Origin of the sequence: Streptomyces sp. NK08204 (assembly GCF_020400585.1) — a bacterium.
Lineage (GTDB): Bacteria > Actinomycetota > Actinomycetes > Streptomycetales > Streptomycetaceae > Streptomyces.
In genome coordinates, this window is the sequence record NZ_JAINVF010000002.1 from 517584 (window position 1) to 574299 (window position 56716).

The 56716-nt window shown below is 72.2% G+C and carries 52 protein-coding genes (1 of these 52 running past the window's edge); 29 read left to right on the top strand and 23 right to left on the bottom strand.

Annotated features, from left to right (window positions below; all coding sequences use genetic code 11):
- The 6 genes from K7G59_RS05365 to dmpI all read left to right on the top strand — a co-directional run.
- Positions 1-1364, top strand: partial view of a vWA domain-containing protein gene (locus K7G59_RS05365; protein ID WP_225830664.1) — the 3' portion only. 163 nt of this gene lie to the left of the window's left edge; 1364 of the gene's 1527 nt are visible here — the last part of the coding sequence; its start codon lies beyond the left edge, outside the window; its stop codon occupies positions 1362-1364.
- Positions 1361-2395: a hypothetical protein gene (locus K7G59_RS05370; RefSeq protein WP_225830665.1), complete on the top strand. Its 1035-nt coding sequence runs from the start codon at positions 1361-1363 to the stop codon at positions 2393-2395. Before K7G59_RS05365 ends, K7G59_RS05370 begins: the two co-directional genes overlap by 4 nt.
- Positions 2392-3693, top strand: coding sequence for an ABC transporter substrate-binding protein (locus tag K7G59_RS05375; RefSeq protein ID WP_225830666.1), 1302 nt, complete (start codon positions 2392-2394; stop codon positions 3691-3693). The genes K7G59_RS05370 and K7G59_RS05375 overlap by 4 nt, the downstream gene beginning before the upstream one ends.
- 284 nt (positions 3694-3977) lie before the next feature.
- Positions 3978-5087 (top strand): winged helix DNA-binding domain-containing protein, encoded by a 1110-nt coding sequence (locus K7G59_RS05380; protein WP_225830667.1) that lies wholly within the window; start codon positions 3978-3980, stop codon positions 5085-5087.
- 34 nt (positions 5088-5121) lie between these two features.
- A complete protein-coding gene (locus K7G59_RS05385; RefSeq protein ID WP_225830668.1) occupies positions 5122-5988 on the top strand; it encodes a LysR family transcriptional regulator in 867 nt (288 codons plus the stop codon).
- A 105-nt stretch (positions 5989-6093) separates the two neighbouring features.
- The gene (dmpI, locus tag K7G59_RS05390) at positions 6094-6276 is read left to right on the top strand and encodes a 4-oxalocrotonate tautomerase DmpI (protein ID WP_225830669.1); all 183 of its coding nucleotides are present in this window, start codon (positions 6094-6096) and stop codon (positions 6274-6276) included.
- 118 nt (positions 6277-6394) lie between these two features.
- Here the strand turns inward: dmpI and K7G59_RS05395 are convergent, their stop codons facing one another.
- The 3 genes from K7G59_RS05395 to K7G59_RS05405 all read right to left on the bottom strand — a co-directional run bounded on the left by K7G59_RS05395 (position 6395) and on the right by K7G59_RS05405 (position 11204).
- Positions 6395-7186: a trypsin-like serine protease gene (locus tag K7G59_RS05395; RefSeq protein ID WP_225830670.1), complete on the bottom strand. Its 792-nt coding sequence runs from the start codon at positions 7184-7186 to the stop codon at positions 6395-6397.
- Between the two features lie 207 nt (positions 7187-7393).
- The gene (locus K7G59_RS05400; protein WP_225830671.1) at positions 7394-10213 is read right to left on the bottom strand and encodes an AAA family ATPase; all 2820 of its coding nucleotides are present in this window, start codon (positions 10211-10213) and stop codon (positions 7394-7396) included.
- 151 nt (positions 10214-10364) lie between these two features.
- Positions 10365-11204, bottom strand: coding sequence for a helix-turn-helix transcriptional regulator (locus K7G59_RS05405; protein ID WP_225830672.1), 840 nt, complete (start codon positions 11202-11204; stop codon positions 10365-10367).
- A gap of 173 nt (positions 11205-11377) precedes the next feature.
- Between K7G59_RS05405 and K7G59_RS05410 the strand changes: the two genes are divergently transcribed.
- On the top strand, positions 11378-13051 hold the full coding sequence (locus tag K7G59_RS05410) for an AMP-binding protein (RefSeq protein ID WP_225830673.1): 1674 nt from the start codon (positions 11378-11380) through the stop codon (positions 13049-13051).
- A complete protein-coding gene (locus tag K7G59_RS05415; protein WP_225830674.1) occupies positions 13048-14640 on the top strand; it encodes an AMP-binding protein in 1593 nt (530 codons plus the stop codon). Before K7G59_RS05410 ends, K7G59_RS05415 begins: the two co-directional genes overlap by 4 nt.
- A gap of 73 nt (positions 14641-14713) precedes the next feature.
- On the opposite strand, the gene K7G59_RS05420 is transcribed toward K7G59_RS05415, so the two are convergent.
- The gene (locus tag K7G59_RS05420) at positions 14714-15463 is read right to left on the bottom strand and encodes a hypothetical protein (protein ID WP_225830675.1); all 750 of its coding nucleotides are present in this window, start codon (positions 15461-15463) and stop codon (positions 14714-14716) included.
- 220 nt (positions 15464-15683) lie between these two features.
- On the opposite strand from K7G59_RS05420, the gene gcl reads away from it, so the two are divergent.
- On the top strand, positions 15684-17468 hold the full coding sequence (gene gcl / locus K7G59_RS05425; protein WP_225830676.1) for a glyoxylate carboligase: 1785 nt from the start codon (positions 15684-15686) through the stop codon (positions 17466-17468).
- Between the two features lie 467 nt (positions 17469-17935).
- Here the strand turns inward: gcl and K7G59_RS05430 are convergent, their stop codons facing one another.
- From K7G59_RS05430 to K7G59_RS05445, 4 genes are all read right to left on the bottom strand, one after another.
- On the bottom strand, positions 17936-18169 hold the full coding sequence (locus tag K7G59_RS05430; protein WP_225830677.1) for a hypothetical protein: 234 nt from the start codon (positions 18167-18169) through the stop codon (positions 17936-17938).
- Positions 18170-18593: 424 nt separating this feature from the next.
- Positions 18594-20051 carry a catalase gene (locus tag K7G59_RS05435; RefSeq protein ID WP_225830678.1) on the bottom strand — a complete coding sequence of 486 codons (1458 nt, stop codon included), beginning with the start codon at positions 20049-20051 and terminating at the stop codon, positions 18594-18596.
- A 170-nt stretch (positions 20052-20221) separates the two neighbouring features.
- Positions 20222-21139, bottom strand: coding sequence for a 2-hydroxy-3-oxopropionate reductase (locus K7G59_RS05440; RefSeq protein ID WP_225830679.1), 918 nt, complete (start codon positions 21137-21139; stop codon positions 20222-20224).
- 29 nt (positions 21140-21168) lie between these two features.
- Positions 21169-22026: a TIM barrel protein gene (locus tag K7G59_RS05445; protein WP_225830680.1), complete on the bottom strand. Its 858-nt coding sequence runs from the start codon at positions 22024-22026 to the stop codon at positions 21169-21171.
- A gap of 147 nt (positions 22027-22173) precedes the next feature.
- Here K7G59_RS05445 and K7G59_RS05450 point away from each other — a divergent pair, with 147 nt between their 5' ends.
- The 8 genes from K7G59_RS05450 (at position 22174) to K7G59_RS05485 (ending at position 28698) form a co-directional block, all read left to right on the top strand.
- Positions 22174-22437 (top strand): thiamine-binding protein, encoded by a 264-nt coding sequence (locus tag K7G59_RS05450; RefSeq protein WP_225830681.1) that lies wholly within the window; start codon positions 22174-22176, stop codon positions 22435-22437.
- A gap of 47 nt (positions 22438-22484) precedes the next feature.
- On the top strand, positions 22485-22796 hold the full coding sequence (locus tag K7G59_RS05455; protein ID WP_225830755.1) for a helix-turn-helix domain-containing protein: 312 nt from the start codon (positions 22485-22487) through the stop codon (positions 22794-22796).
- Positions 22797-22936: 140 nt separating this feature from the next.
- Positions 22937-23449: a 2-oxo-4-hydroxy-4-carboxy-5-ureidoimidazoline decarboxylase gene (uraD, locus tag K7G59_RS05460; RefSeq protein WP_225830682.1), complete on the top strand. Its 513-nt coding sequence runs from the start codon at positions 22937-22939 to the stop codon at positions 23447-23449.
- Between the two features lie 4 nt (positions 23450-23453).
- Positions 23454-23879, top strand: coding sequence for a hydroxyisourate hydrolase (uraH, locus tag K7G59_RS05465; RefSeq protein WP_225830683.1), 426 nt, complete (start codon positions 23454-23456; stop codon positions 23877-23879).
- Between the two features lie 4 nt (positions 23880-23883).
- A complete protein-coding gene (pucL, locus tag K7G59_RS05470) occupies positions 23884-24831 on the top strand; it encodes a factor-independent urate hydroxylase (RefSeq protein ID WP_225830684.1) in 948 nt (315 codons plus the stop codon).
- A 128-nt stretch (positions 24832-24959) separates the two neighbouring features.
- On the top strand, positions 24960-26339 hold the full coding sequence (locus K7G59_RS05475) for an 8-oxoguanine deaminase (RefSeq protein ID WP_225830685.1): 1380 nt from the start codon (positions 24960-24962) through the stop codon (positions 26337-26339).
- A gap of 258 nt (positions 26340-26597) precedes the next feature.
- Positions 26598-27983 carry a nucleobase:cation symporter-2 family protein gene (locus tag K7G59_RS05480; protein ID WP_308294994.1) on the top strand — a complete coding sequence of 462 codons (1386 nt, stop codon included), beginning with the start codon at positions 26598-26600 and terminating at the stop codon, positions 27981-27983.
- Between the two features lie 97 nt (positions 27984-28080).
- Positions 28081-28698, top strand: a complete 618-nt coding sequence (locus K7G59_RS05485) for a TMEM175 family protein (RefSeq protein ID WP_225830686.1) — start codon at positions 28081-28083, stop codon at positions 28696-28698.
- Here K7G59_RS05485 and K7G59_RS05490 read toward each other — a convergent pair.
- Positions 28655-29497 carry an AraC family transcriptional regulator gene (locus K7G59_RS05490; protein WP_225830687.1) on the bottom strand — a complete coding sequence of 281 codons (843 nt, stop codon included), beginning with the start codon at positions 29495-29497 and terminating at the stop codon, positions 28655-28657. The two genes, K7G59_RS05485 and K7G59_RS05490, sit on opposite strands and share 44 nt — an antisense overlap.
- Positions 29498-29592: 95 nt before the next feature.
- Between K7G59_RS05490 and K7G59_RS05495 the strand changes: the two genes are divergently transcribed.
- Positions 29593-30447 (top strand): NAD(P)H-binding protein, encoded by an 855-nt coding sequence (locus K7G59_RS05495; protein ID WP_263975865.1) that lies wholly within the window; start codon positions 29593-29595, stop codon positions 30445-30447.
- Between the two features lie 32 nt (positions 30448-30479).
- Here K7G59_RS05495 and K7G59_RS05500 read toward each other — a convergent pair whose 3' ends face one another.
- The 4 genes from K7G59_RS05500 to K7G59_RS05515 all read right to left on the bottom strand — a co-directional run bounded on the left by K7G59_RS05500 (position 30480) and on the right by K7G59_RS05515 (position 33761).
- On the bottom strand, positions 30480-30902 hold the full coding sequence (locus K7G59_RS05500; protein ID WP_225830688.1) for a thioesterase family protein: 423 nt from the start codon (positions 30900-30902) through the stop codon (positions 30480-30482).
- Between the two features lie 63 nt (positions 30903-30965).
- Positions 30966-31610: a hypothetical protein gene (locus tag K7G59_RS05505; RefSeq protein WP_225830689.1), complete on the bottom strand. Its 645-nt coding sequence runs from the start codon at positions 31608-31610 to the stop codon at positions 30966-30968.
- A 207-nt stretch (positions 31611-31817) separates the two neighbouring features.
- A complete protein-coding gene (locus K7G59_RS05510; RefSeq protein ID WP_225830690.1) occupies positions 31818-32414 on the bottom strand; it encodes a histidine phosphatase family protein in 597 nt (198 codons plus the stop codon).
- A 138-nt stretch (positions 32415-32552) separates the two neighbouring features.
- Entirely contained in the window at positions 32553-33761 is a 1209-nt protein-coding gene (locus K7G59_RS05515; RefSeq protein ID WP_225830691.1) for a pyridoxal phosphate-dependent aminotransferase, read from the bottom strand.
- 81 nt (positions 33762-33842) lie between these two features.
- Between K7G59_RS05515 and K7G59_RS05520 the strand changes: the two genes are divergently transcribed.
- The gene (locus tag K7G59_RS05520; RefSeq protein ID WP_225830692.1) at positions 33843-34469 is read left to right on the top strand and encodes a winged helix-turn-helix transcriptional regulator; all 627 of its coding nucleotides are present in this window, start codon (positions 33843-33845) and stop codon (positions 34467-34469) included.
- 98 nt (positions 34470-34567) lie between these two features.
- On the opposite strand, the gene K7G59_RS05525 is transcribed toward K7G59_RS05520, so the two are convergent.
- The 5 genes from K7G59_RS05525 to K7G59_RS05545 form a co-directional block, all read right to left on the bottom strand.
- Complete coding sequence (locus K7G59_RS05525; RefSeq protein WP_225830693.1) at positions 34568-35368, bottom strand: hypothetical protein; 801 nt, start codon at positions 35366-35368, stop codon at positions 34568-34570.
- Positions 35368-36639 (bottom strand): VWA domain-containing protein, encoded by a 1272-nt coding sequence (locus tag K7G59_RS05530; RefSeq protein WP_225830694.1) that lies wholly within the window; start codon positions 36637-36639, stop codon positions 35368-35370. Before K7G59_RS05530 ends, K7G59_RS05525 begins: the two co-directional genes overlap by 1 nt.
- 90 nt (positions 36640-36729) lie before the next feature.
- Positions 36730-37473, bottom strand: coding sequence for an NUDIX hydrolase (locus K7G59_RS05535; RefSeq protein WP_225830695.1), 744 nt, complete (start codon positions 37471-37473; stop codon positions 36730-36732).
- Positions 37474-37524: 51 nt separating this feature from the next.
- Complete coding sequence (locus K7G59_RS05540) at positions 37525-39063, bottom strand: hypothetical protein (RefSeq protein ID WP_225830696.1); 1539 nt, start codon at positions 39061-39063, stop codon at positions 37525-37527.
- Between the two features lie 105 nt (positions 39064-39168).
- The gene (locus K7G59_RS05545) at positions 39169-40668 is read right to left on the bottom strand and encodes an IucA/IucC family protein (protein ID WP_225830697.1); all 1500 of its coding nucleotides are present in this window, start codon (positions 40666-40668) and stop codon (positions 39169-39171) included.
- A gap of 127 nt (positions 40669-40795) precedes the next feature.
- On the opposite strand from K7G59_RS05545, the gene K7G59_RS05550 reads away from it, so the two are divergent.
- Positions 40796-42298: an IucA/IucC family siderophore biosynthesis protein gene (locus K7G59_RS05550; protein ID WP_225830698.1), complete on the top strand. Its 1503-nt coding sequence runs from the start codon at positions 40796-40798 to the stop codon at positions 42296-42298.
- Positions 42299-42408: 110 nt separating this feature from the next.
- Here the strand turns inward: K7G59_RS05550 and K7G59_RS05555 are convergent, their stop codons facing one another.
- Positions 42409-43383 (bottom strand): LLM class flavin-dependent oxidoreductase, encoded by a 975-nt coding sequence (locus tag K7G59_RS05555; RefSeq protein WP_225830699.1) that lies wholly within the window; start codon positions 43381-43383, stop codon positions 42409-42411.
- 86 nt (positions 43384-43469) lie between these two features.
- Between K7G59_RS05555 and K7G59_RS05560 the strand changes: the two genes are divergently transcribed.
- From K7G59_RS05560 to K7G59_RS05570, 3 genes are all read left to right on the top strand, one after another.
- The gene (locus K7G59_RS05560; protein ID WP_225830700.1) at positions 43470-44231 is read left to right on the top strand and encodes a helix-turn-helix domain-containing protein; all 762 of its coding nucleotides are present in this window, start codon (positions 43470-43472) and stop codon (positions 44229-44231) included.
- A 172-nt stretch (positions 44232-44403) separates the two neighbouring features.
- Entirely contained in the window at positions 44404-45438 is a 1035-nt protein-coding gene (gene trpS / locus K7G59_RS05565; RefSeq protein ID WP_225830701.1) for a tryptophan--tRNA ligase, read from the top strand.
- A gap of 89 nt (positions 45439-45527) precedes the next feature.
- Complete coding sequence (locus K7G59_RS05570) at positions 45528-46442, top strand: HipA family kinase (RefSeq protein ID WP_225830702.1); 915 nt, start codon at positions 45528-45530, stop codon at positions 46440-46442.
- Between the two features lie 66 nt (positions 46443-46508).
- Here K7G59_RS05570 and aceB read toward each other — a convergent pair whose 3' ends face one another.
- Both aceB and K7G59_RS05580 read right to left on the bottom strand, forming a co-directional pair.
- A complete protein-coding gene (gene aceB, locus K7G59_RS05575; protein ID WP_225830703.1) occupies positions 46509-48134 on the bottom strand; it encodes a malate synthase A in 1626 nt (541 codons plus the stop codon).
- 186 nt (positions 48135-48320) lie between these two features.
- Positions 48321-48923 (bottom strand): NTP transferase domain-containing protein, encoded by a 603-nt coding sequence (locus tag K7G59_RS05580; protein WP_225830704.1) that lies wholly within the window; start codon positions 48921-48923, stop codon positions 48321-48323.
- Between the two features lie 127 nt (positions 48924-49050).
- Here K7G59_RS05580 and K7G59_RS05585 point away from each other — a divergent pair, with 127 nt between their 5' ends.
- Complete coding sequence (locus tag K7G59_RS05585; RefSeq protein ID WP_225830705.1) at positions 49051-49365, top strand: DUF5955 family protein; 315 nt, start codon at positions 49051-49053, stop codon at positions 49363-49365.
- A gap of 216 nt (positions 49366-49581) precedes the next feature.
- Here the strand turns inward: K7G59_RS05585 and K7G59_RS05590 are convergent, their stop codons facing one another.
- A complete protein-coding gene (locus tag K7G59_RS05590) occupies positions 49582-50376 on the bottom strand; it encodes an IclR family transcriptional regulator (protein WP_225830706.1) in 795 nt (264 codons plus the stop codon).
- A 276-nt stretch (positions 50377-50652) separates the two neighbouring features.
- Here K7G59_RS05590 and allB point away from each other — a divergent pair, with 276 nt between their 5' ends.
- Positions 50653-51987 (top strand): allantoinase AllB, encoded by a 1335-nt coding sequence (gene allB, locus K7G59_RS05595; RefSeq protein ID WP_225830707.1) that lies wholly within the window; start codon positions 50653-50655, stop codon positions 51985-51987.
- Positions 51988-52037: 50 nt separating this feature from the next.
- Positions 52038-53168 carry an allantoicase gene (gene alc / locus K7G59_RS05600; protein WP_225830708.1) on the top strand — a complete coding sequence of 377 codons (1131 nt, stop codon included), beginning with the start codon at positions 52038-52040 and terminating at the stop codon, positions 53166-53168.
- Between the two features lie 65 nt (positions 53169-53233).
- Here the strand turns inward: alc and K7G59_RS05605 are convergent, their stop codons facing one another.
- Positions 53234-54016 (bottom strand): SDR family oxidoreductase, encoded by a 783-nt coding sequence (locus tag K7G59_RS05605; protein WP_225830709.1) that lies wholly within the window; start codon positions 54014-54016, stop codon positions 53234-53236.
- A 101-nt stretch (positions 54017-54117) separates the two neighbouring features.
- Between K7G59_RS05605 and K7G59_RS05610 the strand changes: the two genes are divergently transcribed.
- From K7G59_RS05610 to K7G59_RS05620, 3 genes are all read left to right on the top strand, one after another.
- Positions 54118-54933: an AIM24 family protein gene (locus K7G59_RS05610; RefSeq protein WP_225830710.1), complete on the top strand. Its 816-nt coding sequence runs from the start codon at positions 54118-54120 to the stop codon at positions 54931-54933.
- A gap of 97 nt (positions 54934-55030) precedes the next feature.
- On the top strand, positions 55031-55654 hold the full coding sequence (locus K7G59_RS05615; protein ID WP_225830711.1) for a dihydrofolate reductase family protein: 624 nt from the start codon (positions 55031-55033) through the stop codon (positions 55652-55654).
- 109 nt (positions 55655-55763) lie between these two features.
- Entirely contained in the window at positions 55764-56672 is a 909-nt protein-coding gene (locus K7G59_RS05620) for a DMT family transporter (RefSeq protein WP_225830712.1), read from the top strand.
- The last annotated feature ends 44 nt before the right edge of the window (positions 56673-56716 follow it).

The window sequence follows — 56716 nt, forward strand, 5'->3', positions numbered from 1 at the left end:
CCGCGGCGGTGGGCGGGGCCGGACCCGCTCTCGCCGAGGTGCTGATCGTCGACACCTCACGCTCGATGCTCCGTCCCGCCACGAAACTGCACGCCGCCAAGGACGCCACCGTCGCGGCGATCCGGTTGCTGCCCGAGGGCACCGCCTTCGCCGTGCTCTCCGGCCGGTTCGACGCCACCGTCGTCCACCCCGGCCCCGGCAGCGCGGAGATGGCCGTCGCCGGTCCTGCCGAGCGCGCCGCCGCCGAGCGCGCCGTACGGATCCTGGACGCGGACGGCGGCACCGCCATCGGCACCTGGCTGGACCAGGCCCGGCGGCTGCTGAGCGAGCAGTCCGCCCCCATCAAGCACGTCCTGCTGCTCACCGACGGACGCAACGAGCACGACCACCGGGCGGACATGACCCTGGAGCGCGCCCTCGACAACTGCGAGGACCGGTTCATCTGCCACGCCTGGGGCATCGGCGACGACTGGGACGCCGAGCTGCTGCTGAGCATCGTCCGGCGGCTGCACGGCGAGGCCCGCGCGGTCCGTGACGAGTCGGAACTGACCGCACGGTACGAGGAGTTGATGCACGAACTGCTCGGCACCGCGATCCCCGAACTGCGCATCCGGCTGACCCCCACACCCGGCACGGTGATCCGCCGGGTCAAACAGGTGGTGCCGAGCGAACAGGAACTCCGCGCCACCACCGCGGGCCCCGGCGAGCGCGGCACGGAGTACGTCACCCGAGCCTGGAACGACGAGGTCCGGCACTTCCAGGTGGTCCTCGCCGCCGACCCGACCGGCCACGAACTGGGCGAGGACCTCCAGCTCGCCGCCGTCGAGGTCGTCGTCCCCGACTTCAAGTGGCCGGTACGGCTGCCCGCCCCGCAGCCCATCCTGGTCCGCTGGACCAACAACCCGCTCGACGCCTCCCGGCAGCATCCCGCCGTCCGCCGGCACGAGCAGTACCAGGAGGCGAGCGCCGCCGTGGCGCGGGCGTACCGGGCCTGGCTGCGCGGTACGGGGGACGGGGTGGCCGACCGGGAGCTGGCGCGGGCGGTGACGCTGGCCGCGGAGCTGGGCGACGACCACCTGCTGGGCGCGCTGGGCCGGATCGAGGACGAGCCGGGCACCGGCCGGATCCGGGCCGGCCTGAAGGACGTCGACTGGCAGCACCTCATCCTCTCCAGCGCCATGACCACCCCGCCCCAGCCGGCCGCGGGCCCGCACGCGACGGCCGCCGGGCCCGGCGCCGCCGGTCCCGCACCGGCCGCGGCGCGCGATCTCGTCGCCTGCCCGGACTGCGGATGGCTCGGCCCGGCGGACTCCGTGTACTGCGGCGGCGACTGCGGACGGCGGCTGAGGGAGCAGTCCGCATGAGCGTCCCCCAGAGCACCCGCCCGAGTGTGCCCCCGGCCGACCGCCGGGCACGGCCCGCGTGGCCCCGGCTTCTCGTCCCGTTCCTCGGCCGCGTACCGGGCGTGCGGCGGCGCCCGCCCGAGGAAGGCAGTACCACCGCGCACGACCTCGCCGTACGGCACCGGCTGTTGCTGGGCCTGTCCGCCCTGCTGACCCTGTCGCTCCTCGTCTCCTACGAGGGCGTGCACGGCGACGCGCGCCCGCTGCGCACCTCCAGCGCACCGGCCGTGCTCGCCATCGACACCGCGCGGTACGCGCTCGGCGAGGCCGAGAAGGATGCCGGGGCGACGACGTCGACCAGCGAGTTCAGCAAGCAGATCGCCGTCGCCGCGCAGAGCCTCGCCGCCGCCGCGGCGGACGACGTCGGCGCAGCTGCGGGCCGCCAGGCCGTGCAGACCATCACCGGGCTGATCACCGTCTACGCCGGCATGGTCGAGAAGGCCCAACTGCACGCCGCCGACGGCGTGTTGCGCAAGGCATACCTCAGCTACGCCAGCAGCGTCCTGAGGGCCCCCGGATCCGGGATCCAGGACCGGCTGACGGATCTGCGGCGCCAACAGCGGGCCGCGGTGCACCGCCAGACCTCCTTCGGGCCGCTGCTGTGGCTCTGCTGGAGCGCGACCGCACTGCTGGCACTCGCCCTCGTCGTGGCCCTGGTGGAGACCCAGCTCTTCCTGCGCCGCCGCTTCCGGCGCAAGTACAACCCCTTCATCCTGTCCGCCGTACTCCTGCTGACGGTCGGATGCACCACCCTGGCGCTGTTCACGTTCTGGACCCACCGGGGCATGGCGCACACGCGCCGCGAACTCGACCGGCCGCTGACCGGGCCGGGCATCCGCACGGCGGGGCAGCGCACCGCCTCGTACCTCGCGGACACCGGCTTCCACGCGGCGGCCACGGTGTGGATCGTGATAGGAGGGCTCCTGCTCATGGCGCTGGCCCGGACGGGACTGCAGAGGCACATCACCGACTACCGGTTCAGGCCCCGGTGAGCGCCCGGCGCGGCGGCCCCGAACCGGCCGCCCCGACCTCCCGGCGCCGCCTGGCGCGCACCCTCACCCTGATGGGGATCTGCCTGGCCCTGCTGGCGGCGGCCGTCGTGGTGAGCGTACGCGCCCTCCGGCCCGAGCCGACCGTCACCCTGCTGGCCAACTGGGAGGGCGCCGACAAGCAGAACTTCGAGGAGGCGGTCATAGAGCCCTTCGAGCGCAGGTACCACATCCACGTCGACTACCAGGGCAGCTCCGCCGAGAGCGAGGTCCTCGGCGCCGACGTGGCGGCCGGCACCCCGCCCGACATCGTGGTCCTGACCGGCCCCGGTGAACTGGCCGCCTACCAGGGGGAGAAGGTGCTCAAGCCCCTCGACGGCCTGGTCGCGCCGAATGAGTTCAGCGAGTCCTGGGCCACCCAGGTGGACGGGCACCTGTACTGGTTCCCGCTCAAGGCCGACCTGAAGAGCATCGTCTGGTACCCGGGGGACATGAGCGCCCAGCAACGCCGGCACGACGCGTCCCAGCCCGGCAAGTGGTGCCTCGGCATGGGATCCGGTGCCACCAGCGGCTGGCCGGGCACCGACTGGGTCGAGGACATCGTCCTGCAGCAGAACGGCCCGGAGTTCTACGAGCGGTGGGCGCGCGGGGAGGCGCGGATCTGGCAGTCGGCACCGATGAAGCGGGCGTGGAAGACCTGGGGGCGGATGGTCGACGCAGGCGGAGCGAACGTCCTGTCGATCCTCAAGACCGGGTACAAGCAGGCCTCCGATCCGATCACCCGCACGCCGCCCGGGTGCACGCTGGAGCACCAGGGGTCGTACATACGCGACGAGAAGCGCTGGCAGCACGTCGACGGCCGGTACGAGCCCTCGTCCCGGTTCATCCCGCACGCCACCGCCCGCCACGCCTGGGAGGTCTCCGGCGACCTGGTCGCCCTGCTCAACGCCACACCGCAGGCCAGGAAGCTGATCCGCTACCTCGCCTCGGCCGACGCCCAACGGGCCTGGAACGCCAAGGAATCGGGCTTCTCCGTCGCCGCCGGGGCCCAGCGCGCCGAGGCTTCCGCATGGCATCGCTCCCTGTCCGCCATCCTCCTCGACAAGCAGGCCGTCCACTGCTTCGACGCCTCCGACGCCATGCCACCCACGGTCCGTGACGCCTTCGCGGAGGCGGTCATCGACTTCCTCGCGCACCCCGAACACCTGGACGGCCTCCTGAAGAACCTGGACTCCCTGCGCCGCGCCAAGGGCCTCACCTGGCTCCAGTCGGTGTGCGACCGGATGCCGGCGTCGGGGTGACCGGCCCTGGTGCCGCGCAGGCGCCGGACGGTGCCGCGGCTGTGGCGGGGCGGGGGGCACGGCGCCAGACGGGCTTGGGCCGCCGCCGTTCCCGCCGTCGGGTCGTTCGGCATCGGCTGCCTCTCCGTCGAGTCCGCGTACGGGCCTGCGTACGGCGTGATCAGGCAGCGGGGTGCGAGCAGGACAGCGGCGGCCCGCTCGCGCAGACATCCGCGACCCGTGCGGCGTTCGGAGGACGCCGGTTGCGGACAGCAGGTGTCCGCAAGCGGCGTTAGCGTGCGGGCATGACGAAGAGCAGCGCAGCCACGGCGCCCCTGCTGGACACCCGGGCCCTCAACCGCGCCACCCTGGACCGCCAGCTCCTGCTGCGCCGCTCCCCGCTGGCCGCCCAGGACGCCGTACGGCATCTGCTCGGCCTGCAGGCGCAGAACGTCAAGCCGCCGTACTACGCCCTCGCCGCCCGCCTGGACCGTTTCACCCCCGAGGACCTCTCCGCGTCCATGGCCGCCCGCGAGGCCGTCCGGATCGTCACCCTGCGCTCCACCCTCCACACCCACACCGCCGACGACTGCCTTGCCCTGCGTCCGTTCGTCCAGCCCGCCCGGGACCGCGAACTGGCGCTCTTCCGCAAGGGGCTGACCGGTGTCGACCTCGGCCGGCTCGCCGCGCTCGCCCGTCAGCTGGTCGAGGACGAGCCGCGGACCCCGGCCCAGTTGCGCGCGGCGCTCGGGGCCGAGTGGCCGGACGCCGACCCGCAGGCCCTCTTCACCGCCGCCCGCTGCACCCTGCCCCTGGTCCAGGTCACCCCGCGCGGCCTGTGGGGCCGAAGCGGCCAGGTCGCCCTCACCACCGCCGAGCACTGGCTGGGGCGGCCCGCCGAACAGGACCCGGCACCGGACGCGGTGGTCCTGCGCTACCTCGCCGCCTTCGGCCCGGCCTCTGTCAAGGACATGCAGACCTGGGCGGGACTCACCCGGCTGAAGGAGGCGTTCGAGCGTCTGCGCCCGCGGCTGCTGACCTTCCGCGACCCCCAGGGCGTCGAACTCTTCGACCTGCCCGACGCCCCGCGCCCCGACCCGGACACCCCGGCCCCGCCCCGCTTCCTGCCCGAGTACGACAACCTCCTCCTCTCCCACGCCGACCGCACCCGCGTCGTACCGCCCGAGTACCGGGGCCGCACCGTGCGGGGCAACCAGCCCTACCGCGCCTTCCTGGTCGACGGATTCCTCGCCGGCCTCTGGAAGACGGACGGCGACACCCTCGTCATCGAGCCCTTCGGCAGGCTCACCAGCAACCGGCGCACGGAGGTCACCCAGGAGGCGGAGCGGATGCTCGCCGTGCTGCACCCGGGGGAGGCGTACGACATCCGGTTCGGCAGTGTCGCGCAGCGGTGAACGGCCCCGGGGCGCAGGTTCTACAGTCGGGGCCATGGAACTGCGGCAGCTTGCCTATTTCATCGCCGTCGCCGAGGAGTTGCACTTCGGACGGGCGGCCGACCGGCTGCACATCGTGCAGTCGGCGGTCAGTCAGCAGATACAGCGGCTGGAGCGTGAGCTGGGCGCCGATCTGTTCGACCGCTCGCCGCGCCGGGTGCGGCTGACCGCGGCGGGGGAGCGGCTGCTGCCCGAGGCGCGTGCCGTGCTCGCTGCGGTGGAGAAGGCACGGGCCTGCGTGGTGGTGCCCGCCGGGCTGCGTGTCGGTACCAGCACCGGGCTCGGCACCCACCTGGACCGGGTGCTCGCCGCGTTCGCCGAGCGGGCACCGGACGTGCCCGTCGAGCTGGTCTCGCTGCCGGTGGGCGAACGGCTGGCCCGGGTCGCGGCCGGCCGGCTGGACGCCGCCTTCGTGCGGGCGGCCGAACCACCGCCCGGCGTGCGCGTGCTGCCCCTGTGGCCCGACCCGCTGGTGGCCGCCCTGCCGGCCGCGCACCCCCTCGCGGCCCGCGCGGAGATCGACGTCGCCGACCTCGCCGAGCTGCCCCTCGCCCTCACCGCGCGCCGCAACAACCCCGCCCTGGTGGACCTGGTCGTCGGCGCCTGCCACACGGCCGGGTTCGAACCGCTGCCGGGACCGGCGGGCGGCTCCCTCCAGGACACCCTCGCCACCATCGGCGCCGGTTCGCTGTGGACGGTCGTCTACGCCTCCCACGCCCGCGTGCTGCACACCCCTCGGGTGGCCTACGTCCCCTTCCGCGGCGCCGGCCTTGCCCTGCCCACCGGCCTGGCCGTCCGCACCGCCGATCCCGGCCCGCATCTGCAGCAACTACTGCTGGCCTGCGGCGATCACGAAAGCTGATCGCCGCGGTCGCCGACTGCTTCTTGGCCGACGGTGCGCTGCGCGATGAACTGGGTGCACCGCGAACGCAGGCGGCAACCACCGCCCCGCACAAGGGAGTCAGTCATGCCGATCGTCACCGTCCAGCAGGGCCCGCGCGATGTCGCACTGAAGCGGGACCTCGTCAAGCGCGTCACCGACGCCTTCGTCGAGGCCTACAACATCCCGGCGGAAAGCGTGCAGGTGTGGATACACGAGGTCCCGGCGGACAGCTGGGGCGCCGCCGGGAAGCTCACGGCCGACAAGTAGCCGCGCACCACCGGCGCACAGCCGGGGAACTTGGAGAGGGGGGCGTTGCGGGCCGCTCGTGGTAGCTCGCAACGCCCCCCTGGCCGTTACCCGAGGGGTACTCGGGAGGACTTCCGGGTCACGAGTTGACCTGCGCGGTCACCAGGTCCGAGAAGGTGGTCAGCCGGGTGTAGATCCCCGGGTAACCCGCCTCCGCGCACCCCTCGCCCCAAGAAGTGATCCCTGCCAGGACGCCCCTGACGAGCAGGGGACCGCCGCTGTCGCCCTGGCAGGTGTCCACGCCGCCGGACGTGTATCCGGCGCAGACCATGTCGGACTGGACGAAGTCCGAACCGTAGGAGGAGCGGCAGACGGTGTCGGACGCGACGGGCACGGTCGCGGTCCGCAGCTGGTTGGAGGAGCTGCCGTTCTCCGAGGTGGTGCCCCAGCCGAGGACCCGGGCCGTGGTGCCGGCCGCGTACATGCCCGTCTGGGAGGAGGAGACGTACGACACCGGGGTGTACGGCATCGTGGTCGCCAGGGTCACCACGGCCACGTCGTGGCCGTTGGTGGCGTCGGTGTACCCCGGGTCGATCCAGATCCTGCTGACCCGGCTCACCGTGCCGTCGGTGCCGTTGAGATAGGTCCGGCCGCCGACCACACGGACGCCGCCGGTGGTCTCGCCGGCCATGCAGTGTGCCGCCGTGACGACCTTCCTGGCCCCCACCAGGGTGCCCCCGCAGAACTGGTTGCCGGACGCGTCGGTGATCTGCACGACGAACGGGTATGCGGCCGTCGTGGTGGCCGTACCGCCGACGATCGGCTGCGGTGCGGCCGTCGCCGTGGGGGCGGTGACGAGCGCGGTCGCCGCGGCGGCGGCGGTGGCCACCAGGGTCGCGGCGTTCTGTCTGAGACGTCTGGGCCCGAACATGAGTCTCCTCAGTGGGGGATGCCGGTGGGGGATCGCACGGGGTGGGGGGTACAGCACGGGAGGTCACGGGGACCGACCCGTGTGCCCGGGCGAGCGGCACGCCCCTTACGCTAGGACCCGGAACCCCCAGCTCCCAATGAGGGAACCCCCTAGGGGGGGTGGGGTGAGGGAAAACCCTCGGTCCGGTTCAGTTAACCGGCCGAGTTGTCAGTTCGCGCGGCGACCTGCCGCCAAACGGACGATGTCCACACGCGATCGGATCCCCAGTTTGCGGTAGACCCGGGTCAGGGTCGCCTCCACCGTCTTCACACTGACGAACAGCCGTGCGGCTATCTCCCGGTTGGTGGCGCCCTCCATGACCAGCGCCGCGACCTGACGTTCCATCGCGGCCAGCCCCTCCAGCGCGTCCATGGCCGCGGGCGCGGCCGGCGCCCGGTCCGGCTCGGGCGCGGTACGGGCCTGCTCCACCTGGCGCAGCCAGGGCAGTGCCCGGCAGCGGCGGAAGATCCGGGCGGCCTCGTCGAACGCCGTCGGTCCGAGGTGCCGGCCGCGCAGCCGGGCCAGCGCGAACGCCGCCCGTGCCTCCTCCAGGCCGTAGCCGAGCTTGCCCAGCCGGTCCTGAGCGGACGTCAGCTGGGCGATCGCGGCGTCCCGGTCGCCGTGCGCGGCGCGCACCAGGGCCTCGGACCGGTCGAGAACGGCCAGGACGCTCTCCCGGCCCAGTCTGAGGGCGTGCTCGCGGCTGACGTCCAGGACGTCCTGCGCCTCGGCCGGTTCACCGATCCGGACCAGCGCCTCGGCCAGGTCGCCCTGCCACCGGCCCCGCGCCGGGTCGGTGATGCCGAGGGCCAGTTCCAGCCGTCGTACATGGCGCAGCGAGCGTACGGTGCCCGCCGGGTCCCCGGCGACCAGCTGGGCGTACCCGAGCGCGCCCAGGGCCCGCGACAGGTACATCTGGTCGCCGTCCTCCTCGGCCTGATGCGCCGCCTCCCGGGCGAGCGACAACGCCCGGTCCACGTCCCCGCCGGAGGCCTCCGCGAGCGAGCTGATGACCGCCGAGGCGGTCTCCCCGATCCCCGAGTCCCGGGCCAGCCGGAGGCTCTCGCCGGCCAGGTCGAGGGCGCGCCCGCAGTGCCCGGCGAGCAACTCCGTCTCGGCCAGGCCGCGCAGGAAGTGCACCTCGCTCTCCACCGAGCCGCGCCGGCGCACCTCGCGCAGCAGCCCGGTGACGGCGATCCGCGCCTCGGCCAGCTGGTCGCCCATGACCAGCCAGCGGAACCGGGCGCTGCCCGCGCCGTTGTGATGACAGGACACCCTCGGGTCCTGAGGCTCCTTCAGGGCGCGCTGGATGGTCCGGGGGGCCTCCGGGTGGCCCATCAGGGTCTCGGTCTGCGCCTGGAAGGCGAGGGCGAGCAACTCGGTGCGCCGGTCCGCGCCACGGGCGGCCAGCTCGGCCGCGTGCGCGGCGGCCTCGCGGGCCTCGGTGAAGTCGCCCTGCACGATCAGCGCCCGCCAGGCCAGCTGGTAGTGGACCAGCGCCAGCAGGCGGGGGTCGTCCCCGGCGTCGGCGAGCGCCTGCGGGAAGGCGGCGTCGACCTCCGCCATGGTGTGGCCGGCGGTGTCGATGACGATGATCCAGGCCCGCACCCGCTCGGCGGGCACGGTCGACCCGGTCAGCACCTCCCGGGCGATGTCCCGGGCCAGGTCGAGATCGCCGGAGGTGATCGCGTCCTCGGCGGCCTGCAGCCTGCGCTCGTCCGGGCCCGGCGGGCTGCAGGCGGGCGTGTGCCGGGCGGCGAGCAGGCCCAGCTGGGCGGCTACCGAGGGCGCGCCCCGGTCGCGGGCGAGCGCGGCGGCCTCGGCGAGCCGGGCGGCCACCTCCGGGTCGGTGCCGGTGCTGGCGAGAGCCAGGTGCCGGGCCCGCTCGATCGGGTCGAAGGCCGCGGTGGACAGCGCGGCGTGCGCGGCCCGCCGCTCGTGGGCCGGGGCCTCGGCGTACAGCGCGGCGGAGATCAGCGGGTGCGCGAACCGTACGGCGGGGTCCTCCGGCCCGGTGGCGAGCAGCCCGAGTTCGGCGGCCTGGGCGCACTCGGCCTCGGCGTTCTCCCGGCCGGCCGCGTGCAGCAGCGTCGTGGTGGGGCGGGCGCCGGCGCTGGCCACCAGCAGGGTGCGGCGGGCCTCGACGGACAGCATGTCCAGGCGGCTGAGCACCAGGGCGCGCAGCGAGGTCGGGACCGGCAGTGGCTCGCCCGGCCGGGGCGGGGTGGGCCCGTCGGCGAGGGCGCGGCCCAGCTCCAGGGCGAACAGTGGGTTGCCACCGCTGGTGCGGTGGATCTCGCGGACCGTGGAGCGCGGCAGGCCGCCGTGCCCGCGGTGGTCGAGCAGCCGGGCGACCTGCGTGTGACTGAGCGGGCCCAGCCGTACGGCGGTCGTGTCCGGCGGACAGGCGCGCAGTTGCCGGTCGTACTCCTGGCTGTCCGGCCCGTCCGTCCGTACCGCGCACAGCAGTTGCACCGTGGTGCCCTCCAGGCGGCGGGCGGCGAAGCCGAGCAGTTCGGCGCTGGCCGGATCGAGCCACTGCAGATCGTCCGCGACGACCAGCACCGGGCCGCGCTCGGCGAGCGCGCGCAGCGCGGAGAGCACCGCCAGACGCAACGCGAGGCCGTCCCGCAGGAGGCTGGACTCGCCGCGGCCGGTGAGCGCCGACTCCAGTGCGGTGCGCTGGGCGGTGGGCAGCCGCGGGGCGACGTCGTCGAGGACCAGGCCGAGGAGGTCGGCGAGGGCGAGGAAGGGCAGGTGCGATTCCGACTCGGTGGCCGAGCAGCGCAACACGGTGTGCGCGGTGGCGCCGTATTCCTCGGCCAATGCGCGCAGGACGGTCGATTTCCCTATTCCGGCCGGGCCGTGGAGCAGCACACTGCCCCCGGAGGCGAGCTGTTCGCGGGCGGTGGTGAACAGCTCTTCGCGGCCGATGACCAGGTCGGTGCGGCATCGGGCAGGCTCCCGGAAGTCCCGTCGCACGGTCACCGCTCCCCTCCTGTGTCGTGTCCGGGCCAAATTCTAGGCAACGATCCCCTGAATTCGGACGGAAGCCGTGGTGAGGGAAATAACAAACGGCCAAGCGTGAGGAAATTCAAGGCGTCGCCGCATGAATGGACAGGTTTCCTTACCGTGCGCCCTACGGCAGCAGTCCCGCCCTGCGCGCCGCTGTCACCGCCTCCCCTCGTGTGTGTGCGCCCAACTTGCGCATCGCCGAGCGCAGATATCCCTTGACCGTCTCCGGGCGCAGCCCCAGCCGCTCGGCAACCCCCGCGTTGGTCGCGCCCGCCGCCACCCAGGACAGCACGTCAAGCTCCCGCGGGGCCAGAGCCGCGCCGCCCTGGACCGGGACCGGTTCGGCCAGCATCCCGCAGGCGGCCAGCAGTTCGGCCCGCAGCTCGGGGTCGTCGATCCGGGGCGCGAGCGAGCGCAGCGCCGCGTGCGCCTCACGCACCTGCTCCCAGGCGGCGCCCCCTTCCCGGGCGTCCTCGGCGGGCTCCGGCCGGGCCGCGGCCAGCAGCTCCTGCGCCTCGTCCCGCACCACGAGCGCCTGTTCCACGTCCCGTGCCGCCTCCACCGCGGCGGTCACCGTCCGGTCGCCGAGCGGCTGGGCCGCACGCAGCGCGCCGTACAGCACCCCGCGCACCCGGCGCCGCACCACCACCGGCACCGCGATCACCGAGCGGATTCCCTCGGCGGCCACCGGCGCGTCGTACTCGTGGCTGATGTGCCGGGAGCTGGAGTAGTCCGTCACCGCGCACGGCCGGGCCAGCGCCACCGCCTTGCCGCCGAGCCCGTTGCCGGAGGTCACGGCGAGCGAGCTGAGGGAGGCCGTGTGGGTGCCGCTCAGTTCACTGATCCGGATCCGCGGCCGTCCGTACTCGACCAGCCCGCCGAACGCGACGGGCAGTCCGGTGGCGCGCCGCAGCCGGGCCAGCGCGCCGCGTATCTCCGACGCCGTCACGGTCTCTCCTGCCACCACATCGCTCCTTCGGTGCGGTCCACCCCCGTTCGGGGGTAGTGAGACCTGTATCACGGATTAGACGATGCCGGGGAGCCGCCCGGCAATGGTCCGGATCAGGGGAGTGGCCGAAAAGGGGCACGGCTGAACGTGCCCGCGGGGGACGGCTCGGAGAATGAGGAGGACGACCGATGACGACGGCCACGGAGCTGTTCCGCAGGGCCCGGGACTTCCTGCTGGAGCACCGCGAGGATTACACGACCGCCTACGCCGGCTTCTCCTGGCCGCGTCCCGGACGGTTCAACTGGGCGCTGGACTGGTTCGACGCGATCGCCGTCGGCAACGACCGGACCGCTTTGCACATCGTCGAGGAGGACGGTGCCGAGACCCGGCTGTCCTTCGCCGAGCTGGCCGAGCGCTCGAACCGGGTCGCCAACCATCTGCGCGCGCGGGGCGTCGGCGCCGAGGACCGCATCCTGGTGATGCTCGGCAACCAGGCCGAGTTGTGGGAGACCGCGCTGGCCGCGATGAAACTGCGCGCCGTCGTCATCCCGGCCACCCCGCTGCTCGGGCCTGCCGACCTCACCGACCGCGTGGAGCGGGGCCGGGTCAGACACGTCGTGGTCCGTACCGAGGACGCGCCCAAGTTCGCCGACGTGCCCGGCGCCTACACCCGCATCGCGGTCGGCGGAGCGCCGGTGCCGGGCTGGGAGCCCTACGAGGACGCGTACGCGGAGTCCGCCGAGTTCGTCCCCGACGGGCCGACCCTCGCCGACGACCCGCTGATGCTGTACTTCACCTCCGGCACGACCGCCCGGCCCAAGCTGGTCGAGCACACGCACACCTCGTATCCGGTGGGCCACCTGGCGACCATGTACTGGATCGGGCTCAGGCCCGGCGACGTGCACCTGAACATCTCCTCGCCCGGCTGGGCCAAGCACGCCTGGTCCAACCTGTTCGCCCCGTGGAACGCGGAGGCGACCGTCTTCGTCTTCAACTACACGCGGTTCGACGCGGCCCGGCTGATGGCCGAGATGGACCGGGCCGGGGTCACCACCTTCTGCGCCCCGCCGACCGTGTGGCGCATGCTCATCCAGGCCGACCTCACCCAGCTGCGCACCCCGCCGCGCGAGGTGGTGGCCGCAGGTGAGCCGCTCAACCCCGAGGTCATCGAGCAGGTGCGGCGGGCCTGGGGCGTCACCATCAGGGACGGCTTCGGGCAGACCGAGACCGCCGTGCAGGTCTCCAACAGCCCCGGCCAGCAGCTGAAGACGGGCTCGATGGGCCGGCCCAGCCCCGGCTTCCGGGTGGAGCTGCTCGACCCGGTCTCCGGTGCCCCCGGTGCCACCGAGGGCGAGATCGCCCTGGACCTGTCCGAGCGCCCGGTCGGCCTGATGGCCGGCTACCACGGCGACCCCGACCGCACGGCGGAGGCCATGGCCGGCGGCTACTACCGCACCGGGGACATCGCCGCCCGGGACGAGGACGGATACCTGACCTACATCGGCCGCGCCGACGACGTCTTCAAGGCCTCCGACTACAAGATCAGCCCGTTCGAGCTGGAGAGCGCTCTGCTGGAGCACGAGGCGGTGGCCGAGGCGGCCGTCGTGCCCGCACCGGACGAGCTGCGGCTCGCCGTGCCCAAGGCGTACGTCGTCCTCGCCGAGGGCTGGGAGCCCGGCCCCGACACCGCGAAGGTCATCTTCGAGCACTCGCGCGAGGTGCTCGCCCCCTACAAGCGCATCCGCCGGCTGGAGTTCGGCACGCTTCCCAAGACCGTCTCCGGCAAGATCCGCCGGATCGAACTGCGCGAGGCGACCGCCGCGGGCTGCGCGGACGAGTACCGCGAGGAGGACTTCCGGTGACCGCACCGCTGTCGTACACGCACGGGACGAGCGAGACCGTCCTGCTCGGGGACACCATCGGCGCCAACCTGGACCGGGCCGTGGCGGCCTGGCCGGACCGCGAGGCGCTCGTGGACGTGCCGTCGGGGCGGCGCTGGACGTACGCCGAATTCGGCGTGGACGTCGAGAAACTGGCGCAGGCGCTGGCCGCCTCCGGGGTCACCAAGGGCGACCGGGTGGGCATCTGGGCGATCAACTGCCCGGAGTGGGTCCTGGTCCAGTACGCCACCGCCCGCATCGGCGCGATCATGGTCAACATCAACCCCGCCTACCGCACCCACGAGGTCGAGTACGTCCTGGGCCAGGCCGGCGTCACGCTGCTGTTCGCCTCCCTCAGCCACAAGACGAGCGACTACCGGGCGATGGTGGAGCAGGTGCGGGGCAGCTGCCCGCGGTTGCGCGAGGTCGTGTACATCGGCGACCCGAGCTGGGAGGCGCTGCTCACGCGCGGGACCGGCGACGCCCCGTACGAGGAGTTGTCCTGCGACGACCCCATCAACATCCAGTACACCTCGGGCACGACCGGCTTCCCCAAGGGCGCCACCCTCTCCCACCACAACATCCTCAACAACGGCTACTTCGTCGGTGAGCTGATCGCCTACAGCGAGCAGGACCGGGTCTGCATCCCGGTGCCCTTCTACCACTGCTTCGGCATGGTGATGGGCAACCTGGCCGCGACCTCGCACGGCGCGTGCATGGTCATCCCGGCGCCGTCCTTCGACCCGAGGGCCACGCTGGAGGCGGTCCAGCAGGAGCGGTGCACCTCGCTCTACGGCGTCCCGACGATGTTCATCGCGGAGCTGAACCTGCCCGAGTTCGCCACGTACGACCTCTCGTCGCTGCGCACCGGCATCATGGCGGGCTCCCCCTGCCCGGTGGAGGTGATGAAGCGGGTGGTCGCCGAGATGCACATGGAGCAGGTGTCCATCTGCTACGGCATGACCGAGACCTCCCCGGTCTCCCTGCAGACCCGCATGGACGACGACCTGGAGCACCGCACCGGCACCGTCGGCCGCGTGCTGCCGCACCTGGAGGTCAAGATCGTCGATCCGGTCACCGGTGTCACCCAGCCCCGCGGCGCGGCGGGGGAGTTGTGCACCCGCGGCTACAGCGTGATGCTCGGCTACTGGAACGAGCCCGAGAAGACCGCCGAGGCCGTCGACGCGGGTCGCTGGATGCACACCGGGGACCTCGCGGTGATGCGGGAGGACGGGTACGTCGAGATCGTCGGCCGGATCAAGGACATGATCATCCGGGGTGGCGAGAACATCTACCCGCGGGAGATCGAGGAGTTCCTCTACGCCCACCCGAAGATCAGGGACGTCCAGGTCGTCGGCGTGCCGCACGAGACGTACGGCGAGGAGGTCCTGGCCTGTGTCATCCCGCACGACGCGGCCGACCCGCTCACCCTGGAGGAGCTGCGCGGCTTCTGCCAGGGAAGGCTCGCGCACTACAAGGTCCCCAGTCGGCTGCAGATCCTCGATGCCTTCCCGATGACCGTGTCCGGAAAGGTACGCAAGATCGAGCTGCGGGAGCGGTACGGGGTGTGAGTCCTCCGGTGCCGAGCGCGGACGGGGGTCACACTCGGCACCGGAACCCGCCCGCCCGGCGCCCGGAGCGCCGTCAGGCGGTCCGTCCGTCGCGGTCCCGGGTGCCCGGACGGGACGCGCCCGCGAAGTGGAGCGTGCGGGCGGCGTCGTTCACCGGCTGTGGGGTGCCCGTGGGGCCGAGGACGAACAGTGCGATGCCCAGCGCCGCGGCGCGGGCGCGCGCCTCGTCCGTGTAGCCCGCGAGGGAGAAATACAGACAGTCCGCGGACTGCGTCATCGCCGTCAGCCACAGACACTCCACGTCCCGCGGCGCGGCGGGGCGCACGGTCGGATCCACCTGCGCCAGCAGCCCGCGCGCGGCGAGGACGATCCCGTTCGAGGGCCGCTGGTCGGCCCGCCGGACGTCACGGTGACCGAGCCACCCGAGGTAGAGCAGGGCGGCGGTGACGGCGTCCCGCGCCGTGCGCACGGGGCGCGGCTGAGCACCGGGCCGGCCGCCCTGACCGGCCCGGCCGGCTCGTGAGGTGTCCGGCGCCGCCGGCTCCTCGCGCCCCCGCGGCGGTGCGGCGCTCACCGCGGGATGCAGCACGGTGCCGCAGGGGCAGCCCAGCTCGGGGCGGGGCCACAGGCCCGGGCGTCCGCAGGAGGCGCACGGCACGGTGACCCACTCGTCCTCCCAGGCCCGGTGGGCCCGCACGGTGGGGCCGGTCGCCGGATCGAGCCGCGGACCGGCGGACGCACCGCAGACGCACGGATACACCGGCGCGACGTAGACGTGTTCGCGCCGGCAGGCCGGACAGCACACCGGCACGCTCTCGGGCATGGCCACTCCAAGGCGTCGCGGGGCCCCCCATCGTCCTCCTGCCCTACCCCGCCTGTCCGGAACTTGCCCACTCTTGACGACGTTCGCCTGCCCACCTACATTACTTCCAAATAGTAGAAGTTAGATTCCGCTATTCGGAAGTTAGTCAGCGAACTGGACACTGTGCTCACCGCAGGGCGCGACGGGAGTACGCATCCGACAGCCGAAGCAGGAGTACTCAATGGCCCGTATGACCGCTGCCCGCGCGGCAGTCGAGATCCTCAAGCGTGAGGGCGTCACCGACGCCTTCGGTGTGCCGGGCGCGGCGATCAACCCGTTCTACGCGGCTCTCAAGGCCTCCGGCGGCATCACCCACACCCTCGCCCGCCACGTCGAGGGTGCCTCCCACATGGCCGAGGGCTACACCCGTACCCATGCCGGCAACATCGGTGTCTGCATCGGCACCTCCGGCCCCGCCGGCACCGACATGATCACCGGCCTGTACTCGGCCACCGGAGACTCCATCCCGATCCTGTGCATCACGGGCCAGGCCCCGACCGCCGTGATCCACAAGGAGGACTTCCAGGCGGTCGACATCGCCTCGATCGCCAGGCCGGTCACCAAGATGGCGGTCACCGTCCTGGAGGCGGCCCAGGTCCCCGGCGTCTTCCAGCAGGCCTTCCATCTCATGCGCTCCGGCCGCCCCGGCCCGGTCCTCATCGACCTGCCGATCGACGTGCAGCTCACCGAGATCGAGTTCGACCCGGAGACGTACGAGCCGCTGCCGGTCTACAGGCCCGCCGCGACCCGCGCGCAGATCGAGAAGGCGATCGGGCTGCTGGGCGCCTCCGAGCGCCCCCTGATCGTCGCGGGCGGCGGTGTCATCAACGCCGACGCCGCCGGCCTCCTCGTCGAGTTCGCCGAGCTGACCGGGACCCCGGTCGTCCCCACCCTGATGGGCTGGGGTGTCATCCCGGACGACCACGAGCTGAACGCCGGCATGGTCGGCCTGCAGACCTCGCACCGCTACGGCAACGCGACCTTCCTGGAGTCCGACTTCGTCCTCGGCATCGGCAACCGCTGGGCCAACCGCCACACCGGCAGGCTGGACGTCTACACGGCCGGACGGAAGTTCGTCCACGTCGACATCGAACCCACCCAGATCGGCAGGATCTTCGCCCCGGACTACGGCATCACCTCCGACGCGAAGGCCGCGCTGGAACTCTTCGTCGAGGTGGCGAAGGAACTGAAGGCGGCCGGAAAGCTGCCCGACCGCAGCGCCTGGGCGGCCTCGGCGCAGGAGAAGAAGGCCACCCTGCAGCGCCGTACCCACTTCGACAACATCCCGATCAAGCCGCAGCGTGTGTACGAGGAGATGAACAAGGCCTTCGGCCCGCAGACCCGGTACGTCTCCACCATCGGCCTCTCCCAGATCGCCGGCGCGCAGATGCTGCACGTCTTCAAGCCGCGGCACTGGATCAACTGCGGTCAGGCGGGCCCCCTCGGCTGGACCGTCCCGGCCGCGCTGGGCGTGGCCAAGGCCGACCCGGAGGCGTCCGTCGTCGCCCTCTCCGGCGACTACGACTTCCAGTTCATGATCGAGGAGCTGGCGGTCGGCGCCCAGCACAAGATCCCCTACATCCACGTCCTGGTGAACAACTCCTACCTGGGTCTCATCCGCCAGGCGCAGCGGGCGTTCGACATCGACTTCCAGGTCAAGCTGGAGTTCGAGAACATCAACTCGCCCGAGCTGGGCGTCTACGGCGTCGACCACGTGAAGGTCGCAGAGGGTCTGGGCTGCAAGGCGATCCGCGTCACCGACCCGAACGAACTCGGCGCCGCCCTGGAACAGGCCAAGAAGCTCGCGGCCGAGTTCCGGGTCCCGGTCGTGGTCGAGGCGATCCTGGAGCGGGTCACCAACATCTCCATGTCGGGCACCAACGACATCGGCAACGTGGTCGAGTTCGAGGAACTCGCCACCGAGCCCGGTCACTCGCCGACGGCGATCAAGCCCCTGAAGGTCTGACCACCGGTCGGCACCGGCGCCGCCTCGGTGTCCGGGCGGAGCCGCGGCCGCTGCCTGGTGACCCGGTGACCCGGTGACCCGGTGACCCGGTGACCCGGTGAGCGGCGGGAACGGCCGGTGGGCGGCGGCCCCACGGCGTCGAGAGCCCGCCGGTCCGCGGGCGTCCCGCCTGTCGCCCCGGTCCCTGCCGTCCTGCGCGCACCACGCCCCCGTCATTCCGACGGGGGCGTTCGCGTGTTCGGGCCAGAGGGCTCGGCGGTGCCGGGACGAGCCGGCCGCCGGCCCGCGGCCGAGGTGCTCGGCCGCCCCGGCGCCCCCGTGCGCGGGACCCGCCGCCCCCGCGCCGACGGGTCCCGCGCGTCGGTGATGTGCCCGGGGCGTGGGTGCGTCGAAGCCTCCATGCTGCTGTTCAGAGGATGATTCGAGGCTTGGCAGGCCTCGTACGGAAGTTGTTGTCCGCGGCCTTGCTAGATCTCGTGTTCCGACAGGCCCGGCCAGTCGTCCGGCCCGCCGCCCTGCCATTCGACGAGGTCGCTCTCCTCGACCTCGATCCGGTCCAGGTCGGCCAGCCGAAGGATCTCCACGACGTCGTCCAGGTGGGAGGCGATCCCCAGGGTGACCTCTCCCTCGGTGACGCGCCGGGAGCCGTCCAGGGCCGGGGCATGGACCACGATGTGCGGATACTGCGTCGGATTGCCCATGCCTTCAGCGTGCTGCGGGCGGGGCGGATACGCACGCCGAACCCCTGCCTCCCGGGCAACGCGAAAGCGCCCCCCTGGAACAGGGGAGCGCTGCGCACCGTGTGGTGACCGTCCGACGGCGCGAGGCTGGGCGCGACAGGACATTCGCGCCGCCGGACGGAGCGGGAGTCCCTCCGGGAGTCTCAGGGAGTCTCCGGGAGGTGGGGCTGGGACCGCGGTGGCCGCGACGGAGCCCGGGTCTTCTTCCCTCAGGTCGAGAAGTCGGCCCCGATTCCTTCACCACCGCACTGGCTCGCGCACCACCGCGGTCCTCGCCCGGCCCGCCGTACCGGGTGATCACCCCTCATCCGGATCACCCGCCGGCGGCGGGGCGTACGCGCCCGGTCCCGACCTCCCCGTCGGGACCCGGACGCGGGCTTCGGCCTCAGTCCTCGCGCAGGGCGCGGACCGCTTCCTCCACGCGCTTGCCGTAGTCCGGGTCCGCGGCGTGGAAGTGGGCCAGGTTCTTCTCGATCACATCGTCGCGGGAGACCTGCGACAGGCTGCCGGCGATGTTCGCGACGAGGCGGGACCTCTCCTCCTGCGACATCAGACGGTACAGCTCGCCCGCCTGGAAGAAGTCGTCGTCCTTGGTGTGCAGGGGCGCCTCGTGGCTGCCCGTGTAGCCGGACACGGCCAGCGGGGCCGACAGCGGGCGACCGGTCTGCACCGGGCCGTCGTACGAGTTCGGCTCGTAGTTCTTGGCGTGGCGGCCCTGCGCGTTGGCCGCCATGAAGCCGTCGCGGCCGTAGTTCTGCGCGGTCGTCGCCTTCGGGGCGTTGACGGCCAGCTGTGTGTGGTTGACGCCCAGGCGGTAGCGGTGCGCGTCCGCGTAGGCGAACAGGCGGCCCTGGAGCATCTTGTCCGGGGACGGGCCGATGCCGGGGACGAAGTTGTTCGGGGAGAACGCGGCCTGCTCGACCTCGGCGAAGACGTTGTCCGGGTTGCGGTCCAGCACCAGGCGGCCGACCCGCCGCAGCGGATGGTCCCGGTGCGGCCACACCTTCGTCAGGTCGAACGGGTTGAAGCGGTAGTCCGCCGCCTCGGCCGCCGGCATGATCTGGACGTACAGGGTCCAGGACGGGTGCACCCCGCGCTCGATCGCCTGCAGCAGGTCCGTCTGGTGGGAGTTCGGGTCCTTGCCCGCGGTCTTCGCGGCCTGCTCGCTGCTCAGGCAGCGGATGCCCTGGTTGGTCTTGAAGTGGTACTTGACGAAGAAGGCCTCGCCGGAAGCGTTCGTCCACTGGTAGGTGTGCGAGCCGTAGCCGTTCATGTGGCGGTACGACGCCGGGATGCCGCGGTCGCCCATCAGCCAGGTCACCTGGTGCGTGGCCTCGGGGGCGTGCGCCCAGAAGTCCCAGACGTTGTCCGGCTCCTGGCGGCCCGTGAAGGGGTCGCGCTTCTGCGAGTGGATGAAGTCCGGGAACTTGATCGGGTCCTTGATGAAGAAGACCGGGGTGTTGTTCCCGACGAGGTCGTAGTTGCCCTCTTCGGTGTAGAACTTGACCGCGAAACCGCGCGGGTCGCGCACCGCGTCCGCGCCGCCGAGGGAGTCGGCGACCGTGGAGAAGCGCACGAACACCTCGGTGCGCTTGCCGATCCCGCCGAGGAAGCCGGCCTGGGTGAAGCCGGTGACGTCGTCCGTGACCTCGAAGTGGCCGTAGGCGCCGGAGCCACGGGCGTGCACCACGCGCTCCGGGATGCGCTCGCGGTTGAAGCGGGCCAGCTTCTCCAGGAGGTGCTGGTCCTGGAGCAGGAGCGGGCCGCCGACGCCGGCGGAGGCGGAGTTCTGGTTGTCGGCGACCGGGGCGCCGGACTCTGTCGTGAGCACGCGCTTCGACATCGTGGACCTTCCGTGCGGGTGGCAGCGGAAATCTTCTTCCGCTTTGCGGAGCCTAGAGAGGGGGCAATCTGAGCGTCAACAGTTTGTTGAAGATGGATCCGGGCGGCGCCGGCGCCTGGGCGCGACAGGACAGGTGTCGGCGACGGCGCCGCCCGGACGTCTTGGGTGCCTCAGACCTGTGCGCCGGAGAGGCGCTCCACGGCCCGCAGCAGGGCCGAGTGGTCCAGGTCGCCGTCGCCCTGGGCGCGCAGCGAGGCGACCAGCTGGGCGACCACGGCGCCGACCGGCAGGGCGGCACCGACGTTGCGGGCGGCGTCGGTGACGATGCCCATGTCCTTGTGGTGCAGGTCGATGCGGAAGCCCGGCTTGAAGTCGCGGTGGAGGAAGTTCTCCTTCTTCCGGGTCAGCACCGTCGAACCCGCCAGGCCGCCGGCCAGGACGTCCAGCGCGGCCGTCAGGTCCACCCCCGACTTCTCCAGGAAGACCACGGCCTCGGCGCACGCCTGGATGTTCACGGCGACGATCAGCTGGTTGGCCGCCTTCACGGTCTGGCCGCAGCCGTGCGGGCCGCACAGGACGATGGTCTTGCCGAGCGCCTCGAAGACCGGCCTGGCGACATCGAAGTCGGCCTGCTCGCCACCGACCATGATCGAGAGCACGGCCTCGACGGCGCCGGCCTCACCGCCGGAGACGGGGGCGTCCAGGACGCGGATGCCCCTGTCCTTCGCGGCCTTCGCCAGGTCGATGGAAGTCTGCGGGGTGATCGAGGACATGTCGATCAGCAAGGTGCCCGGCCTGGCGTTCTCCAGGATTCCGTCGGGGCCGTAGGCGATGGCCTCAACCTGTGGGGACGCGGGCACCATCGTGATCACCACGTCGGCGTCGCGCACGGCCTCGGCGATCGAGGAGGCCGCGGTGCCGCCCGCGGCGGCCAGTCGGTCCAGCTTGTCCTGCTCCAGGGTGTAGCCGGTGACCTGGTAGCCCGCCTTGATCAGGTTCTCGGACATGGGGGAGCCCATGATCCCGAGGCCGATCCAGGCAATCGCCGGGCGGGTCGGGCGGGAAGGATCCGTGAGGGTGTTGCTCATGGGGGTGCCTCTCTCACTGCTCTGCAGCGTCAGGGGGTCGGGCGCGCTTCGCGCGGGAGCCAGTCGAAGGCCTCGCGGCTCGGGCGGTCGCCCGGCTTGTACTCCAGGCCCACCCAGCCGTCGTAACCGGCCTTCTTCAGCTGGTCGAGCAGCTGAAGAAGAGGGAGCGAGCCCGTCCCGGGGGCGCCGCGACCCGGGTTGTCGGCGATCTGCACATGGCCGGTCTTCGACGCGTACTGCTCGATCACCGAGGGCAGGTCCTCGCCGTTCATCGACAGGTGGTACAGGTCCATCAGGAACCTGGCGTTGCCCAGGCCCGTCGCCGCGTTGACCTTGTCGACGACCTCGACGGCGGCCGGCGCCGACAGCAGCGGGTAGCGCGGTGACTCGGGCCGGTTCAGCGCCTCGATCAGCAGGACCGCACCGATCCGGTCGGCCGCGCGGGCCGCGAGGGCCAGGTTCTCCAGGGCGAGCGCGTCCTGCTCGGCCGGGTCCACGCCGTCCACGCGGTTGCCGTAGAGGGCGTTCAGGGCCTTGCAGCCGAGGGACTCGGCGAAGCCGGCGGCCATGTCGATGTTGGCGCGGAACTTCTCCGACTCCTCACCGGGGATCGACAGGGCGCCGCGGTCGGGGCCCGGCAGCTGTCCGGCGTAGAAGTTCAGTCCCGTCAGCTGGACGCCCGCGTCCTCGATCGACTGCTTCAGGGCGTCGAGCCCGCGCTGCTCGGGGGTGGGGGAGTCGACCCAGGGCCACCACAGCTCGACCGCCGAGAAGCCCGCCGCGGCGGCAGCCGCGGGGCGCTCCAGGAGCGGGAGTTCCGTGAAGAGGATCGACAGGTTGACGTTGAAGCGCTGGTCTGCGGCTGTGCTCGATCCGAAACCCGGCATTCGGGCCGCGCTCCCTTCCGTGATTCAGATTCCGTATTGCGGAAGTTCGTTTCTGCGTAACGGAAGATTGCAACCGCGTCTCGCCGGTTGTCAAGGGGGACCCGGTGGAGCTGCCCGAAAATCGGTGCCGCGCGTTAGGTTGTGCGCGTGCGATTGAGAGTGGAGTTCACGACCGAACCCTTCGACCTCGACGAGGCGCCCGCGCATGCCCTGGTGGCGCGGCAGGTCATCGAGGCCGCCGAACTGGACGCCGTCGACGTCGGCCCGTTCGGCAACACGGCCGAGGGGGGTGCCGACAGCGTGCTCACCGCCGTGGACGCACTGCTGCGCAAGGCCCTTCAGGCCGGTGCCACCCGGGTCTCGCTCCAGGTCAACGTGCTCGGGGACGCAACCGGGGAGGGCGATAGGTGACCAGGGACGAGCCCTTCATCGCGGCCGTGAAACCGCTGGTCGACGCCATGGGCGGGGAGCTTCTCCCGCCCGACGAGGCCGGCCCCGAGGACGTCGTCCTCGCCTGGGAGGGCGTCGATGTCGTCGCCGTGCGCCTGCCCCAGCTCGCCGACTCCCTCGACCACATCCTCGCCGCCATGGAGCGACGGCAGGGCCGGCCCCTGGCCGACCTGGACCGCAAGGCCAAGCAGGAGGTCGTGCGCACCCTGGAGGCGCGCGGCGCCTTCGCCGTGCGCCATGGCGTGGAGACCGTGGCCGGCGCGCTGGGCGTCAGCCGCTTCACGGTCTACAACTACCTCAACCGGGAGAAGGGCAGCTGACGCCCGGGGCGGGCCCGGGGGAGCCCCGCCGGAGCTTGTTACGCGGATTTTTCAACAAAGTGTTGACGTGACGTTTCCGGGAGCGTTAGCTATCGGCAGCCCGTTCAGCACGAAGGCCGTATCCGGCCACGGAGGCTCCCGTGACTACGACTTCCACGCCCCCGGGCCTGCCCCGGTTCAACGCCCTGGAGGAGAACGCGGCCCTCGCCGCCCTCCAGGAGGTGTGCGCCTCCACCGAGTGGGCCCGGCGCGTGCTCGCCGCCCGCCCCTACGCCACCGTCGAGGCCCTCTGTGCCGCCAGTGACGCCGCCACGGCCGAGCTGACCACGGCCGGCCTCGAGGAGGCGATGGCCGGGCACCCGCCGATCGGGCGCCCCGAGCCCGGCGACCCGACCTCCGCCCGCGAACAGCGCGGCATGGCCGGCGCCTCCGAGGAGCTCAAGGCGGAGATGCTCGAACTGAACCTGGCCTACCAGGAGAAGTTCGGCCACGTCTTCCTCATCTGCGCCACCGGCCGGACCGGTGAGCAGATGCGGGACGCCGCCAAGGAGCGGATCGGGAACGCGCCGGAGCAGGAGCGGGAGATCGTCCGCACCGAGCTGGGCAGGATCAACCGCATCCGACTGGCCCGACTCGTCGAAGGGGACGCCTGACACCATGAGCACCAGCACCACCGCCTCCGTGTCCACGCACATCCTGGACACCTCGATCGGCCGCCCCGCCGAGGGCGTCGCCGTCCAGCTCTCCGTCCGCTCGGGGCGGTCCGCCCGGTACGGGGAAGGCGGGGCCTGGCAGTCGCTCGGCGGCTGTGCGACCGACCCCGACGGCCGGTGCAAGGACCTGCCGACGCTGCCGGAGGGGACCACCCACGTACGGCTCGACTTCGCCGTCGAGGCGTACTTCGAAGCAACATCTGCGAAGAAGCAAGCCGATGCGCAGCAGGACGCCCCCGCGAATCGGGACAGCGGACCGGGCGTGTTCTTCCCGGAGGTAGCGATCACGTTCGCCGTCGTACCGGGCGAGCACTACCACGTACCGCTGCTGCTCAACCCGTTCGGCTACTCCGTTTACCGAGGGAGCTAGCTACATGACCGTCAATTCCCGCCCTGCCCGCCCTGTGATGCTGGGACAGAACCAGTACGGCAAGGCCGAGAACCGAGTCGTCAAGATCACGCGGGACGGCGCCACCCACCACATCAAGGACCTCAACGTCTCCGTCGCGCTGAGCGGCGACATGGACGACGTCCACTACTCCGGCTCCAACGCCAACGTCCTGCCGACCGACACCACCAAGAACACGGTGTTCGCGTTCGCCAAGCAGTACGGCATCGAGTCCGCCGAGCAGTTCGGCATCCACCTCGCCCGCCACTTCGTCACCTCGCAGGAGCCGATCCACCGCGCCCGGATCCGTATCGAGGAGTACGCCTGGGAGCGGATCGAGACCTCCGACGCCAACTCCCGGTTCATCGGCGCGGACGAGGTCAAGCACTCCTTCGTCCGCAAGGGCCAGGAGACCCGTCTCACCCAGATCACCTACGACGGCGAGCAGTGGGAGGTCATCTCCGGTCTGAAGGACCTGGTCGTGATGAACTCGACCAACTCCGAGTTCTGGGGCTACGTCAAGGACAGGTACACGACCCTGCAGGAGGCGTACGACCGCATCCTGGCCACCCAGGTCTCCGGCCGCTGGCGGTTCAACTGGACCGACGACGAGCAGAAGACACCCCACTGGGAGAAGTCCTACGAGCAGGTCAGGAAGCACATGCTCCAGGCCTTCGCCGAGACCTACTCCCTCTCGCTGCAGCAGACGCTCTACCAGATGGGCGCGCGCATCATCAACAACCGCAGCGAGATCGACGAGGTCCGCTTCTCGCTGCCGAACAAGCACCATTTCCTCGTCGACCTGGAGCCCTTCGGGCTGAAGAACGACAACGAGGTGTACTTCGCCGCCGACCGGCCCTACGGCCTGATCGAGGCGACCATCCTCCGGGACGGCTGCGAGCCGAAGATCCCCGTGGACCTCACCAACCTCTGACCTTCCCGCACCTTCGGCACCCGTGACCGGGGAGACGCTCCCTTCCGGCTCCCCGGTCACGGCACTCAAAACTCCTAGGGTCCTGCCGTGCCCTCCCCCTTCAGTCCGCTGAGCGAAAAGGACGAATCATGGCAGCAGCCCAGCGCATCGTCATCGAGAACTGTTCGATCGCGACCGTCGACGCCGACGACACCGAGTACGCCGCCGGTCACGTCGTCGTCGCCGGCAACCGCATCGAGGCGGTCGGCGCGGGCAAGGCCCCCGAGGGCCTGGAGAACGTCGTACGCCGCATCGACGCCACCGGGCACCTCGCCACCCCCGGTCTGATCAACACCCATCACCACTTCTACCAGTGGATCACCCGGGGCCTGGCCACGGACCACAACCTCTTCGACTGGCTGGTCGCGCTCTACCCCACCTGGGCGCGCATCGACGAGCCGATGGTGTACGCGGCGGCCCAGGGCTCGCTCGCGATGATGGCCCGCGGCGGCGTCACCACCGCCATGGACCACCACTACGTCTACCCGCAGGGCTCCGGTGACCTGTCCGGCGCGGTCATCCGTGCCGCCCGCGAGACGGGCGTCCGCTTCACCCTGGCCCGCGGTTCCATGGACCGCGGCGATAAGGACGGCGGTCTGCCGCCGGACTTCGCCGTCGAGACCCTGGACGGCGCGCTCGCCGCCACCGAGGCGACCGTGAAGGAACACCACGACGCCTCCTTCGACGCGATGACGCAGGTGGCCGTGGCCCCCTGTTCGCCGTTCTCCGTCTCGACCGAACTGCTGAGGCAGGGTGCGGAACTCGCCCGCCGCCTCGGCGTACGGCTGCACACACACGGCTCGGAGACGGTCGAGGAGGAGAGGTTCTGCCACGAGCTGTTCGGCATGGGCCCGACCGACTACTTCGAGTCCACCGGCTGGCTCGGCGAGGACGTGTGGATGGCGCACTGCGTCCACATGAACGACTCCGACATCGCCGCCTTCGGCCGTACGAGGACGGGTGTGGCGCACTGCCCGTCCTCCAACGCCCGCCTCGCGGCCGGTATCGCACGCGTCCCCGACATGCTGAAGGCGGGCGTCCCGGTCGGCCTCGGCGTCGACGGCACCGCCTCCAACGAGTCCGGTGAACTCCACACCGAACTGCGCAACGCCCTGCTCATCAACCGGCTCGGCGCCCACAAGGAGGCCGCGCTGAACGCCCGCCAGGCCCTCCGGCTCGGCACCTACGGCGGCGCCCAGGTCCTCGGCCGCGCCGCCGAGACCGGCTCGCTGGAGCCCGGAAAGCTCGCCGACCTCGTGCTGTGGAAGCTGGACACCCTCGCCCACGCCTCCATCGCCGACCCGGTGGCCGCCCTGGTCCTCGGTGCGGCGGCCCCGGTCACCGCCTCCTTCGTGAACGGCCGGCAGATCGTCGAGGACGGCCGCCTGCTCACCGTCGACGAGGACGCCATCGCCCGCTCCACGCGGGCCGAGGCCCAGCGCCTGGCACAGATCGCCGCCAAGGGCTGAGCCAGCGCCGGACTCCGGCCGGGAGGGACGGCTCCCGGCCGGAAGCCGTGGACCCGAGCGGGGTCCACGGCGGCCGTCTCCGGGGCGCGCCGACGCGCGCCCCGGAACGGTCACCGTCCCCATGCCCCGCAAAGGGCCTTCCGGTCCCTCCCCCCACTCTCGACTTCGCTCGAGCGGGAGGTACCCCCATGCCCGCCGCGCACCACCTCCCTGAAATCCACGTCAGAGCCGACGTGTCACCCGACCGGAGGAGCCGCCGTGTCCGCTCACCCCGTTGACGAGACCCACCCAGTCGACGAGAAACTCCCCGCCCTCAAGATGGCGACCAGCGGCCTGCAGCATGTGGCCGCCATGTACGCGGGAGTGGTCGCCCCGCCCCTGATCGTCGGCGCGGCCGTAGGCCTGTCCGGCACCGACCTGACGTTCCTGACCGGCGCCTGCCTGTTCACCGCGGGCCTGGCCACCTTCCTCCAGACCCTCGGCATCTGGAAGATCGGAGCCCGGCTGCCCTTCGTCAACGGTGTCACCTTCGCCGGCGTCGCCCCCATGACGGCGATCGTCGCCTCCGCCGAGGACAAGTCCGACGCCCTGCCGGTGATCTTCGGCGCGGTCGTCGTCGCGGGCCTCCTCGGCTTCATGGCCGCTCCCTTCTTCAGCAAGGCGGTCCGCTTCTTCCCGCCCGTCGTCACCGGTACGGTCATCACGCTGATCGGCGTCTCCCTGCTGCCGGTCGCCTTCAACTGGGCCCAGGGACCCGACCCGGCGGCGCACGACTACGGTTCGGCGACCAACCTCACCCTGGCCGGCACCACCCTGCTGACCGTCCTGCTGCTGCGCCGCTTCACCCGCGGCTTCGTCAAGCAGATCGCCGTCCTGCTCGGCCTGACCGCCGGCACGCTGATCGCGATCCCGTTCGGCGTCACGGACTTCGCCCCGGTGGCGGACGCCAAGCTGATCGGCTTCCCGACGCCGTTCCACTTCGGCGCCCCGCAGTTCCACATCGCGGCGATCCTGTCGATGTGCGTGGTGATGGTCGTCTCCATGACCGAATCCACCGCCGACATGCTGGCGCTGGGCGAGATCGTGGAACGCCCCGCGGACCAGCGGACCATCGCGGCGGGCCTGCGCGCCGACACCCTCGGTTCCGCCCTCAGCCCCGTTTTCAACGGCTTCATGTGCAGCGCCTTCGCGCAGAACATCGGCCTGGTCGCCATGACGCGGATCCGCAGCCGCTTCGTCGTGGCGGTCGGCGGCGGCTTCCTGGTCCTGATGGGCCTGTGCCCGGCGGCGGCCTCACTGATCGCGGTCGTCCCCCGGCCGGTCCTCGGTGGCGCCGGCGTGGTCCTGTTCGGCTCGGTCGCCGCGAGCGGTATCCAGACCCTCGTCCGGGCCGGCCTGGAGAAGGACGACAACACCCTGATCGTGGCCGTCTCCCTCGCGGTCGGCATCATCCCGATCAGCACTCCGGCGTTCTACCACGCCTTCCCGGAGACCGCGAGGATCATCCTCGACTCGGGCATCTCCACCAGCTGTGTCACCGCGGTCGTGCTCAACCTGGCCTTCAACCACCTGGGCAGGGGCAGCGAGGCGCGGAACGGCACGCACCCGATGGAGTCGGGCGAGGAACTCGCGCCCGCCCACTGAGGCACCCGGGCACGGTGGACGTGCACGGCACAGAACAGGCGTGCGGGGTACGGGACTTGCCCGTATCCCGCACGCCGTATGCGGCAGTCTTGGGCCCATGAACGAATCCGGCCGCGTCGAGGCCTTCAGCGACGGCGTGTTCGCCATCGCCATCACCCTGCTCATCCTGGAGATCAAGGTCCCCAAGGTGGGCGAACACGGCGGTCTGTGGCATGGGCTGGGAGCGCAGTGGCCGTCGTACGCCGCCTACGCGGTCAGCTTCCTGGTGATCGGGATCATGTGGGTCAACCACCATCAGGTGTTCACCTACGTCGCCCGGGTCGACCGTACGCTGATGTTCCTGAACCTGCTGTTGCTGATGGTGGTGGCGGCCGTGCCCTGGCCGACGGCCATGCTCGCGGAGTACCTGCGCGAGGACGGGGCCTCGCACGTGGCAGCCGCCGTGTACAGCCTGGTCATGGTCGGCCACGCCTTCACCTTCCAGGCCCTGTGGTGGCATCTCACCCGTACCGGCCACCTCTTCGACGCCCGCGTCGACGCCGAGGCGGCCCGCCGGACCCGGGCACGCTTCGCCCTCGGCTCCCTGGCCTACCCGCTGAGCGTGGGCCTCGCCTTCGTCTCCGCCCCCCTCACCCTCGCCGCGCACGGGCTGCTCGCCCTGTACTACGGCTTCAACCAGATACCGGTGCCGACCCGGGAGACGGCCGCGCCCTGAGCCGGGGCGGGAGGACCGACTGGCAGGGAGTGGCCGCGGGCAGCCGGCCGGTGAAGTACGAGCGCGGCGGGACGCCCATCAGGGCGCGGAAGTCGGACGTCATGTGCGACTGGTCGTAGTAGCCGGTGGCGGCGGCCAGTTCGGCCCAGTCGGCGGTCGCGGCGTGCGTGAGGACCGCTCGTACGCGGTTGATGCGGGCGTAGTGCTTGGGGGACAGCCCCACGCCCTCCGCGAAGAGGTTGCGCAGGTGCCGCTCGCTGACGGCCAGTTCCCGGGCGACCTCGCTGACCGGTCCCGGCGTCTGGCCGACCCGGACCGACATCGCGTCGGCCCCGGCCCGTACCAGCGCCGTGCGGGTGCGGTCCGCCGCCGCGGTCAGCCGTTCGGGCAGCGTGGCCGCGAGGTGGGCCGCCGTCTCCTCGGCGGTCAGCCACCGCAGCTCGCGGTTCAGCTGGTGTGCCGTCCGGCCGGGCAGTTCGCCGAGCGGGACGACCCTGCCCAGCAGCTCGGCCGCCGGGACGCCCAGGAGGGGGCGGGCCGTGCCCGGGGCGAGGCGCAGTTCCACACAGGACGCGAGGACCTCGCCGTCGTGGTAGGTGGCCCGCACCCGCGGACCGACGGCGAGCACGTCGCGCTGCCCGTTCGTCCCCACGCGGACGACGATCTTCGTGGCAGCATCCGGGAGATGGGTGAACGCCGTACCGGGCGGTCCGGCGGCGGACACGGTCACGATCCCGGTGATCCACGGGTGCAGGGCCTCGGGCAGCGCAAGGGCCTGTTCGGCGCGGGAGTTCGTCACCCCTTCACCGTAAGCGGGCCGTGGGCCGCACGGGCGGACGGACCGTGCCGGAATTTCCAAGAGTGCCGGACACCGCCCGGCGCATCGTGGAGCTCATGATCCTCGTGACCGGTGCCACGGGCACCATCGGCAGTGAACTCGTACGACAGCTCGCGGCGTGTGGCGGGAAGGTGCGCGCCCTGACCCGGGACCCGGCGAAGGCCCGGGTGCCTGCTGGGGTGGAGGTGGTCCGCGGGGACCACCTCCACCCGGATTCCCTGACGGGCGCGATGGCCGGGGTGACGGCCGCGTTCCTGCTGCGTCCGCCCGGCCCGGACTCGGGGCACGACCGGGCGCTGGTGGCGGCGGCGCGCGCGGCGGGCGTCGGGCGGCTGGTCAAGCTTTCCGCGATCGGGACGGGCGATCCCGACGTGGGCCCGGCCGGCGCCTGGCACGAGCCCGGCGAGCAGGCCGTGCGGGACAGCGGCACCGAGTGGACGATCCTGCGGCCCTCGTCCTTCGCCTCGAACACGCTGAGCTGGACGCAGGCCGTCGAAGCGGGCGAGCCGGTGCCGAACCTGACCGGTGACGGGCCGTCCGGGGTGATCGACCCCCGGGACATCTCCGAGATCGCGGCCCGCATCCTCGTCGAGGGCGGGCACGCGGGACGGACGTACACCCTGACCGGGCCGGAGGCGATCAGCGTTCCCGGACAGGCCGCCGTCCTCGCCTCCGTCCTCGGCCGCCCGGTCGGCACGCGCGATCTGTCGCCGCAGGAGACACGCGAGTTCCTGCGCAGCGCCTGGGGTTTCGACGACACGCAGGCGGAAGGCACCCTGATCGCCACAGCCTTCGTCCGCGACGGCGGCAACGCGATCGTCACCGAGGACGCGGCGGAGCTGCTGGGCCGGCCGGCGCGGACGTACCGGGAATGGGCGCAGGACCATCAGGACGCGTTCGCACGAGCCTGACCCGCGGCCGGACGTGACGGCGACAGGGACGGCTACAGGCCGAACAGCGCCGGATCCGTGGTCAGTTCCTTGAAGGCCGCCGCGGGATCGGCGACGAGCTTTCTCGCCTTGAGGTCCAACAGACCGCAGACGGCGCTGATCTCGGCCGCCAGCGTGCCGTCCGTCTTGACGACCTGCTGGTGGATGCGGAACGTCTTGCCGCCTCTCCACTCGAACGCGCAGGTCACGTCGACCTCGTCACCCGCGACCAGCTCGCGCCGGTAGCTGATCGTCGTCTCCAGCGCCACCGGCCCCACCCCCTGGCCGGTGAGCCCTCGCTGGCTGATCCCGGCCGCCTGGAGCAGCGACCAGCGGGCGTGCTCCGCGTAGTTGAGGTAGACCGCCTGGTTGAGGTGGCCCTGGGTGTCGGTCTCATAGCCACGGACGGTCACCCGGACGGAGTACGGTTCGGCCACTGTTTCCCCCTTGTCGCGCTTGCTCGTGTCGGACTCTGTGATGCACCGATCTTGGCATGCCGCTCAGATCCGGCGCGGCGAGGCCAGCAGATAGCGCCTCCGGGTCCGCGGCTCGGTGTACTCGCCGGCCTGCCAGCCCGCCCGCTCCAGCGTGGCCGCGCAGGCGGTGAGGCCCGCCGCGTCCGGCGCGTACACGGCGACCGCCTCCGGCTGCGCGGTCGCGCGCACCCGGTAGCCGGGGCCCTCCGGGCCGTCGGGCCGGTGCCCGGCCGCCTCCAGGGCGAGGGCGGCGGCCCGCACCAGATGCGTGCGCTCCCAGCCGCAGGGCCGGTCAACGGCGCCGTCGGGGTGAGTCATCCGGCGCAGCTCCAGCAGCCCCTGCCAGGCACTGTGCACCTCGCGCAGCCGCGCCGGACCGGACGCCGGTGCCTCCGCCTCCCCGCCGACGCGCGCCGCGAACACCCCCGTTCCGGCCGGGGCCTGCCGCGCCGCCCCGGCCCCGGACGCTGCTCCCGGCCCGGGCGGCGCCTCCCGTATCCGATGCCCCGCCGGGGTGAGGAAGTGGTCGTGCGGCGGCCGGGGGTGCCGGAACGCGAGCCCTCGCCTCACCAGGGCCGCGAGCTGCGCCTCGGTGCCGCGCAGCCGTCCGGTGACCGGATCGGCGGTGTCGATCAGGCGCCGCTGCGCGGCGGTCGGCGGTCGGGTCACGGCGTGCTCCTTCCCGGCGTCGTCGAATACCCGGAAACCGCCGGACGGGCGGCTCGCATGCAGCCTACGGCCGGGGTCTGACATCGAGCCGGACCTCCGCGGACCTCTCCCGCCCCAGGGCCGTTCGGGTCGGTGTTGCGGTGCCGTGCCGCGCCCGTGGTGCCGTGCCCGTCAGCCGTGCGGGGGCGGTCGGTGGTGCCGGGGCGGTCAGTGGGGCCGGATGTTCCACCCCGCCACCACCGGGCGCCCGTGTTCCGTGCCGAGGCGGCCCAGTGAGCCGGTCGCGAGCTGGAACAGGGCGCCGTGCCGTGGGGGCAGGCCGAGGTGGCGGGCGGCGAGGACGCGCAGGAAGTGTCCGTGGGCGATCAGGAGGACGATGCCCTCCGTGTTGGCGAGGGCGGCCTCCGCCTTGGCCAGCACCCGGTCGGCTCGCTCGCCGACCTGCTCCGCGGTCTCCCCGGGATGCTCGGGGGGCCCGGGCGTGACCCCGTCCGTGAACAGGAACCAGTCCGGGCGGCTCCGCTGGATCTCCACGGTGGTCACGCCCTCGTAGCCGCCGTAGTCCCACTCGCGCAGGTCGGCATCGACCCGGGCGTCACTGATGCCGATGAGCTGCGCGGTCTCGCGGGCCCGTTGCAGGGGGCTGACGAAGGCCGCGCCGATCCTGTGCGAGCGGATCAGCGGCACCAGGCGGCGTGCCTCCTCCCGGCCGTGCTCGGTGAGGGGCACATCCGTCCAGCCGGTGTGCCGTCCGGACCGCGACCACTCGGTCTCGCCGTGCCGGACGAGAAAGAGGTCACCCACGCCCGCGCCCTTCCCGCTCGCCCCGCTCGTCTGTCAGCACGGTGACACAGGGCGGCCCCGGCGCGCAGTGCGGAGTGCGCCGGACGGGCAGGCACCGGTGACTGCGCCGGGGGGCTTCTCCGCGATCATCCGGGCCGGCTACTGCCGGTACCCGGTCAGGAAGCGCCCGATCCGGCCGATGGCAGCCTCCAGGTCGTCGGCGTGCGGGAGGGTGAGGATACGGAAGTGGTCGGGGGCGGGCCAGTTGAAGCCGGTGCCCTGGACCACCTGGATCTTCTCGCGCAGCAGGAGGTCCAGCACGAACTTCTCGTCGTCGTGGATCTTGTGCACCTTGGGGTCCAGACGCGGGAACGCGTACAGCGCGCCCCTCGGTTTCACACAGGACACGCCCGGGATCTCGTTCAGCTTCTCCCAGGCCACGTTCCGCTGCTCGTACAACCGGCCGCCCGGAGCGGCGAGTTCGCGGATGGACTGGCGTCCGCCGAGCGCGGCCTGGATGGCGTACTGCGCGGGGACGTTGGCGCACAGCCGCATGGAGGCCAGCATGGTGAGGCCCTCCAGGTAGTTCTTCGCGTGCTGCTTCGGGCCGGTCACCACCAGCCAGCCGGAGCGGAAGCCCGCCACCCGGTACGTCTTCGACAGACCGCAGAAGGTGAGGACCACCAGGTCCGGGGCGAGGGACGCGGCCGAGTGGTGCACGGCGTCGTCGTACAGGATCTGGTCGTAGATCTCGTCGGCGAACACCATCAGTCCGTGCCGGCGGGCGAGGTCGAGGATGCCCTCGACGACCTCCTTCGGATACACCGCGCCGGTGGGGTTGTTCGGATTGATGATGACCACGGCCTTGGTGCGATCGGTGATCTTGGCGGCCATGTCCGCCAGGTCGGGGTTCCAGTCCGCCTGTTCGTCGCACAGGTAGTGGACCGCCTTGCCGCCGGCGAGTGTCGTCACCGCCGTCCACAGCGGGAAGTCCGGGGCGGGGATGAGGACCTCGTCCCCGTCCTCGACCAGTGCCTGCACGGCCATGGAGACCAGCTCCGAGACGCCGTTGCCGAGGAACACGTCGTCCACACCGACGTCCAGACCGAGGGCCTGGTAGCGCTGGGCGACCGCCCGGCGGGCGGACAGGATGCCCCGCGAGTCCGTGTAGCCGTGGGCCTGCGGCAGCATCCGGATCATGTCCTGGAGGATCTCCTCCGGGGCCTCGAAGCCGAAGGCCGCGGGATTTCCGGTGTTCAGGCGCAGGACGCTGTGGCCCGCCTCTTCGAGCGCGTTGGCGTGCTCGATCACCGGGCCGCGGATCTCGTAACAGACCTCGCTGAGCTTGTTCGACTGCCGGAACTCCATGCGCCCCTCCGGAAACTCGTGTTGCTTGGTTTTACCAAGTAGGAGCTTGGAAAGTCCAACAACGCGTCTAGACTGCGTCGCATGTCACCACGCCGAAGCTACGACCAGTACTGCTCCGCAGCCCGCGCCCTCGACCTCGTCGGCGACCGCTGGACCCTGCTGATCGTCCGGGAACTGCTGGCCGGCCCCCGCCGCTACACGGACCTGCACGCGGACCTGCCCGGCGTCAGCACGGACGTACTCGCCTCACGGCTGAAGGACATGGAGCGTGACGGGCTCACCACCCGCCGCCGGCTGCCCCCGCCGGGCGCCGCGTACGTGTACGAACTCACCACGCGCGGGCGGGCGTTGCTGCCCGTTCTGCAAGCGCTGGGGGCGTGGGGGCAGGCCGAGCTGGGCGAGCGGCGGCCCACGGACGCGGTGCGTGCGCACTGGTTCGCGCTGCCGCTGCTGCGGGGCCTTGACGGCGAGGGTGTGGTGGAAGTCCGCCTGGAGGAAGGGGTGTTCCACCTCCACGTCGGTGCCGAGGAGGGGCCGCTGTACGGCGACGGGCCCGCGCCCGGTGCCGCCGATGCGCTGCTGGTGATGGACGCGGCGACCTGCGAGGCCGTCGCCCGAGGTGAGCTGGGCCTGCCGGACGCGGTACGGGACGGGCGGGTGACCGTGTCGGGGGACGGCGCGCTCGCCAAGGCATTGCGGGAGGCGTGAAACGGGCCGCCCGCCCCGGACTTGGCTCCCGGACCGCGCCGGGCGGGCGGTGGGCAAACGGAAGGCCCGCCGGTGGGCGGGCCTTCAGCTACGTCGGTTCAGACGCCCGGCGGCACCCGGGACGGGCGTCCCGAGCCGCGCGTGAGCGTGTATCCGCCGATTCCGGCGAGCGCGGCGAGCAGGCCGCCGACGCCGGTCCACACCCAGCGGTCGGTCCACCAGCCGGAGGACCAGCCGCCGTCGGGCTCGATGCTCGACAACACCGCCGACTTGGCGTCGCCGTCGTCCTTCTGCGAGGTGACGGCGATCCCGGGGACGAGCGGCTCGGCCAGTGAGCCGTCCACCGCCGCCGCGCCGCCCATGTCCTTGGAGTCGACACGGACGTGCGCGCTCACCTGCTGGCCCAGGTCGGAGGGGCCGAGGCCCGTCACCGTCAGCCGCAGGTAGTACGTGCCCGGCAGCGGGTCGTTCGCCCACGGCTCCGACCAGGCCCGCACCGTACGCAGCACACAGGCCAGTTCGACCGAGGGGGTCCCCTGCGGGGCGGTGCGCGTCGCGGCGCCGTACTGGCAGGACTGGCGGCGCCGCAGACCGTCGTACACGTCGATCTGCCAGGTCTCGGCCCCGTGCGCCGAGGGGAGCTTCACCATCGCCTTGACGGTGGGCCGCTGGCCGGCATCCGCCGGGAACGACCAGTACAGGTAGTCACCGGTCGCGGCGGACGCGGTGGCCTGCTGCCCCTGCTCGATCTCCGTCGCCGTACGGAACGAGGTGCCCGCCTGGGTGGGTGCCGTGCCGTCGGACGAGGCTCTGGGGGAGGGCGAGGAGTCGGCGGCGGCCGGTCCCGCGGCCAGCCCGAGCGCCAGCAGCGCGGCGCCCAGCACACGTGTGATACGCATCAGTTCGTCCTCCAGACAGCGACCCGCCAACGCGACAGCCAACCCCACAGCAGACCCGCGAGGAAGCCGGCCAGCACCAGCGCGCCCAGCAGCCACCAGCCGCGCCCGAGGCCGAAGGCGGCCACGTCGCTCGCCTTGTCCGGCCCGTCCACCACGTCGACGGTCAGCTCCAGCGGCAGACCCGGCGTCGTCTTCACACCGGCGGCCGGCGCGAAGGAGTTGCTGACCTGGAGGCACACCGTCTCGGCGGCGGCGCTGTCGTCGTCACTGTCGGGCCGCGGGTAGCGCAGGCCCGTGGAGGTGACGTCGGTGCGGCCGGTACCCGCCGCCTCGCCGCGCACGATCTCCCGGCCGTGCACGGTCACCGCCCGCAACAGCACACCGTAGTTCGGGTTGACGGCCCGGTCGTCCGCCACGCTCACCGAAGCGCGCAGCTCCTGGCCGGGGTTGACGTCCACCTTGTACCAGCGCTGCCGTCCGAACTCCTCGCGGTCGGTGTACAGCCCGGACTTCAGTGAGGGCGCGCCGGCGCACTGCGCGGCGCCCTCGGTGGCCACCGGCGTCACCACCGGATCGGCGGCCCGGTCCACCAACTGACCGACCCGGTCGCTCAGTTCTTCCTTGTGCCGTACGTCGGTGTAGGTGCCGCCGGTCGCGTCCGCGATGCAGCTGAGCTGGTCGCGGGTCTTGGCGTCCGGCACCAGGCCGAGCGTGTCGATGGTCAGCCCGATGCCCTTGGCGGCTATCTCCCGGGCCACCTCGCAGGGGTCCAGCGGCTGGCAGGTGTCCTCGCCGTCGCTGATCAGGACGATACGGCGGGTGCCGCCGTCGCCGCCGCTGACGTCGAGGTCCTGCGCGGCCTTCTCCAGCGCCGGCCCGATCGGCGTCCAGCCGGTCGGCGCCAGCGTGGCCACCGCCGTCTTCGCGTCGGTCCGGTCGAGGGGGCCGACCGGGTAGAGCTGCGCGGTGTCCTTGCAGCCGGTCCTGCGGTCGTTGCCGCGGTAGTTGGCGCCCAGGGTGCGGATGCCGAGCTGGACCTCCGAGGGGGTCGCGTCGAGCACCTCGTTGAACGCCTGCTTCGCCGCGGCCATCCGGGAGCCGCCGTCGATGTCCCGCGTCCGCATGGAACCGCTGACGTCCAGCACCAGTTCGACCTTGGGAGCGGGCTGCCCCGACTCGTCCGCCAGAGCCGGGGCGGGAACCGCGATCCCGGCCGTCAGGGCGGCGAGCAGCGCACAGACTCCCGCCGCCAGCCGTTGTCTTCTGATCATCGGCGGATCCTATTGATCACACGCACCGGGTGCCAAAACGGCAGGCGACCGACGCCGGAACGGCAGGCGTCCGGGGCCGTGCCGTCGGCCTCAGCCGCCGCTCGCCGTACCTTGGCCGAACAGCCCCGCCAGGCGAGCCCGGTACAGCACGGCGATGGTGAAACCGTCGGTGATCCGTCCGTCGGCCACCATCTCCTCCGCCTCGGCGGCCGTCACGGTGACCGCCCGCGTGATCGCCTCGCCCGTCTCCAGCCGGCCCACGCCGTCCACGCGGGCGGCGTAGAGCTGGACCTTGTGGCCCAGCAGGCCCGTGTCGGGGTGCACATCACCGAGGGGGATCACCGCGGCAGGACGGGCGCTGATCTCCTCCTCCAGCTCCCGTGCCACGTTCTCCTCCGCCGTGGCGCCCGGATCACCGAAGCCCCGCACCACCTCCCAGTGCCGGCTCCGGGTCGCGTGCCGGTAGTGCTCGATCAGCACGATCTTCCCCTCGAGGCCGAGCAGCGGCAGGACCACCACCCCGGCAGAGGCGTCCGGCGGTGGCAGGAGGCGGTCGTACAGGCCCAGCCGGCCGTCGGGGAAGCGCACCGGATCACGCAGGTACCACAGATAGCGGTTGGCCGACACGATACCGGCCGGGACGGGGCGCGCCGCCGCCCTCAGGCGCGCCCACAGGGAGCCGAACAGGCCTTGGCGGCCTCGTGGTTGCTGGGCGGTCACATGACGTCGGGCAGCGCGGACCTGGGCCGGATCCGACAGGATCTCGATCGCCCCCGGGCAGTCGTTGCGGAACCATTCCGGAACGTCCCGGCGCAGGGCGTCGTACCGGTTCATGGGGCGCTCGGCAGGCAGTGCAAAGACGTACTCCGTTCAGTACTCGGACCGTCAGTATTCCGGCAGGTCTTCGTTGTCCTGGGTGGTCGCCGACGCCGTGGCCGTCGGGGCGGGGCCCGACGTGTCCCGGTAGCCGGGAAGGCGGCACACCAGGTCATGGAACTGCGACCATTCTCGTTCACTGGCCAGCCGGACGGCGGCTATCTCGCGAGCGAACCGCTGTTCGCGCCGTCCGGGCGTCAGGTTGCGCAGCACCAGCTGCACCGAACCCGTCAGCGAGCCGCTCACGGCGAGCGGCAGGACCGAACCCGCGACCTCCCACACACCGTTGCCGCTGACGGCCGTGTACACGGCCGCGCCCACTGTGACGACGACCTCGACGACCGGATTCCATGCGTTCGGCCGGGCGTGCCTGCGCTCCCGGGCCAGCGCGAGAATCTCCGAGTTGAGCTGCACATACCGGTCGAAGACCAGTCCGACGGAGTCGTGGAACGCCTCCGGAGCGGCGGTCAGTTCGCCGAACGCCCGGATGTACGCGTTCCAGGCGGAGGTCTGCCGGAGCCGCCAGATGTCGTGCAGCGTCAGGGCGTTGACCGCCGACGGCGTCAGATGGTCCTGCACGGTGGCGAAGGCCTGCCGCCGCAGGAACGTCAGCAGCTGTTCCGGATCCTCGACGAACCCCGCGGTGGTCCTGGCCTCGCGGGCCTCCTGGAGCGCCACGCGGCGCAGGCTGCCGACCGGGGTGAGCGGGTAACGTCCGAGCGCATCAGCCAGGTTGACGTTGTAGATCAGGTCCAGGAGCTGCTTTATCTCCGCGGCGAAGGGCTTGTCGCGGTCGTACCTGCCCTCCGCGACGTTCGTCCCCGGCACGGACACGAACTCCTCGTACAGGGCGTTGCGCACGACCGGCTGCCGGTGCACGCGCAGGTCGTTGCTGAAACCGACCACCTCGCCCAGCCGCCGCCCGAACCGGTCCGCGTCCTCGCCGGCCACTCCTACCTGTGCGGCAAGGATGTCGATGTCCTTGGCCGTCAGCCCCTGGACCTTCTCGGCGAACGGCTGGAACAGCCGTAGCCGGGTGCGCTCCCGGTTCTCCTGGTCACCCGCTGAGTCGTCCCAGGACATGCGCACGCAGCGCACCCGGTCGGCGGCCGGCAGGCCCGCCAGCGTCTCCTGCCAGGCGGCGAAGCCCGCGTGCCGCTGGTGGAGATAGGCGGGCGGCTCCTCGCCGGGGTGCCGTTCGTTGAGCAGGAAGGGGACGATCGCCCCCGAGGCCAGGAGCCTCTGGTGGGCCGTGCGGGCCTCCCCGCCTTCCAGCAGGTCGCAGTTGATCGCGTCGTTGTTGTAGAGGTAGGCGCGGTTGATCACCACCTGGCTCGCGTTGATCAGACTGCGGAAGTACTCGGCCCGCACCTCCTGGACGCGCTGCTCGGCGACCTGGTCCAGGGAGCGGCCCTGTTCGATCATGTCCTTCGTGAGCTGCGCCGGAACCCACTGGTTGTCCAGCGACTGTGCGATCACCGCCCCCGGCTCCAGCTGTTCGGGGCGGATCGGTGTCATCAGACCGTCACTGCTGTCGACGTCAGTCATCTTCTGCTTTCGATGCTCTCGTGTCCGGCGAACGCCACAGGGATACACCGACGGGCCGTGAGGAGGGGGATGATGCCGCTTTTCGGCGAACAATACGAGCTGTATTCAGGCCAGTGTCGTGAGCGGATTGGGCAGCCCCGTCCAGATGTCCCCCTGGTGCCCGGGTGACAGGCGCATGAGCGTCAACGCCTTGGCGGGGACCGGCCCGTGGCGCAGCGCCGTCAGGTCCGGCGTCGGCGGCAGGTCCGGTACGGCCGCTGCCAGGGCCGCGCCGAGGGCCGTGCCCGAGCCCGCGGTGCCGGCGAGGGCGCCGGCCACCAGGGAACCGAACAGCTTGCGGCGCAGGGCCGTTTCGTCGTCGGTGATCAGACGGCCCGTGAGGGCGGGCGGGGCGATGCCGTGCCGGGTGAGGCGGGCGGGGCTGATGCGGACGTCGGCGAGGTCGCGGTACACGAGGCGGACGGGGGTGTGGTCGGCCGCGAGGATCACGAGCAGGTTCTGGCCGTGGGCCTCCAGGGCCACTCCGAGGTCCAGCAGGCGCAGACCGACCGTGAGCGCGAGGCGGGCGAAGGCGGCCAGCCAGGCGGGGGAGTCGGGCAGCTGTGTCGTGGCGAGCGCGGCGACCGGCAGCACCCGCTCGCCCGGCCCCGCGTACACCTGCGGTGACTCCCGCAGCAGCGCGGCCAGATCGGGGGAGTGCGCGGTGGCCGCGCCCAGGGTGCGGGTGATGTGCAGCAGGCCGTCGGTGCGGGCGGCGAGATCCGTCGCGAAGGCGGACAGGGCCGCCGCCGCCTCGACCGAGTACGCGGAGATGTCCCGCACCGAGGAGGTCAGCCGTGCGCTCAGCGCGGTCTTGACATGCGGTCCGTCCGGCAGGGCGAGGGTACGCAGGGACAGCAGCGGGTGCGCGGGCCGCCAGGGATCGTACGAGCGCTCCAGCGCGTGCGCCGCCTGCCACGGGTGCACCGGCAGCAACAGCCGCCCGCGCGCCCGCAGTTCCACCGGCCACCGCCCGCTCACCAGACACTCGTCGGACGGCACCGCCACGGTCCCCAGCCCCACCACCGGCCCGTGCTCGGGGCCGTACGCCAGCTGGTCCGCCACCGAGAAGCCGGGCCGGGAACGGCAGTTGGGGTGGAAGGGATGGCCGTCCACCACCCGCTGTTCCCACTCCCAGCCCTGCGCGGGCCACTCCTTCGAGTGATCCGCACCGGCCCGGGACAGGGCCAACGAGGCCACACTGTCGGCCAGTTCGGCCGCGAAGTCCGCCGCGTGCGGCACCGCGAGATCCGTCATCAGCCGCGCCGGATCGTCGTGGCGCTCCCGGCCCAGGCGGACGGCGGTGACGTAGGCGCTCGTCGCGTACGGGTCCGCGTGCGGTCCGTGCAGTGTGCGGCCGTCCGCGAGCCGTAGGGCGAGGCCGTGCGCCCCCCGCAGCCTGCCGGTGATCCACGGCAGCGGCTCGTGGGCGAGCGCCCGCCACAGGCGGCTCAGCACGGCCGCCCGGGCGCCCGGCAGCTCCGCCGCGTACCGGGGCAGCAGACCGGGCCGGACGGCCGCCAGCTCCTCGGCGATCCGGGCCTCGGCGGTGGGGGGACGGTGCACGGTCGGCTCCTCGGGTGCGCACTGCTCGGGGCAGGATTGTCACGTACGACAGACACACTGGCCGAGACCGGCTCCCATGGGCCTGGAGACCGGGCGCAGGCCGCGGTCGGTGCCGGACGAGGAACGAATGGATCGCGTGGACCTCAAGCCCCCCGCCGACACCGTCGGCCACCGCGCCGACGCGTACGCCGCCGCGCCCCTGCTCAACTGCCTGCTGCGGGAGATCGCCGAGCCGCTGCCGGGCCCCGGGGACCGGCGCGTCTACCGGCTCCCGGGCGGCGGGCGGCTGCTGCGGGTACGCGACGGCCGGCGGCCCGCCGACCCCGAGGTGCGCACGGCCGGGGCCTGGCACCGGATCGGCCACACGGAGCTGGTCAAACTGGTCGCCGAGGAACTGCGCCGGCACACCGGACTGCCCGGTGGCGACCTGCCCGCGGAGATGATCGACAGCCGGGAGGCGGTGGCCGCCCTGCTCCACGCGCGCTCGACGGCGACCCCGCCCGAGGACCTGTACCTGCGCTCCGAGCAGTCGCTGATCACCGGCCACCCCTGCCATCCGGCTCCGAAGGCGCGCGGCGGCGGCCCGGCCGCGTCCTGGCTGCCGTACGCCCCCGAGGCGCACGCCCGCTTCCCCCTGGCGCTGCTCGGCGTCCGCGAGGACCAGGTGGCCGAGGAGGGCGACACGGCCGCCCTGGACGCCCTCGGCACGGCCCCGCCCGGCTACCGGCTGCTGCCCGCCCACCCCTGGCAGCTCGACCTCGTCGCCCGTGACCTCGCCCCCGCGTTCGCCGACGGCCGGCTGCTCCGGCTCGGCACCACCGCCTTCGACGCCTGGCCGACAGCGGCCGTCCGCACGGTGTACGAGCCCCGGCGCGACCTGTTCCTGAAGTTCAGCCTCGACGTCCGCATCACCAACGACATCCGCCGGCTGTGGCGCCACGACCTGCTGCGACTGCGCCGCACCGACACGGCCGCCACCAGGGCCTTCGCCGCGATGGGACCGCCTGCTGCCTGGCTGAGCGACCACGGTTACCGCACCGCCGCCTTCGCCTTCGAGGAACTGGCCGTCCTCGTCCGCGACGGCCTGCGGGGCCACCTGCGGCCGGGCGCCACCCCGCTGCTCGCCGCCGCTCTCGGCGAGGGCTTCGACGGCAACCCGCTCGCCGGCGCGGCGGACCCGGCGGCCTGGTGGGAGGCGTACCTGCGCCAGGTCGTACCACCTGCCCTCACGGCGTTCGCCGAGCACGGGGTCGTCCTGGAGGCGCACCTGCAGAACACCCTGGTCGCCGTGGACACGGCCGGCCTCCCCGTGCAGGCGCTGTTCCGGGACGCCGAGGGCGCCAAACTCCTGGCGGACGTGCCGCGGGCGGCGGGCTGGCAGCGGCTGGTGTACTGCCTGGTCGTCAACCACCTCACCGAGATCGCCGCCGCCCTCGCCGAGCACCACCCCGGTCTCTCCCCCTGGCCCGCCGTCCGCCGCGAACTCGCCCGGCACGACCTGCCCGAGATCCCCGCCCTGCTCGCCTCGCCCACCCTGCCCGGCAAGACCAACCTGTTGCTGCGCTGGACCGGCGCGGACGGCGCGGACGCCCGCTACCTGCCCCTGCCGAACCCACTGGCCGACTGCTGACACCCCAGGTCCTCACCCCTGCCGGCCTGACCTCCGGGGCCTGACCTCTGGGGCCTGCCCGTCGTGCCCCGGTTCGTCGTGCCCGGTCCCGGCACCGGCCGGGTGTGCGCTCAGGCGGCCTGCGCGGCGGCGGCGTGACCCGCCGCCGTCCGCAGGGCCGGGATCAGCTCCGCGGCCCGTCCGAGCTGGTCGCGCTGGGAACGCAGGTCCACGGCGCCGAGGCGTACGACGAGGTGCCGGACGCCCGCGGTGACGTACCGTCCCAGGCGTTCGAGCACCTGGTCGGCGAAGCCGGTGACGACCGCCTGGATCTTCTCCAGATCCGCCAGTGGCATGCCGTAGGCGGCCCGCGCGTAGCCGTCCATGGCGCGACGGCCGCTGTCGACGTCCTCGTCGATCCGTACCGTGACGAACAGCGCGGGGGTGATGTCCTCGGCCCTACGTCCGGCGTCGGCCGCGGCCCTGCGGACGTCGCTCAGCCCGGAGGCGTAGTCGGCGGGGTCGGGAGGGTAGGGCAGCCATCCGTCGTACATCCGGCCCGCGCGGGCCAGCGCCGCCGGGGTCGCGCCGCCGAGCCAGACCGGCGGACCGCCCGCCCTGAACGGCTTGGTCATGGGCGGGACATCGGTGAACCTGAGGATCTCGCCGTGGAAGGAGTCGGCGCCCGCCCACAGCGCCCGCCACAGGGCGACCGTCTCGTCCAGGCGGGTGAAGCGCCTCTCCCAGGGCACCTCGGACAGCGTGTAGAAGGGCCGCCCGAAGCGGCCGGGGAAACCCGCGCCGACGGTCACCGTGAGCCGGCCGCCGGACAGCAGGTCGAGCGACGCGAGCGACTGCGCCGTCTGGACCGGCCGGCGCAGGAACGGCATCAGCGCGGCCGTGCCCAGCGTCACGGTCCGCGTCGCCGGGGCCAGCGCGGCCAGCATCGTCAGCGCCTCGATGCGCGGGCTGATCAGGGAGTCGTTGACGAACAGCGAGGAGAAGCCCGAGCGTTCGGCGTTGCGGCCGAAATCGACCAGGTCACGAGGGTCGTCTGCCGGGCCCCACTGGGCGGTTCCGGTCGGAAGCAGTACACCGATGTCCATGACGGTGATGTTCACGTCCGGCGCGGACGGCGACAATTCCCTGCGGGGAATGGCCCGTACCCCTCCGCCGTCGCTACAACGGGCCCGTGGACTTCCCCCATGTGCTCCGTGAACGCCGTACCCGTCGTCACCTCAGCCAGCTCGACCTGGCGTTGCGGGCGGGCACCACCCAGCGGCACCTCAGCTTCATCGAGTCCGGCAGATCCGTGCCCGGCAGGAACATGGTCGTGCGGCTGGCCGAGTCGCTGGAACTGCCGCTGCGGGAGCGCAACGAGCTGCTGCTGGCCGCCGGATACGCGCCCGTCTACCCCGAGAGCCCGCTCGACGACCCGGCGCTGGCCCCCGTGCGCACGGCGCTCGACCACATCCTGCGCGGGCATCTGCCGTACCCGGCGCTGGTCGTGGACCGGGCCGGTGACCTCGTCGCCGCGAACACCGCCTTCGACCTCGTCACCGAGGGCGCGGCCCCCGACCTGGTGGGCCCGGGCACGAACGTCTACCGCCTCGCGCTGCACCCCGACGGCCTGGCGCCCCGCATCCTCAACCTGGCCGAATGGGCGCGCCACATCCTGGTTCGCCTCGGCCACCTGGAGGAACTGCGCGCCGAACTCGCCGGATACGTCCCCGGCCTGGAGCCGTCCGACGGGCTGCTCGGTTTCGCGGTGCCGCTGCGCCTGCGGTCCTCGTACGGCGAGCTGCGCCTGATCACGACCGTGACGACCTTCGCCACCGCCGTCGACGTGACGCTCGCCGAGCTGAAGCTGGAGGCCTTCCTGCCGGCCGACCCGGCGACCGCCGAGGCACTCTCGGCGGCTGCCGGCCGACCGCCCGGGGAACAGAGCGGCTGACGGTACACTGTGCCCATGCATCTTTCCGCGTGCCTGAGCTGGTGGCGCTCCGTATAGGAGCGGCCACCTCTCAGGCATGACCGGGCCGTTCGGATGGACGGCCCTTTTTTTCGTCCCCTGGACCGGGGCCCGTGTCTGTCCGCACGGCGACACCCACCCACCAGGAGACCTCGTGAACACCACCGTCCAGCTCGAAGAACGCATTCTCACGGACCCGCGGCAGTTCCGTGTGCTGACGGGCGACCGCCCCACCGGCCGTCTGCACCTGGGGCACTACTTCGGCACGCTGCACAACCGGGTCCGTCTTCAGGACCTCGGCGTGGAGATGTTCGTGATCATCGCGGACTACCAGGTTCTGACCGACCGCGACGTGGCGGACGACCTGACCGGACACGTCGAGGAACTGGTCCTGGACTACCTCGCCGTCGGCGTGGACCCGGCCCGCAGCACGATCTTCACGCACAGCGCCGTCCCCGCCCTCAACCAGCTGATGCTGCCCTTCCTCAGCCTCGTCTCCGTCGCCGAGCTGAACCGCAACCCCACGGTCAAGGACGAGATCGCCCACTCCCGCCAGTCCGCCGTCAGCGGCCTGATGTTCACCTATCCCGTCCACCAGGCCGCCGACATCCTCTTCTGCAAGGGCAACCTGGTCCCGGTCGGCCAGGACCAGCTCCCCCACCTGGAACTCACCCGCACCATCGCCCGCCGCTTCAACGACCGCTACGGCGACGGCACCGTCGTGTTCCCCGAGCCCGACGCCCTGCTGTCCAGCGCACCCCTCCTGCTCGGCACGGACGGCACCAAGATGAGCAAGAGCCGCCGCAACGCCATCAGCCTGGCCGCCGACGCCGACGAGACCGCCCGCCTGCTCAAGGGGGCCCGGACCGACTCCGAGCGGCACATCACCTACGATCCGGCCGCCCGCCCAGAGGTGTCCTCACTCCTGCTGATGGCCGCCCTCTGCCAGAACCGGACCCCCGAGGAGGTGGCCGACGACATCGGCTCGGCGGGGGCCGCCGCGCTGAAGAAGACCGTGACCGACGCCGTCAACGAGTACCTGGCCCCGATCAGGGCCCGCCGCACCGAGTACGCCAGGGACCGCGCCTTTCTGCGCCGGACACTGCGCGAGGGGAACGAACGGGCCCGGGCGGTGGCCGACGCCACGCTCACCGAGGTGCGTGCCGCCATGAACAGCCATTACCGATGACGGCTGACACACGGCCGACACCGATGAACAGCTCTTGCTGACATGAACAGTCATCACCGACCATCACGCCCGGTCTACCATGGTCACCGATGCTGACCGAAGTCACCGCAACCCGCTACGTCGCGCCCCTGCGCTCCGGCGGATCCGTCCCCGCCGTCGTCGAGGCCGACGACCTGGGCACGTACGTCGTCAAGTTCACCGGCTCCGCGCAGGGCCACAAGGCGCTGGTCGCCGAGGTGATCGTCGGCGAGCTGGCACGCGCGCTCGGTCTGCGCTTCCCGGAACTGGTGCTCGTCCACTTCGACCCGGCGATCGCCGCCGACGAGCCGCACCAGGAGGTGCGCGACCTGCACGGTGCCAGCGCCGGCGTCAACCTCGGCATGGACTATCTGCCGGGCGCGGTCGACTTCACCCCGAAGATCGCGAAGACCTTCCCCGTGGACCCGCTGGAGGCCGGCCGGATCGTCTGGCTGGACGCGCTGACCGCCAACGTGGACCGCACCGTGCACAGTTCCAACCTGATGGTCTGGCCGACGCTCGGCACCGTCCCGCCGCGCCTGTGGCTCATCGACCACGGCGCCGCCCTCGTCTTCCACCACCGCTGGGACACCAGGACCCCGGGCAAGAAGTACGACTTCCGGCACCACGCCCTCGGCTCCTACGGCCCTGACGTCCGGGCCGCCGACGATGAACTGGCGCCCCGGGTGACCGAGGAACTGCTGCGCCGGATCGTCGCCGAGGTCCCGGACCCCTGGCTCGCCGAGGAGGCGGGGTTCGCGACCCCCGACGACGTGCGCGCCGCCTACGTCGACCACCTCCTCGCGCGCGCCCGGCTGTCCGCCGAGTGGCTGCCCACCGACTTCCCGAGCCGGGAGCAGGTCGCCGCGGAGGAGGCCGCTCGCGCGGCGAAGACCCTGCAGGGCCGCCCGGACTGGCTCAAGCGCGTCCCCGACCTGCACGGCAAGCCCGCGGCCGAACGGGACTGGTCCGCACACCTGGGCTGAGAGGGAAGCGGGCCCCGGGACGACCTGTCCCGGAGACACGCGTATCCGTAGTGCTCCCCGTACGGCTCAGCCCTTGAGCCGCCGGTACGCCGGCAGGGTGAGGAAGTCGGCGTAGTTCTCGTCCAGGGACACCTGGAGCAGCAGGTCGTGCGCCTCCTGCCAGTGCCCGGCGGCGAAGGACTCCTCGCCGATCTCCTTGCGGATGGCGTCCAGTTCTTCGGCGGCGACCTTGCGGGCCAGCTCCGGGGTCGCCCTGTCGCCGGTCTCGAACTCGACGCCCGCGTTGATCCACTGCCAGATCTGCGAGCGGGAGATCTCGGCGGTCGCCGCGTCCTCCATCAGGTTGAAGATGGCGACCGCGCCGAGCCCGCGCAGCCAGGCCTCGATGTAACGGATGCCGACCTGGACGGCGTTGACGAGACCGGCGTACGTCGGCTTCGCGTCGAGGGAGTCGATGGCGATGAGGTCCCCTGCCTCGACGTGGACGTCCTCGCGCAGCCGGTCCTTCTGGTTCGGCCGGTCGCCGAGGACCCGGTCGAAGGACTCCATGGCGATCGGCACCAGGTCGGGGTGGGCGACCCAGGAGCCGTCGAAACCGTCGTTCGCCTCGCGGTCCTTGTCCGCCCGGACCTTCTCGAACGCGATCCTGTTGACCTCCGCGTCCCTGCGGGAGGGGATGAACGCGGCCATGCCGCCGATCGCGTGCGCGCCGCGCTTGTGGCAGGTGCGGACGAGGAGTTCGGTGTAGGCCCGCATGAACGGGGCGGTCATCGTCACGGCGTTGCGGTCCGGCAGCACGAACTTCCGGCCGCCGTCACGGAAGTTCTTCACGATGGAGAACAGGTAGTCCCAGCGGCCCGCGTTCAACCCCGAGGCGTGGTCGCGCAGTTCGTAGAGGATCTCCTCCATCTCGTACGCCGCAGTGATCGTCTCGATGAGGACGGTGGCACGGATGGTGCCCTGCGGGATGCCGAGGTGGTCCTGGGCGAAGACGAACACGTCGTTCCACAGCCGGGCCTCGAGGTGCGACTCGGTCTTGGGCAGGTAGAAGTACGGGCCCTTGCCCAGGTCCAGCAGACGCCGGGCGTTGTGGAAGAAGTACAGGCCGAAGTCGACGAAGGCGCCGGGCACGGGCCGGCCGTCGGCGTCGACGAGATGGCGCTCGTCCAGGTGCCAGCCGCGCGGGCGCATGACGACCGTCGCCAGCTCCTCGTGGGGACGCAGGGCGTAGGACTTGCCGGAGGCCGGGTCGGTGAAGTCGATGTTCCGGGTGTAGGCGTCGATCAGGTTGACCTGGCCGAGGACGACGTTCTCCCAGGTGGGCGCCGAGGCGTCCTCGAAGTCGGCGAGCCAGACCCGCGCACCCGAGTTCAGCGCGTTGATCGTCATCTTGCGGTCGGTGGGGCCGGTGATCTCGACGCGCCGGTCGTCCAGCGCGGCCGGGGCCGGGGCAACCTTCCAGGAGTCGTCCGCGCGGACGGCGGCCGTCTCCGGCAGGAAGTCGAGGGTGCAGGTGCGGGCGATCTCGGCGCGGCGCTCGGCGCGGCGGGCGAGAAGGTCGTCACGGCGTGGCGTGAACCGCCGGTGCAGCTCGGCCACGAAGGCGAGCGCCGCATCGGTGAGGACCTCCTCCTGCCGGGGCAGGGGCTCGGCGTCGACGATGGCCAGCGGGGACGGCGCTGGTGCGGACATGAGCTGTCACTTCCTTCAGTGCGATGGCACCGTGTGCCAACAGGCACGAACAGGGGCAAACAGCGCCGACTGTGCGGGCAGGCGCTTCTGATCAGTGGATAGTAGTTTCCTCATCGTGGAACTTCAATGGTTTGTTGATGTCGAGATGCTCCGGGTCGAGGCAAGGTGGCGCTCGGTGCCACCCCTTCACTCGAGGTGGCTCAGGTCGGCCTCGGTGTCGATGTCGTACGGCTCGGCGACGTCCGCGCACTCCACGAGCCTGACCGAGGGCGCGTGCTCTTTCAGGTAGGCGCGCGCCCCGCGGTCGCCGGTGGCGGCCTGTGCGATGCCCGGCCAGTGGGCCGCGCCGAAGAGGACCGGATGCCCACGCACCCCCTCGTAGGCGGCCGAGACCAGCGAGTCCTCGCCCTCGTAGGCGCCGAGCACCCGCGCCGCCGCCTGCGCCCCGATGCCGGGCTGGTCGACGAGGCTCACCAGGGCCGCGCGCACCCCGGTCCCCGCGAGCGAGGCGAGCCCGGCGCGCAGGGAGGAGCCCATGCCCTCGGCCCAGTCGGGGTTGTCCACGAGTACGCAGCCCGACAGGTCGGCGCGCCTGCGCACCTCGTCCGCCCGGGCGCCGAGGACCACGTGGATCCGGCCGCACCCGGCCGCCCGCAGCACCCCGACCGCGTGCTCGGCCAGCAGCCGCCCCCGGTGCTCCAGCAGTGCCTTGGGCCGCCCCCCGAGCCGCCTGCCGCCGCCGGCGGCGAGCAGCAGCCCGGCGACCTCCTCGTGCAGTTCCTGCGTCATGACTCCTGCATACCGGACCCGAGCGGGGCGGGGCGGTTCGCGGGCTGAATTTCGGCGCGCGCTGTGGCGCTCCCGCACGGGGTGGCGTTTACTGGCCCGCGCACGACGACGTGGCTGGGGGAGGGCTGTGTTGCGGAGCTTGGGGCAGAGGCCGGTGACCGGCAGAGGCGAGGACCCACGAGTGGCGGAACTGCGGACCGCCGTGTCCCGGTTACGCCGCGAACTGGCGGCGCTGCCCGCCGACTTCCCGGACCGGGCCATCGCCGAGGACCAACTGGCCGCCCTGGCCGCGATGGCCGCCGGCGGCATGCCGGAGATCCCCCGCCTGCGTGGTTCCCTGCTCCTGATCGCGGGCGCGATCGGCTCGGTCAGCGCACTGGGGCGGGGGCTGGGGGAGGTGAGGGCGGCGGTGGACCTCTTCGGGGAACCGCCGAGGAACTGAAGGGCGTCGGACGAGGGCACCCGTCCGGCGCCTCTGGCCGCTAGGGCGTGTTTCGAAAGTCCCGTCTGGCCCGCGACGGCTGTACGGCACCTCGCCGCGTTGTCGGGATCGTCCGTGTACGCCCAGTACGCGGACGACCCTCCGCCTTGCGATGCACCGCAACAGACACCGCGGGCCCCGCCCTTCGGGCGGACGACGCTACTTTCGAAACACGTCCTAGGCGCCCGAACTCGCGAGCGCCTGGGACAGCTCGAGGGCAACCTGCTGCAGCACCGGCACGATCTTCTCGGTCGCCGCGTCGGTGACCCGCCCGGCAGGCCCGGAGATGGAGATCGCCGCGGCCGTCGGAGACTGGGGCACGGACACCGCGAGGCACCGCACCCCGATCTCCTGCTCGTTGTCGTCGACGGCGTACCCGCTCCTGCGCACGTCCTCGAGCGCGGCCAGGAACCCTTCCGGCGTGGTGATGGTCTTCTCCGTCGCCGCGGGCATGCCCGTGCGGGCGAGCAGGGCCCGCACCTCCTCGTCCGGCACGTGCGCGAGCAGCGCCTTGCCGACGCCCGTGGAGTGCGGCAGCACCCGGCGCCCCACCTCCGTGAACATCCGCATCGAGTGCTTGGACGGCACCTGTGCCACGTACACGATCTCGTCGCCGTCCAGCAACGCCATGTTCGCCGTCTCGCCGGTCTCCTCCACCAGCTTGGCGAGGTAGGGACGGGCCCAGGTGCCGAGCAGCCGGGAGGCGGACTCGCCGAGCCGGATCAGCCGCGGACCGAGCGCGTACCGCCGGTTCGGCTGCTGCCGCACGTAACCGCAGGCGACCAGCGTGCGCATCAGGCGGTGAATGGTCGGCAGCGGCAGCCCGCTGGTCGCGGACAGCTCGCTCAGGCCGACCTCACCGCCCGCGTCCGCCATCCGCTCGAGCAGATCGAAGGCCCGCTCCAGGGACTGGACCCCGCCGCCGGCGGAGGACCTGGCGGAGTCGGTGGTGCTGGCGCTGGACGTCGGCACGGCGCGTTCCTTTCGGGACGGACAGGAAGAGCAGCAGCCTACCCGGGAGTCGATTGACTCCCTGCTTGTACATAGCTACGTTCTGTCTGCCGGAATTCTAATTCCGTGTTGTGGAAAGGTCCAGAGTCGGGCACTCGCGGTGTCCCGCTCGCCGGCCCGCCTCTTGACGGTACCGGGGCGGGAGTGAAGACTCCTTCAACAGAACGTTGAATTCCGTTACCTGGCTGTACATCCCGTTTTGCGGGGCGTGAAACGGCGGCAGAGAGAGGGGTCCGGGTGTCCGACGCTGAACTGGTGCTGCGCTCGACGCGCGTCATCACTCCGGAAGGAACGCGAGCCGCCACGGTCACCGTGTCCGGCGGCAAGATCACGGCCGTACTGCCGTACGACGCCCAGGTCCCCGCCACGGCCCGGCTGGAGGACCTCGGCGACCACGTCCTGCTGCCCGGCCTGGTCGACACCCACGTACACGTCAACGACCCCGGACGCACCGAGTGGGAGGGCTTCTGGACCGCCACGCGCGCGGCGGCGGCCGGGGGCATCACCACCCTGATCGACATGCCGCTCAACTCCCTGCCGCCGACCACCACGGTCGGCAACCTGCGGGTGAAGCGTGACGTCGCCGCCGGCAAGGCGCACACCGACGTCGGCTTCTGGGGCGGTGCCCTCCCCGACAACGTCAAGGACCTGCGCCCGCTGCACGACGCCGGAGTCTTCGGCTTCAAGGCGTTCCTGTCCCCGTCCGGCGTGGAGGAGTTCCCGCACCTCGACCAGGACCGGCTCGCGCGGTCCATGGCGGAGATCGGCGGCTTCGACGGGCTGCTGATCGTGCACGCCGAGGACCCGCACCACCTGGCCGCCGCCCCCCAGCACGGCGGCCCCAGGTACGCCGACTTCCTCGCCTCCCGCCCGCGCGACGCCGAGGACACCGCCGTGGCGACCCTGCTCGCGCAGGCCGAGCGCCTCGACGCGCGTGTGCACGTGCTCCACCTCTCCTCCAGCGACGCGCTGCCGCTGATCCGCGCCGCCCGCGCCCGGGGCGTCCGCGTCACCGTGGAGACCTGCCCCCACTACCTCACCCTCACCGCCGAGGAGGTCCCCGACGGCGCCAGCGAGTTCAAGTGCTGCCCGCCCATCCGCGAGGCGGCCAACCAGGACCTGCTCTGGGCAGCCCTCGCCGACGGCACCATCGACTGTGTCGTCACCGACCACTCGCCCTCCACGGCCGACCTGAAGACCGACGACTTCGCCACCGCCTGGGGCGGCATCTCCGGCCTCCAGCTCGGCCTCTCCGCCGTGTGGACCGAGGCCCGGCGGCGCGGCCACGGCCTGGAGGACGTCGTCCGCTGGATGTCCGCGCGGACGGCCGCCCTGGTCGGCCTCGGGCAGAAGGGCGCCATCGAGGCCGGCCGCGACGCCGACTTCGCCGTCCTCGCCCCCGACGAGACCTTCACCGTCGACCCGGCCGCGCTCCAGCACCGCAACCGGGTCACCGCGTACGCCGGCCGGACCCTGTACGGCGTCGTGAAGTCCACCTGGCTGCGCGGCGAACGCATCGTCGCCGAAGGCGTCTTCACGGAGCCGAAGGGCACCCTGCTGAGCCGCCCCTGACGAACCCCCGCACCCGCAGCGGCCGACCCACGAAAGGAATCCTGATCACCGTGACGGCGCAGCACCCACCGAGCCGGGCCGGCTTCACCGGCGACGCGAACCCCTACCGAGGCGGCGACCCGTACGCGGACTACCGCACCGCCGACTTCCCCTTCACCCGGTACGCCAACCTCGCCGACCGGCAGCTCGGCGCCGGGGTCATCGCCGCCAACGACGAGTTCTTCGCCCAGCGCGAGAACCTGCTGGTGCCCGAGCGGGCCGAGTTCGACCCCGAGCACTTCGGGCACAAGGGCAAGATCATGGACGGCTGGGAGACCCGCCGCCGCCGCGGTGCCCGCGCCGAACACCCCTGGCCGGCCGCCGAGGACCACGACTGGGCGCTGGTGCGCCTCGGCGCGCCGGGTGTCGTCCGCGGAATCGTCGTGGACACCGCCCACTTCCGCGGCAACTACCCACAGGCGGTCTCGATCGAGGCGACGTCGGTGCCCGGCTCCCCCTCCCCGGAGGAACTGCTGGGCGACGACGTGAAGTGGACGACCCTTCTCCCGCGCACCCCCGTCGGCGGCCATGCGGCGAACGGTTTCGCCGTCTCCGTGGAACAGCGCTTCACACACCTGCGCGTCAACCAGCACCCCGACGGCGGCATCGCCCGCCTGCGCGTGTACGGCGAGGTCGTACCCGACCCCGAGTGGCTCGCGGCGCTGGGCACCTTCGACGTGGTCGCGCTGGAGAACGGCGGCCGGGTCGAGGACGCCTCCGACCTCTTCTACTCCCCGGCCACCAACACCATCCAGCCCGGCCGCTCCCGCAAGATGGACGACGGCTGGGAGACCCGCCGCCGCCGCGACCAGGGCAACGACTGGATCCGCTACCGGCTGGCCGCCCGCTCCGAGATCCGCGCGATCGAGATCGACACGGCGTACCTCAAGGGCAACAGCGCCGGCTGGGCCTCGGTCTGCGTACGGGACGGAGAGGACGGCGACTGGGTGGAGATCCTGCCACGCACCCGCCTCCAGCCCGACACCGACCACCGCTTCGTGCTGCCGCAGCCGGCCGTCGGCACGCACGCGCGCGTGGACATCTTCCCCGACGGCGGCATCTCCCGCCTGCGCCTGTTCGGCTCCCTGACGGAGCAGGGCGGGGCCGCCCTCGCCGCCCGCCACCAGGAACTGGGCGGCTGACACGCCCTCATGCGCGCGTCGGGCGCACCGGCCCGGACAGCACCGGTGCGCCCCACGCCCCGCGCTCAGGCCGCGAACCCGCCGTCCACGGCGAACTCCGCGCCGGTGACGTAGGCGGCGTCCGGCCCGGCGAGCCAGGTCACCATGGCCGCCACCTCGTCGGCCGTGCCGTAGCGGCCCAGGGCCGTCATCGCGGCCTGGGCCGGTGCGGTCGGGCCGTCCGCGGGGTTCATGTCGGTGTCGATCGGCCCCGGATGGACGATGTTCGCGGCGATACCCCGCTCGCCGAGCTCCCGCGCCAGCGCCTTCGTCAGCCCGACCAGCGCCGCCTTGCTCATCGCGTACAGCGTCCCGCCGGGGCCCGGCACACGCTGCGTCATGCACGTGCCGATCGTGACGATGCGGCCGCCGGGGGCCATCCGCGCGGCAGCCGCCTGCGAGGCCAGGAACACCCCGCGCACGTTCACCGCCAGGACCTCGTCGACATCCTTCACCGTGAGCGCCGGGAGCGGGCCCAGCACGCCCACGCCCGCGTTGTTCACCAGCACGTCGAGGCCGCCGAGCGCCCCGGCCGTACGCTCCACCGCGCCCGCCGCCTCCTGCGCGTCGGCACCGTCCGCGCGCAACGGCAGCGCCCTGCGCCCCAGCGCCCGCACGGCCCGTACGACCTCCTCGGCCGCGTCCTTTCCGTTGACGTAGGTCACGGCCACGTCCGCGCCCGCCCGCGCCAGCCGCAGCGCCGTGGCCGCACCGATGCCCCGGCTGCCCCCGGTCACCAGGGCCACCTTGCCGTCGAGCGATCCGTCGAGAGTGCCGTGAGTCGTGTGAGTCGTGTGAGTCGTCGTCATGACTCCATCCCAGCGCCCGCACGGCGAGGCCGCTGGCGGTGTACGGACACGACGTCCGGGCCGTCCTGGAACTCTTCCTCCGCTGTGCGCGTTGTCATCGCGTGACCCTTCAGCAAGACATCGTCGGCAACGCCATGCAGATGGCGGTCGTCAACCTGCACCCCGGCCAGACCGTCTACTGCGAGGCGGGGAAGTTCCTGTTCAAGACGACGAACGTGACCATGGAGACGCGGCTGTCCGGCCCGTCCGGCAGCGGCGGTCAGCAGCAGAGCGGCGGGGGCGGCGGCATGGGGAGCATGCTGCGCCAGGCCATGGGCACCGCGATGCAGGTCGGGCAGCGCATGCTGGCCGGCGAGTCGCTGGCGTTCCAGTACTTCACCGCCCAGGGCGGCGAGGGCACGGTCGGTTTCGCGGGCGTGCTCCCGGGTGAGATGCGCGCCCTGGAACTCGACGGCACCCGCGCCTGGTTCGCGGAGAAGGACGCCTTCGTGGCCGCCGAGTCCACCGTGGAGTTCGGTATCGCCTTCCAGGGCGGGCGTACGGGCATGAGCGGCGGCGAGGGCTTCGTCCTGGAGAAGTTCACCGGGCACGGCACGGTGATCATCGCCGGGGCGGGCAACTTCATCGACCTCAACCCGGCGGACTTCGGCGGGCGCATCGAGGTGGACACCGGCTGCGTCGTGGCCTTCGAGGAGGGCATCCAGTACGGCGTCCAGCGCGTCGGCGGCCTCAACCGCCAGGGGATCATGAACGCGGTCTTCGGTGGCGAGGGCCTCTCCCTGGCCACCCTGGAGGGCAACGGCCGGGTGATCCTGCAGTCCCTGACCATCGAGAGCCTCGCCAACGCCCTGAAGAAGGCCCAGGGCGGCGACAAGCAGGGACCGACCGGGGGACTCTTCTCGACACACGCCGGCTGAATCCCGGGTGCCCGGTCGGCGGGACCGATGAGTTCGGGGTGGCGGCGGGGTCCGAGCTGATGGCAGCAGACCCCGCACCCGGAAGAAGGCACCCGCCATGGGCAAGCTCGTCTCCACCGTCTTCGTCACCCTCGACGGCGTCCACCAGGCCCCCGGCGGTCCCCAGGAGGACACCGGCGGCGGCTTCACCCAGGGCGGCTGGAGCCACCCGTACGGCGACGACGACTTCGGCCGGTTCGTCACCGAGGTCTTCGACCGCGTGGGCGGCTTCCTGCTCGGCCGCCGCACCTACGACATCTTCGCCTCCTTCTGGCCGAGGACGACCGACTCCGCCGACCCGGTCGCCACCAAGCTCAACGCACTCCCGAAGTACGTCGTCTCCTCCACCCTGACGGCCCCGCGGTGGGCCGGCACCACGGTGGTCGGCGGCGACCTCGCCAAGGAGGTCGCCGCCCTGAAGGAGCGCACGGACGGTGAACTCCAGACCCACGGCAGCGGCGCCCTGGTCCGCTCGCTGATCGACCTGCGGCTGGTCGACACCCTCCACCTGGTGACCTTCCCGGTCGTCCTCGGCGCGGGCCGCCGTCTGTTCGCGCAGGGCGCGGTGCCGACCAGGTTCCGGCACACCGGCGGGCGCGTCACCGCCTCCGGCGTCTCCGTCCAGACATACGACCTCGTGGGCAGCCCCGAGTACGGCTCGTACGAACTGCCCCAGTCCTAGGCCCGGGAAATCCCTGGCCGAAGATCGCCGCCGCCGCTACGGTGAATCGCCCCGCGTGCGAGCCGCCGATGTCTCCGCACCCCCTCCGGAGACCGGGAGAGCCCTGCCCATGTCGTCGATCGCCGTACCCGCCGCGCTCACACCCCGTCGCGCCCGGCACACCGACCTGCCGGTGCTGCTCGTCGCCGTGTTCTGGGGCGCCAGCTACCTCGCCGCGAAGGACATCACCACCGCCCGCACGGTGCTCGCGGTCCTCGTGCTCCGGTTCGCGCTCGCCGTCCCCGTCCTGGCCACGGCCGGACGCTCCGCCCTGCGGGCACTGACCGGCGCCCAGTGGCGAGGCGCGGCCCTGCTGGGGCTGATCCTGAGCGGGATCTTCCTGCTGGAGACGTACGGCGTCGTGCACACCTCGGCGACCAACGCGGGCCTCATCATCAGCCTCACCATGATCTTCACTCCGCTCGCGGAGGCCGTCGTCACCCGTACCCGGCCCGCGCCCTCCTTCCTCGGCGCGGCGGCCCTGTCGGTGCTCGGCGTCGTCCTGCTCACCCAGGGCGGCGGCTTCACCCGGCCCAGCCCCGGCGACCTGCTGATGCTGCTCGCCGCGCTCGCCCGCACCCTGCACGTCCTCGCCATGTCCCGGATCAGGGCCGTCCAGGGCGCCGAGGCACTGCCGCTGACCACGGTCCAGCTCGGCACCGCCGTCGCCGTCTTCGCCGCTCTCACCGCCGGTTCCGGCGGCCCGGCGCCCTGGACGGTCGCGGCCGGTTTCGGCGCCCGGGAGTGGGCGGGACTGCTGTTCCTGTCCGTCCTGTGCACGCTGTTCGCGTTCTTCGTGCAGATGTGGGCCGTACGCCGCACGTCCCCCTCCCGGGTCAGCCTGCTGCTCGGCACCGAGCCGCTGTGGGCGGCCATGGCCGGTATCGCGCTCGGCGGGGAACGGCTCGGCACCCTCGGCCTCGCGGGCGGCGCGCTGGTGCTGGCCGGGACCGCGTGGGGCCGCAGGGCCGCGGGCTGACGTCCCGTCCCGCGAACACCGTCCCCGCGAGGCCACGGGGAACG

Bases quoted from the DNA above. Each gene is read 5' to 3' on its own strand.
- K7G59_RS05395 (WP_225830670.1), bottom strand. From the start codon at position 7,186: ATGTTCGGGCCCAGACGTCTCAGACAGAACGCCGCGACCCTGGTGGCC.
- pucL (WP_225830684.1), top strand. From the start codon at position 23,884: ATGACCGTCAATTCCCGCCCTGCCCGCCCTGTGATGCTGGGACAGAAC.
- K7G59_RS05620 (WP_225830712.1), top strand. From the start codon at position 55,764: ATGTCGTCGATCGCCGTACCCGCCGCGCTCACACCCCGTCGCGCCCGG.
- dmpI (WP_225830669.1), top strand. From the start codon at position 6,094: ATGCCGATCGTCACCGTCCAGCAGGGCCCGCGCGATGTCGCACTGAAG.
- uraH (WP_225830683.1), top strand. From the start codon at position 23,454: ATGAGCACCAGCACCACCGCCTCCGTGTCCACGCACATCCTGGACACC.
- gcl (WP_225830676.1), top strand. From the start codon at position 15,684: ATGGCCCGTATGACCGCTGCCCGCGCGGCAGTCGAGATCCTCAAGCGT.
- K7G59_RS05485 (WP_225830686.1), top strand. From the start codon at position 28,081: ATGAACGAATCCGGCCGCGTCGAGGCCTTCAGCGACGGCGTGTTCGCC.
- K7G59_RS05570 (WP_225830702.1), top strand. From the start codon at position 45,528: ATGCTGACCGAAGTCACCGCAACCCGCTACGTCGCGCCCCTGCGCTCC.
- K7G59_RS05555 (WP_225830699.1), bottom strand. From the start codon at position 43,383: ATGGACATCGGTGTACTGCTTCCGACCGGAACCGCCCAGTGGGGCCCG.
- K7G59_RS05440 (WP_225830679.1), bottom strand. From the start codon at position 21,139: ATGAGCAACACCCTCACGGATCCTTCCCGCCCGACCCGCCCGGCGATT.
- K7G59_RS05605 (WP_225830709.1), bottom strand. From the start codon at position 54,016: ATGACGACGACTCACACGACTCACACGACTCACGGCACTCTCGACGGA.
- K7G59_RS05410 (WP_225830673.1), top strand. From the start codon at position 11,378: ATGACGACGGCCACGGAGCTGTTCCGCAGGGCCCGGGACTTCCTGCTG.
- K7G59_RS05580 (WP_225830704.1), bottom strand. From the start codon at position 48,923: ATGACGCAGGAACTGCACGAGGAGGTCGCCGGGCTGCTGCTCGCCGCC.
- aceB (WP_225830703.1), bottom strand. From the start codon at position 48,134: ATGTCCGCACCAGCGCCGTCCCCGCTGGCCATCGTCGACGCCGAGCCC.
- K7G59_RS05615 (WP_225830711.1), top strand. From the start codon at position 55,031: ATGGGCAAGCTCGTCTCCACCGTCTTCGTCACCCTCGACGGCGTCCAC.
- K7G59_RS05535 (WP_225830695.1), bottom strand. From the start codon at position 37,473: ATGAACCGGTACGACGCCCTGCGCCGGGACGTTCCGGAATGGTTCCGC.
- K7G59_RS05370 (WP_225830665.1), top strand. From the start codon at position 1,361: ATGAGCGTCCCCCAGAGCACCCGCCCGAGTGTGCCCCCGGCCGACCGC.
- K7G59_RS05445 (WP_225830680.1), bottom strand. From the start codon at position 22,026: ATGCCGGGTTTCGGATCGAGCACAGCCGCAGACCAGCGCTTCAACGTC.
- K7G59_RS05515 (WP_225830691.1), bottom strand. From the start codon at position 33,761: ATGGAGTTCCGGCAGTCGAACAAGCTCAGCGAGGTCTGTTACGAGATC.
- K7G59_RS05380 (WP_225830667.1), top strand. From the start codon at position 3,978: ATGACGAAGAGCAGCGCAGCCACGGCGCCCCTGCTGGACACCCGGGCC.
- K7G59_RS05540 (WP_225830696.1), bottom strand. From the start codon at position 39,063: ATGACTGACGTCGACAGCAGTGACGGTCTGATGACACCGATCCGCCCC.
- K7G59_RS05385 (WP_225830668.1), top strand. From the start codon at position 5,122: ATGGAACTGCGGCAGCTTGCCTATTTCATCGCCGTCGCCGAGGAGTTG.
- K7G59_RS05520 (WP_225830692.1), top strand. From the start codon at position 33,843: ATGTCACCACGCCGAAGCTACGACCAGTACTGCTCCGCAGCCCGCGCC.
- K7G59_RS05525 (WP_225830693.1), bottom strand. From the start codon at position 35,368: ATGCGTATCACACGTGTGCTGGGCGCCGCGCTGCTGGCGCTCGGGCTG.
- K7G59_RS05550 (WP_225830698.1), top strand. From the start codon at position 40,796: ATGGATCGCGTGGACCTCAAGCCCCCCGCCGACACCGTCGGCCACCGC.
- K7G59_RS05420 (WP_225830675.1), bottom strand. From the start codon at position 15,463: ATGCCCGAGAGCGTGCCGGTGTGCTGTCCGGCCTGCCGGCGCGAACAC.
- K7G59_RS05435 (WP_225830678.1), bottom strand. From the start codon at position 20,051: ATGTCGAAGCGCGTGCTCACGACAGAGTCCGGCGCCCCGGTCGCCGAC.
- K7G59_RS05455 (WP_225830755.1), top strand. From the start codon at position 22,485: ATGGGCGGGGAGCTTCTCCCGCCCGACGAGGCCGGCCCCGAGGACGTC.
- K7G59_RS05430 (WP_225830677.1), bottom strand. From the start codon at position 18,169: ATGGGCAATCCGACGCAGTATCCGCACATCGTGGTCCATGCCCCGGCC.
- K7G59_RS05475 (WP_225830685.1), top strand. From the start codon at position 24,960: ATGGCAGCAGCCCAGCGCATCGTCATCGAGAACTGTTCGATCGCGACC.
- K7G59_RS05495 (WP_263975865.1), top strand. From the start codon at position 29,593: ATGATCCTCGTGACCGGTGCCACGGGCACCATCGGCAGTGAACTCGTA.
- K7G59_RS05530 (WP_225830694.1), bottom strand. From the start codon at position 36,639: ATGATCAGAAGACAACGGCTGGCGGCGGGAGTCTGTGCGCTGCTCGCC.